This is a genomic window from Parabacteroides sp. PM6-13 (assembly GCF_029892605.1).
Taxonomy (GTDB): domain Bacteria; phylum Bacteroidota; class Bacteroidia; order Bacteroidales; family Tannerellaceae; genus QVMG01.
In genome coordinates, this window is sequence record NZ_JARXWF010000017.1 from 1 (window position 1) to 57671 (window position 57671).

Here is a 57671-nt window from a genome sequence, read left to right on the forward strand (position 1 = left end):
GCATACAAACCGATAATTCGGTCAGCAACATTATCAGCTAAGATGGTTTCACGTTTCTTGATAAACTGAGGATCAAAGGTGGAGTTGCGATCACGAGGAGTGGATACAGTAACTTCACCTAAAGGTGTTTGAACCTGCTTGTGCATTTTGCCGTTGCGCCGATTTCCTGACTCACGCTCATCAGGATCTAAATGAGCATCCATTTCTCCTTCCAAGGCAGCATTTAAGATACTTTCCAATAATGGAGCAAACGCTCCGTCTTTCCCCAACAAGGATTTGCCAGACCTTAGCTGTTCCAATGCCTTGTTTTTAATCTCTTCAAAATTAAAATCTTCCATAAAAAAAACTGTGTTAGCAAAGTTAATACTTTTATTACGCTTTGCTGACACAGTTCAAATTACAGCCTCGAAATCTTCTTTCTCCTTTCTCCCTTCTCCTTTCTCCTTCCACCTCTCCCCTTTCTCCTCTTAAGAGAATTTTTCTTTCTCCCTTCTCCTTGTTCCTTTCTCCTTACTCTCTGCTCCTTTCCCGTCTGCCTTCGATATGCCTTCGATATGCCTTCGATGTGGGTAGCATCTAAGCACAAAAAAGGCTTACGGTTTATAGTGCTTTAATTGAGAAAGATAAGAAATTGCCGTTTATACCCCGCCGCTAATCCCGAGTAACAAAATGATAATATATTAGCGAAAATGAGTGCATTTTGTTTGTCGTCAAAGCATCAGCTTCTCAAACGTCGGCCGGTTCCTTTCGCCCCAGTCGTCCATACTATCTATAATCGGCAGCAAGCTTTTCCCCAATTCAGTCAGAGCGTATTCGCTATGGGGAGGAAGCTCGGCAAAGATCTTCTTCTCAACGATGCCATGCTCCTCCAATTCCCTTAGGTTTTGGTTCAGCACCCGTGAGACGGCGTCGGGTATCTCGCGGTGAAGCTCACTCGGACGCTTGGGCGACTCCCTCAGCGCATCGATCAGGCAGGGTTTCCACTTTGATCCGATAATACTCATTACGATACGGATGCCGCAGGACAAATCTAACGGAAGTTTACGCTTATACATAGACGAATCATTTTGTACGGCAAAGATAGTCATCTATTAGGCATTGATAATCAGTATAGGAACAAATTAGTCAGTATATGATTATTTTTTCATATATTGCCCAGGCGTATTATGTATTCTATCTTTGCAAGGAGATAAAACAGTCGCAAAGCAATCGACACAACAAATTAATGAATAGTATGGAATATCGAGTTTTAGGTAAAACGGGATTTAAGGTAAGCGAGGTTTCGCTTGGTACTTGGCAATTGGGCTCAAAGTGGGGCGATGCCTTTGATGAACAAACAGCGCAGGATACCCTGGAAGCGGCTTACGAGCAGGGCGTTAACTTCTTCGACACGGCCGACATCTATCAGAACGGAATGAGCGAGAAAAGTATTGGCAAGTTCCTGAAAACAAAGAAGGATAAGATCTATGTCGTAACCAAATGCGGGCGCAAACTGAACCCCCACGTAGCGGAAGGCTATACCGAGGAAAACATCACCCGCTTTGTATCCGAATCGATCCAGAACATGGGGGTGGAGAGCCTCGACCTGGTGCTCCTGCATTGCCCTCCCACCGAGGTCTATCACAAGCCGGAGGTCTTCAAGGCATTAGACAAGCTGAAGCAGCAGGGTGCTATCCGACACTATGGCGTGAGTGTGGAACGCGTCGACGAAGCCTTAGCCGCCCTGGCCTATGACATTTCTGCTATCGAGATCATCTTTAACATGTTCCGCCTGAAACCTGCCGAGGAATTATTCGCCAAAGCACGGGAAGCCAACGTAGGCATCATCGTGCGCGTGCCCTTAGCCAGCGGACTCCTGACTGGGAAATATACCGAAAACACCGCTTTCGGTAAGGACGACCACCGCTCCTTCAACCGCAACGGCGACTTCTTCGATAAAGGAGAGACCTTCTCCGGCATAGACTACCTGACCGGCATTAAGGCGGCGCAAGAGCTAAAAGCATCCTTAGGCGTTGAAAACCTATCAGCCAAAGCCCTGCGCTACATCCTGATGTTCCCCGAAGTGAGTACCGTCATCCCCGGAGCCAGTTCGCCCAGGCAAATCATCGAGAACGCAGCCGCCTCTTCCCTCCCACCCTTCACCAACGAAGAAATGGCAACCGTCCAAGCGGTCTACGACAACAACATCCGCCGTCAGATTCACCAACTTTGGTAATTGTCAAATAATCGGGGCGCCAATCCCACGGACGCCCCTCATCGCCATCCGCGCCTCGTTGCGCGGCTATAATCGCCGGTTTGCCCCAAAGCAGAACCGGCGATTCCTGTTGGCCGTTTTGTAAGGAGAAAGGGACAGGGATACTGCTTTGTGAAAAATCTGCTGACCCAAAGTTAGGACTTGATCGGGCCAAATTTTGTAGGTTTAAAGATTCACTCTTTTTTGCTAACCGCCCTAAAAGAAAAAGCACCGTAATCGTTTGATTTACGGTGCTTTGTTTGATTTTGCCTTTCAGCTTGGCGGAGAGAGAGGGATTCGAACCCCCGGAACCTCTCAGTTCAACGGTTTTCAAGACCGCCGCAATCGACCACTCTGCCATCTCTCCAGTCGTTTCAGTATGTTTGCGCTTGGGTTTTGTTTCAAACGCGGTGCAAATGTAGGCATTTTTTTGATACTTCCTACGGGTTGGGGAAGATTTTTTTCTTTTTCTCTTTATTATTTTCTTTTAGGGAATCGGACATCTGTGGATAAGTTATTTATTTCTACCTTTGTAGGGTAATTATATAGGATGAATAATTTATGAATAATGTAAAGAGTTTATTTTTTGTGATGGTGTTGCTGATTTCTGTTAGCTGCACTTTGTCGGCTAAGACGGGTGACAACTCGGCAGAAAAGGCTAAGACCGGAGAGGTGATCGTATTAAATAAGGCAGATTTTATCGCGAAGGTATTTAACTTTGAGAAGAATACCGACAACTGGGTGTACGAAGGAGACAAGCCTTGTATCATCGATTTCTATGCCGACTGGTGCCCTCCCTGCAAAAAAATCGCCCCTATCCTGGCGGAACTGGCAGCTGAATACAAAGAGGATATCATCATCTATAAAATAAACGTAGACAACGAAAAAGAGCTGGCGGCTCTCTTTGGTATTCAAAGCATACCTTCGCTATTGTTTGTTCCGGTAAGCGGACAACCCATGATGGCGCAGGGAGCATTGCCCAAAGATAAGTTTATCGAACAAATAGATAGCTTCTTATTGAATAAATAAGCTACTTTACAGATACAAAAAAGCCCGGAAATCATTTTGTTTCCGGGCTTTTTTGTATGTATCCGATCAAAACGTCACATCGATTCCTCCTAATACCACCACGCCCGGCATGGGGTAGCCATACATATTCTGGTACGAGGTGTCCGTCAGATTCTCCCCATTCAGGAAAAGATTCATCCAGGGTGTCGGCTTGTAAGCCAGTTTGCAGTTGAGCAAGGCGTACGATTCCATCATATCCTGTCCGTTATTTTTGCCCACATACAATCCATCCACATACTGCATGCCCGGCGAAAGGGTAAACTTCTTCACCCGCCAGTGCAGCCCCAGGTAAGCCTTATGCTTCGGAGCTGCTTCCACCCGGATGTCGGAGTCGAGGAAGCTATAGTTACCCGACAATTTCAGGTTGGGTCGTATCTGGTAGTTGACTCCCACGTCAAATCCTCTGTTTCGGAAAGCGCCGGAGTTATAACTCATCTGTTTATCGCCAACCTTTCCCGGTACAATCTGGTTTTTCCCTTTGGCAAAATAGGCTGTTACCTCTACATGCAAGCGGTTATTCAACAAGGATTGCATATAGGAGATATCATAATTGAGCATGGATTCCGGGCGCAGATCCGGATTGGGCGACAAGCCCCACATATAGAGCTCACGGATATTAGGACTTCTAAAGCCTTTTGAGAGGGATGCTTTCAGGGTTGCCTGATCATTCAGTTGATAGGAGATCCCTGCTTGGGGCACCCATTCGTTACCGAATATTTCATTATTTTCCAAACGCACCCCGGCGTTCAATACCAGCTTGTCGAACAAGGTCTGCTGAGCCACCACATAGGCGGCAAACTCATTCACCTTTTTGTCGACATGTTGCACGAGTTCGTTTCCATCAAAATCCTCATTCCACGCCTTTCCGCCCCATTGTTTGGCATCCAATCCGATCGTGAACACATTGCCATCCAAGAGCCGGAACGATTCGTAGAGCGCCATACCCATATTGTAGTCATCCGACCGGAAATAAGAGGTCTGCGGTGATTCCTCCGCCGTATGCCCATCATTTATTTTATGTTGCCCGCTATTGTAATAGGCCTGCAGCGAACCGCTCATCTTTTCATATACATTATTCACCGTCACCGAATAGGTGGTGCGCAATGCCTTCGCCCAGTTTTCATACATAAGCGCCTGAACAGGCCCCGGGTTGTGTACCTTGAAATCGGCCAGTACAGCGCTTCCATTCATATTCCAGTTGTTCGAGAAGTGATAGCCCAACCGCAGATACCCATTGTTAATATAGAACGAAGAATTATCCCTTTGCCCGTCGGTCTGATCCCTATTCAACGACAGGTAGGCATTGAATTTATTTTTCTTATAACCAGCATTGCCCATGAATTTCCAGGTGTCGTACGATCCATACATCACCCGTCCCTGTCCGTGCAAGCCATCTTCTTTGGCCTTTCGGGTAATCACGTTGATCACTCCACCCATCGCATTCGAGCCATACAACAACGAGCCCGGTCCACGAATCACCTCCACCTTCTCGGCATCAGAGGCCACATAGACATCCGGCACATGGTGTCCAAAAACACCGGCCCACATCGGTTGCCCATCAAACAGCATCAACACTTTATTGCCCCCTCCTACTCCATGAATACTAACGGAACCGGCCGATCCGGAGCTAATACCATAGCCCGTGACACCTCTTTCGGTGACAAAAACTCCCGGCACCTGCTCCGAAAGAATAGATAGAACCCCCGTTTCCGTACTCTCCTGCAACGCCGGACGATCGACCACCGAAATACTCAAAGGTATCTGGTTGCGAGTGACCTCCGTTTTAGTCGCGGAAACTACAACCTCCTGCAAAAGGATTGAATCTTGCGCTGTGTAGGAATCTTGTGCGGATAGCTTTGTAAAACAACCCGACATGACCAATAGAATAGAACAAAGGTATTGTTGTGATTTCATACTTATATGACTTCCTTTTTTGATTTATTACCGCCACAAAAGTAACACAATTCACACACGTTGTGTTACTATGGTGACATAATATTTACAAATAGTGCCACGAATAGTGTATAAAAAAGCAACAAACCAGATCAATCAGCCCGGCTCATAACCAATTTGCCGTGCTTAATCCCTTTGATTGTGGTCAGATGATCAGAGAGTTCAGTCAGCCGATAGGCCTCACCCATAACCGTTACGATGTGAAGACAGAAGTTTTGGTTGATATAATATTGGGAGGACGACAGGATCACATCTTTGTAGTCTTGTTGAATATTGGTAATCCGCGAAACGATCTCTTTCTTTTTCTGGTCATACATAACGATGATCGTCCCGGCTACAATATGGTTGCACTGCCATTTCTGTTCGGCCACATTCTTTTCTACCAGGAAACGAATCGCCTGCGAGCGGTTCGAAAAACCATTCCCCTTCACGTACGCATCCAATGATTCCAACAATTCGTCTTCCAAAGAGACGCCGAAACGTTTTATAGCCATCTTGTTCCTCCTTTTTAGGTTTCTGTCGGTAAATGTACAAACAATTTGGATTTACTGACGAATGAATTGTCTACCTTTGCGCCGTTTTTAAACGTTACTGCTATGATAAAAGGGCTTTTCAATATTCTCCTGTTCTACTTCCTCGGTGAAGTATGCAGCCTGTTTATCAACGGGTTTATTCCCGGAAGCGTGATCGGTATGATCCTGCTTTTCCTCAGCCTGTATTTCAAACTGGTGAAACCCGAATATGTCAGGGACGCCGCCACAGTCATTACCAAAAACATGGCTGTCTTTTTTATTCCGCCGGCAGTAGGACTGATGGCCTACGCGGAATACATCTCCCGATCCATCTGGACCATTTCCCTGGCGATTATCATAAGTACGATACTCACACTTATTGTCGTCGCCGTTGTGCAGGACAACTTTGAAAAAAGGAGGACCAAGAAATGAATGAACAGCTGATAGAAAAACTCAAAGGCTTGCTTTCCGGCGAGGTATTTCTGCTTTGCCTGGTTTTCGGCACCTTCCTATTCGGCGTTTATATCTACAAGCGACTCCGGTTTTCGCTGCTTCAGCCGTTGTTGATCTCGGTGGTGATCATTATCCCTTTTCTGAAAATCACCGGTATAGAATACAGCACCTTTTATGAGCAAACCAAGGTGTTGAATTTTATGCTTGGCCCCAGTGTGGTAGCGTTGGGTTATGTTCTGTACGAGCAGATCGAATATATCAAAGGCAATGTCCTGTCTATGCTTACAGCTGTGTTTGCCGGCAGCATTGTCGGCATAGCCAGTGTGGTATTAATCGCGAAGGCCTTTGGCGCCGACAAAGCGTTGGTTGCCTCGTTAGCGCCCAAATCGGTCACCACACCAATTGCCATCAGCCTTGCCGAAAATGCCGGCGGCATACCCGAACTGGCGGTTGCCTTCGTCGTTATATGCGGTATATTCGGCGGTCTCATCGGCCCCATCCTACTTCGCGCGATCGGCATTAAAAGTAAAATTGCCAAAGGGTTAGCCATCGGCTCAGCCTCTCATGCTCTGGGCACTACCCGTGCCATGGAAATGGGAGCCCTGGAAGGCGCCATCAGCGGTCTGGCCATCGGCATCATGGGCATCATGACCGCCCTGATCATTCCGTTTGTGGATAGGTTCTTTTTGTAGTATTTCCTGCGGATATATTCTCAACTCCTTTTGTTATTATCTCTTCCATATTTGCAGACCGTTGATTTTTGAATTGGGGGAGGTTTGAAGGAGGAAATAGGAAATAGGAGATAGGAAATGGGCCAAACGCCGCATAGCGGCGACCTGTATCCAGCCCTGTGCGTAAGCGCAGGGTCAAGTATTTGTCCATCAGTCAGCGCCGCGTAGCGGTGCTATATACACGACATGAGAGCGCATCCACATAGCACCGCTACGCGGCGCATTGTTATTTATCATTCTCTCCCCTGCGCTTACGCACAGGGCTGGATACAGGTCGCCGCTACGCGGCGTTTGACTCACTCCTATCTCCTTCAATTATCCCAAAATCCGAAAATTCCAATTTGACATTTTGTCAAAATCGCGGGAGAAATTTTTCGAAAACGTAGGGGTATTTTAAATTACCCGCAGGAGTAACACTTTTTAACGTATCATATTGTAAAGCAAAATGGGGTTTTTGCTATCAATTTGACAATTACCCAATAGGTAAAATACAAATCAAAATAACGTTTCACACCCACCCTCCCAATCGTCCACCTCAACCCCCAATCGGGACGGTTCACGGACAGGGCGATATGCATGGAGAGCATTCAGCCCTACCTTTACCTAAAAATTAGTAAAGGCTATTGTTATGTTTGATAAAATAATACGTTTTTCGGTCAAACGGAAACTCTTGATCGGATTTATGACGCTGATACTCCTGGTAGCGGGTATTTATGCCATGCTGACCCTTCCTGTAGATGCTGTTCCGGATATTACCAACAACCAGGTGCAAATCGTGACTGTTTCGCCTACGCTTGCTCCGCAGGAGGTGGAACAATTGATTACGTTCCCCATCGAGGTGGCGATGAGTAACATTATGAATGTGGTGGAGATACGTTCTGTGTCCCGCTTTGGACTTTCGCTGGTGACGGTGGTGTTCAAAGAGAATGTGCCCACATTGGATGCCCGGCAACTGATCAATGAACAGATTCAAACCGTTTCGGGTGAGATACCTGCTGAACTGGGTGTGCCCGAACTGATGCCTATCACTACCGGATTGGGTGAGATCTATCAATATGTGTTGGAGGTGGCGCCGGGGTATGAAGACCGCTATGATGCTATGGAACTGCGAACGATACAGGACTGGATTGTCAAACGGCAGCTTTCGGGTATTCCCGGCATTGTGGAGATAAACAGCTTTGGCGGATACCTGAAGCAATATGAGGTGGCGGTTGATCCCGATGCGCTTTATTCCTTGAATATCACCATTGGCGAAGTGTTCGAAGCCCTGCATAAAAACAACCAGAACACCGGCGGAAGTTATATCGAAAAAGAGGGCAAAGCCTATTATATACGTTCCGAAGGGATGATAAAAAGCCTGGCGGATATAGAACAGGTCGTTATCACCAACCGTGGCGGCATCCCTATTCATATCGATGATATCGGCGTTGTGCGTTACGGTTCCCCTAAACGTTTTGGGGCGATGACCAAAGATGGGCAGGGCGAATGTGTGGGTGGTATTGCGATGATGCTGAAAGGTGCTAATGCCAATGTGGTAACTGCCGAACTGGAGAAAAGGGTGGAGCTCGTGCAGAAGATGTTGCCCGAGGGAGTGAGTATAGAGCCTTACCTGAATCGTTCCGAACTGGTCGATCGCAATATATCTACCGTGATCCGCAACCTGGTGGAGGGTGCATTGATTGTTTTTCTGGTGTTGATAATCTTCCTGGGTAATGTCAGGGCGGGATTGATCGTAGCCTCCGTCATTCCATTGTCGATGCTTTTCGGTTTTATTATGATGCGCCTGTTTGGTGTATCGGCCAACCTGATGAGCCTTGGCGCAATCGACTTCGGTATTGTGGTCGACGGTTCCATTGTGATTGTCGAAGGTATACTGGCTCACCTCTATACGAAACAATTCTACGGGCAGAAACTCTCGCCCCAATCTATGGATAATGAAATTGTGAACGGCACGAAAGGCGTGGTGCATTCCGCTACTTTCGCCGTGTTAATAATCCTGTTGGTATTCTTCCCGATTCTGATGTTGCAAGGCATCGAAGGAAAATACTTCACGCCGATGGCACAGACATTGGTGTTCTGTATTATCGGTGCATTGATCTTGTCGCTCACCTACGTGCCTATGATGGCATCTCTCTTTCTGAAGAAAACGATCAGGCAAACACGTACCTTCGCCGATCGCTTTTTCGACGGTTTGAACAAACTATACCGCAGGCTGTTGCAGCGATGCCTGCGTTTCAGCCTGACAACTCTGGTTATCGCCTTCCTGGCGTTGGGAGGTAGCCTATTGCTGTTCACTAAACTGGGAGCCGAATTTATCCCGACGCTCGACGAGGGCGACTTTGCCATGCAGATGACTCTGCCGGCCGGTAGCTCGCTCACCCGCAGTATCGAAGCGTCCGACCAGGCGGAAAAGATACTGATAAATCAGTTTCCCGAAATCAAACATGTGGTGGCAAAGATCGGTACGGCAGAGGTGCCTACCGACCCGATGGCGATCGAAGATGCCGACATAATGATTGTGATGAAACCTTTTAAAGAATGGACAAGTGCCGATTCACGCGCTGAGATGGTGGAGAAGATGAAAGCCGCATTGGATACGATTGCAGATGTCGAGTTCAACTTCAGCCAACCCATTCAGCTTCGTTTCAACGAACTGATGACGGGTGCCAAAGCCGATATCGCCATCAAATTGTATGGCGAAGATATGGAAGAACTTTACGCTAAAGCCCGCGAAGCATCCCAATATATCAAACAGGTGCCGGGTGCCGACGATGTGTTGGTGGAGCAAACGATGGGTCTGCCGCAGTTAGTAGTCAACTACGACCGCAGCAAGTTAGCGCGCTACGGCGTGGATGTGGAAGAACTCAATAACATTATCCGCACGGCTTATGCCGGAGAGGTTGCCGGAACCGTTTTTGAAAACGAACGCCGCTTCGACCTGGTTGTCCGCCTCGACCACGAGAAAGTGGAGGATTTCAACCTCAATAAATTCTTTGTCCGCACAGCCGATGGCATACAAATCCCCGTGACCGAACTGGCAGAAGTGGAACTTATCAGCGGTCCTTTACAGATTAACCGCGATGCTACCAAACGGCGTATCGTGATTGGCGTGAATGTGCGCGATGCCGATATTCAACAGGTGGTAGGAAAGATACAAACCATACTCGATGAAAACATAAAACTACAACCCGGTTACTATTTCGAGTATGGCGGACAGTTCGAGAATCTGCAGAATGCGATCGACACCCTGTTGGTTGTTATCCCAATCGCCTTGTTGCTTATCCTGTTGTTATTGTTCTTTGCCTTCCGCAGCCTCACCTATACGTTGGTGGTATTCAGCACCGTGCCCCTGTCGATGATCGGTGGTGTATTGGCTCTTTGGATCAGAGGATTACCTTTCAGCATCTCGGCGGGCGTAGGATTTATTGCCTTGTTTGGCGTCTCGGTGCTTAACGGCATCCTTATGCTGAACCATTTCAAGGCATTATCGAAAGGAACTACTTATAAAATGGCAACAGATAAAATCATAAAAAAAGGAACCCCGCATCTATTGCGCCCCGTATTCCTTACTGGCTTGGTTGCTTCGCTCGGTTTTGTGCCGATGGCGATAGCCACTTCGGCAGGGGCTGAGGTACAACGTCCGTTGGCAACGGTTGTTATCGGCGGATTATTGGTGTCGACATTCCTTACGCTTATTATCATTCCGGTGTTTTACCGGCTTATCGGCGTGTTCAATGTGTGTATGCGTAAATGGAAGAAAAGAAAAACTCTGCCCGTTGCGGGTCTGATTATTCTTCTGTTGATGCTATCTGGAGGCATGCAGGCACAACAGACAGTCACCCTGGAGGAGGTGATCAGTATGGCGAAACAAAACAATCCCCGCCTGAAAGCGGCGACGATGGATATTGAACGTAACAAAGCCGCCCGGGGTGAATCATGGGATTTGGGGGCTACCTCGTTCGACTACTCCTGGGGACAGCTCAACGGCACCAACCGCAACGACCGCGAACTGGGCATCTCGCAATCGATCGGTTCGCTTGTCACTCCTTTCTATAAGAACTCGCTTGTAAAACATCAGGTAAACAGCGCTACTTTTTACCGCAATATGGTAGAAAAAGAGGTAACAGCCGAAGCGAAACGTGCCTGGGCTTACTACCAGTATGCCTACCACAAAAAGCAAATGTTGGGCGAACAAAACCAACTGGCGGAACTGCTTCTGCGTACCGGCGACCTGCGTTATCAGCAAGGGGAAATCACCCTGTTGGAAAAGAATATGACTGCGGCACAGGCTGCCTCGATGAAGAACAGGGTTTTCCAGGCGGAAGAGGAGTGTAAGGTGGCTGCAGCCCGCCTGCAATGGGTTTGTTTTTCCGATGTTCCGGTTGTTCCGGCTGATACCCTATTAAAGAAATATGAGGCGGATATCATGTGTGCGGAGCTCTCTTATGACCATCTCTCTTACTTCAACAGCAAACAATCCGAATCTGCAGCACAAGTTCGCATCGAAAGGAGTCGCTTCTTCCCTGAGTTTTCGGTGGGTTATCAGCGACAGAATATCTTGCCCGATAAAGGATTACACTCCTGGACGGTGGGAGTTTCTCTTCCACTTGTATTCAACGCGCAGTCGAGCCGGGTGAAACAGGCCAAGCTGGAAGCCCGTATTGCAGGGTATGAGGCGGAGGATAATGTGCGTCAACTGAATAACAAAGTATATGAACTGAAAGCAGAATTGCGTAAGTATGACGAGAGCATCCGTTTCTTCGAAACCTCCGCCCTGCCCGAAGCAGAAGCAATGATACGCGCTGCCGAACTGCAACTGAAATATAATGAGACGGATATCAGCGATTTTATACAGAGCATGAACAGTGCCTTGGAGATAAAGCAGTCGTATATAGAGATGATTTATCAATACAATGTATCAGCGTTGGAATATGAATTATATAATAACTAATTGAATAAGTGATGAAAACGATTTATATACCTGTAATCGCCACCCTGTTATTGACCGTGGGATGCAGTAGTACCGGAAACAAAAAAGCCGAAGAGGTAAACGAAGTAAGAACGGAAGCCATTGCGATTGAACCCGAAGTGAACGATGCAGTGATAACAGATGCAACCACATCCGCTACATCATTGGCAAAGGATGTTACATTCAATGGCACCTTTGTACTTTCGCCACAACGTCATGCCTCCGTTACCCTGTCGCTCGACGGCATCGTAAAGAATACCTCCCTGTTACCCGGCCAATATGTACGCAAAGGCGAACTGTTGGCTACGCTTGAAAACCCGGAATTTATTGACTTGCAGCATAACTACCTCGATGCGGCCGCTCAATGCGACTATCTGGAGGCGGAATACAAACGACAGGAGCTGCTCTCCCGCGAAGCAGCTGCCTCACAAAAGAAATTCCAGCAAAGCAAAGCCGATTACCTGTCGATGAAAAGCCGGAAAGAGGCAGCAGCGGCGCAACTGAGTATATTTGGCGTATCGACGCAGGCGTTGCAGGCAAACGGCATATTGCCTCTACTTGAAGTACATGCCCCCATAAGCGGTTATATCTCCAACCTGCAGATGAATCTCGGCAAACATATCGCGGCCGGAGAACCCCTCTGTGAGATCATCGACAAGAACAATACGTTGATCAAACTGATAGCATACGAAAAAGACTTAGGCAAAATAAAGACAGGCCACCGCATTGAGTTCCGCGTGAACGGCATGGGCGATGAGATATTTGAAGGCGAGATTATCTCTGTCGGACAGGCTGTCGATAACGTCAACCGCTCGCTCGAAGTGTATGCCAAAGTAATGGAAAACAACGAACTGTTTCGTCCAGGTATGTATATTAACGCAAGGATTGTGCAAAAATAACTACTTTTGTCACATATGGTCGATACCGGAAAGAAATACGGGAGTAAATACAGGTGGTCGCTGGTTATCATATCGGTGGCAGTAAGCTTCCTGATTCATATTCCTGAGATTATCAATCTATTGGGTGATCTCGAGAACCATAATGTTTTCCCGGGCATTCAAACACTGGAAGTGGTCAATGAGATCTTCTATTCCTTCGTGTCGCTTCTTTTCCTGTTCTGGTTGACAACGGTTGTTTTCCGGTTCAACGAAACAACGGCAAAGATCAGTTGGCAAAAACTCATATTTTCTTTTCTACTCTGTTGGCTGGCGAGCACGATATTAAGCAATTTATTCTACCATTTGCATGAATCGTTTAATATTCTGGCTGTGCAGTCTACGGCGCACCACTATCTGCACCCTATCCGCGATTTTATTATTTCGGGCGTAGTGACCGGTTGCTGTTATATCATTTATATCACCCGCCGCCAGCAAAAAATCCTGTTGGAAAACCAGCAACTGAAACTTGAGAACATCCTTAGTCAGTATGAATCGCTCAAAAGTCAGTTAAACCCGCACATGCTTTTTAACTCGCTCAATACCCTGCGGTCGCTTATACGCGAAGAGCCTGTGAAGGCACAAAACTATACCCAGGAGCTTTCCAATGTACTTCGGTATATGCTCCAAGAGAACGACTCAAAGCATACCACGCTTGCCCGAGAACTTGAATTTACTGAAGGCTACACCTTCCTGTTGGAAATGCGTTACGAAGATAACCTTGTCTTTGAGATAGAGACCGATAAACGCTTTAACAGTTACCTGCTTCCGCCGATGTCGTTGCAGGTATTGATAGAAAATGCCGTCAAGCACAATGAGATCAGCAACCGGCATCCATTGAAAGTAAGTATATACACCACCGACGACGGCCTGTTATATGTCTGCAATCCCAGACAACCCAAGCTGACCGACAGTTCGGGCACGGGCATCGGATTGGATAACCTGGTGAAACGCTACCGCCTGCTTTTTGATAAAGAGATAACGATTGATAGGAATGAAAACAAGTTTTGCGTCAGCATTCCTTTAATACATCCGGGAAACCTATGAGAACACTGATTATTGAAGATGAAAAGGCGGCGGTAAACAACCTGAAAGCCTTGTTAAGCGATGTGGCTCCTCAGTGCCATATCGTGGGCACCACCGATTCGATCGTTGAAAGTATAAAATGGCTACAGGCGAACCCTATGCCGGAGCTTATTTTTATGGACATTCACCTGGCTGATGGTTCCGCTTTCGAGATATTCGAACATGTCAAAATCAGCTGTCCGATCATCTTCACCACCGCTTACGACGAATATGCGCTCCGTGCTTTCAAGGTGAACAGCATCGACTACCTATTAAAACCCATTGGCGAGAAAGAGATGATGCGCGCTTTCGATAAATTACGTTTACTCACGGAAACCAATCCGCCGGAGAGTCACTCGTTATCGGAACTGATCCAATCGATGAACCGGCAAAAGCAATACAAAAACTACTTTCTTATCCCCAATAAAGGGAGTAAACTCCTGCCACTGTCGACCGCTTCTATTGCCTGCTTCTATATCGACAACGGAGTGGTGAAGGCGCTTAGCAAAAAGAACGACACCTACACGATTCCCCATACCCTCGAAGAATTGACAGACAGCCTGGATCCCACCCATTTCTTCCGTGCCAACAGACAATACATCATCGCTAAAGAGGCGGTGAAAGATATGGATTACTGGTTCAACGGACGACTGGCGATCAATCTTATCATACCCACAAAAGATAAAATCCTGGTCACCAAATCACGGGTAAGCGAGTTTAAGGAATGGTTCGGAAGGTGATCATTTCAGATATCACACTCTTTCTTCAATCGTTACATGAACTATATCGCCGGGCTGCTTATTGATTTGTCGGCGTATCTCCTTCCGTATACCGATAATATGACAGGGTGTACCCATTCTGACAACACTCCCCTGGTAAGGAACACCATCAAAAGTGGCATGAACAGGCACCCGTCCTTTCCCGAATTCCGCTTTCACATCGAAAGGAATTTCCACATAAGCCCCGTCGATATCCGGCACTTTCTTGATCTCGGCGTCAAATGCGTATTTTTTATTCATCTTTCCGGAATCCATGAAATCACATAGGGCAATGTCTCATTCTTCGGAAATTCCTTAAGGATCTCATAATGACCAGCGATGCCCAATTCCCGACAGCTAAGTTCAAAGTGGCAAAGGGCAATACCGAGGTCGATGGAGTCGAAGGAGAGGTAAGGCTTTTTGTAAAAGTGCAAGGTCTGGTCATCAAGCAAGACACGCCATTCCTGTTTATTGTTAGCCGAAGGTGCCAAGCGAACCATTTCAAGCGGTTGAGCGAAAGGTCCGGCCTGGGCGGCAGTCAACGGATGATTGAAATTTTTCTCAAAGAAAAGTTCCCCAAAAGGCTTGCGGGAGTTATGATTCTTATCTGCTCGGACGATATATTTTTCCAGAAACCGTTTCGCGTCAGCCGGGTAACCAACGGGTGAGACAATCCTAAGCTTTTCATTCGGCCCGAGCTCTACCTGCTTTTTGAAGTCTCCCCGACTGAAAGAACCACCCAGCCAACAGGTGCCTAATCCCAGATCGGTGCAAAACAGAACCGCCTCTTCAAACATATAAGCTGCCGCAGTCTCGGCAAAAGGCGCCTCTTCATAGATCAACACCAAATAGTCGCACGCCCCTTTCACCCATCCGTAGGTGCCTAATTTGATAGGCTCCACATCGGGATTTGTATGTATCAACTCGATCCTCGCCTTCACGCCAAACGGGGCTTGCAATTGATCGATATATTGTCGGATCAGGGTCAGATGCTCCTCCCGCAAAGGCTCACCGGTGTACGTGCGAACGGAACGTCGCTTCTGAATGGTTTCTATAATACGCATATTTTACTTGTTGCGACCGCCGGCATTCCCCAACTCTGAAAGCACATACCGCAGCCATTGTTTCATTTTATGAACCAAAGATAAGAATAAGAAAGATATTTCTTTTGAAAGTCACATTAAATCGCTTGATACTCTTGCATTAGCCACAATATCCTCCTATATTTGTCGTTCTGAATGTAATCAAACGACTACTACACTGCGCTAATGAGCATATCAATTAAGGGGTTAAACAAAATTTATCCTAACGGCAATCATGCATTGAAAGATATAAACCTGGAAATACCAACCGGTATGTTTGGGCTATTGGGCCCTAACGGAGCCGGAAAATCCACGTTGATGCGAATTCTTGTTGCCCTGATGGAACCCAGTTCGGGAGAGGTTAATGTGTTCGGGCATGACTTGTTGAAAGAGCGCCAGGAGGTTCGAAGTCTATTGGGCTACCTGCCACAGGATTTCCGTTTCTTCGCCAAATATAAAACCTACGAGTTTCTGGATTATGCCGCCCGCCTTTCGGGCATGAGTAACCGCCGCAAACGCAAAGAGGCGGTCGATGCCATGTTGGAAAGCGTCGGTTTGTTTGATGTGCGTGAGCGTTATGCCAATAAACTATCTGGGGGGATGAAACGTCGCCTGGGTATTGCGCAGGCATTGATCCATAATCCCAAAGTTATTATCGTGGATGAGCCTACCACCGGATTGGACCCGGAGGAACGTATCCGTTTCCGCAACCTATTGACAGCCGTCAGCGAACAGGATGTAACGATCATCCTATCGACCCATATTGTGGGGGATATCTCGAGTAGTTGTAAATGTATGGCATTGATGAACAAAGGAGAGGTGTCTTACTACGGTTCTCCGGAAGATATGCTCAAGCAGGCCGAGGGCAAGGTATGGCGCATCCAGATCAATGGCGACCAATTGCACGATGTGGACAAAAAATATCCGGTCATCTCCACCATCCCCTCCGGTACAGGCTGGGAGGTACAGGTAGTAGCCGATGAAATAAAAGGCTATGATGCTGAACCCTTTCCGCCCAATCTGGAGCATGCCTATGTCTATTATATGGAAAGTAAATTAAACCGGTGGACGAATGACTAATTTCATACATAACATAGGATCCGTATCGAAATATGAAAGCAAACTGCTGCTTAGGAGTTGGTTTTTTAAGATATTCACGATACTGGTACTCTTTATTCTTACCATCCTGAACCTGGCAGTCTTTGTGATTCCCGACAGCGGTGGCATGTGGCCGATAAAATCCATTGCTTCCAATATTCCTTATTTCAACCTGATCATTCTCAATATGGGACAGGCGGTGATCGCGATCTTCCTGGCGTCTGACTTCTTGAAGAGAGACAAGAAGCTCGATACTTCGGAGGTCTTTTATGTACGCCCACTCAGCAACGCGGAATATGTGATCGGTAAGATATGGGGCAACCTACGGGTGTTCCTATTTCTCAACCTCCTTGTTATGGGAGTGTCAATCCTGTTCTCTTTTATCGGAGGGGTCACGCCCGATTGGGGTGCTTACCTTACCTACCTCCTTTTCATCAGTATCCCCACCTTAATCTATATCATCGGTCTATCGATCTTTCTGATGTTGATCTTAGGGAATCAAGCGTTGACCTTTATTCTGCTCTTGGGATATGTAGGACTAACGCTTTTCTATATCAACGATAAGTTCTATTATCTCTTTGATTACATGACCTTTTATCTGCCACTCGTAAAATCATCGTTTGTCGGATTCACCAACCTGGAGGCCATTCTTACGCACCGTGCCATCTACCTGTTTGCCGGTCTGGGATTTATCAGTATTACCATTTCCCTGTTTCGCCGGTTGCCAAGCTCCTCCCGAAGCCATTATCCCTGGTTGATACTGGCTATCTGTTTATTAGGAGGCACCGGATATTTTGGCTACAGCCATGTATATTCGATTATGCAGCAAAGCGATATCCGGAAGGTCTATGTAGAGATCAACAACCGGTATGTCAACAACCCTAAAATGGTGATCGACGAATACCATATTGACGTAGAGCAACATCCGCAAACCATCTCCTCGACAGTCACCATGCAGGCTGTTGCCTTGGAAGAGTCTTCGGTTTTCACCTTCTGCCTGAACCCCGGTCTTCAAGTCAAAGAGATCAGCGCCCATGGCAAATCGCTTTCCTATGAGCGCGAAAAACAGATCCTATCGATAGACTTCGGACGCACACTTTCCACGGGAGAAAAAATTTCTTTACAGATCACTTATGAAGGAACGGTAGATAACTCTTTCTGTTACCTGGATATACCGGAAGAAGATTTGCAAAAAGAAAACCGCGCTTTTCTTTTCAGTGCCGACAAAAAATATACTTTCCAGACACCCTCTTACCTGTTGTTTACGCCGGAATCCTATTGGTATCCCCGTCCAGGCACGGCTTATAGTGATCAGAATCCCAACTGGCAACAAAACTATTTCAGTCGTTTTCAATTGCACGTTAAACCCCTGCCCGGTCTCACGCCTTTATCCCAAGGTGAAGGAGTTGCCGAAGAGGATGGCAGCTATACCTTTCATCCCGAATACCCTGTGCAGGCTATCTCTTTGCTTGCCGGTCGTTATGAGCAAAAAAGCGTAGTGGCTCCCGACAGCATCGAATACAGCATCTGGCATTTGGAAAAACAGGACTATTTTGTCGCCGTGTTCGATTCTATTCGTGATACCATTCCACATCTATTGATGAACTTCAAAGAGAACATGGAGCGGCAATACAAACTACAATACCCCTTCTCGCGTTTCTCCCTGATTGAAGTGCCGGCTCAATTTTACACCTATCCGCATGCCTGGTCGGAAGCTCAGGAGACCATTCATCCGGAGATGATCCTCATGGTGGAAAACAACTGGAAAGATGAAAACTTCGATCTCAAAAAGCGGGCAGACCGACAGAAACAATGGGCAAAAAGACGTGGTCAGGAGATCAACGACGAAGAGGCACAGATACGTACACTGAATGATGTACTTTACTCTTTTTCGCGGGCAGAAGGCAATTACAACTACCAATCCAGCGGACGAGGTGAGATGAATATTACCTCGGAAGCCAATCCCTATTTCATCTTCCCATTGTTATATAACTTCCGGTATAATATCTATTCACCGGAATGGCCGATTGCCAACCGCCTGGTGGAGCTTTACCTACAAAACAAATCCGACAATTCGGGATGGGAGCGTGAAGTGAATGGTATCAGCAACAATGAGAAGGCCAATCTATTGATGGAAAAGTTATCGTTTCGCGAATTGCTTTCCGACAAAGAGCACCGTGATCTGATGAGTAGCGTGATCGGCTTAAAGGCAAACCGACTGTTTGCCCCGGCAGAAATCAACATCGGGATAGCCGCATTCCGAGACTCGCTCTATGCCTTCCTCGACAGGAACAACTTCAATAACATCCAGTTTGAATCCATGCTCGATACGTTGGAGCAGATAAGCGGGGCCTCTATTTCGCCGCATATCGCGACCTGGGACAAACCCACTTCGCTCCCAGTGTTTACGATTGTGCCGGCCGATATTGCCAAATATACTCACCGTGGACAAGAGACCTTTGTGATGAACATACTCGTCAGCAACAACTCCGACCAGGAAGGGATTATCCACCTCGACATACAGGACAACAGCCGTATGATGGAAAATCGGGATCCGCGGACTAACCGGAAAGTATGGCTTGCCCCCCGACAGACCAAAGAATTGGTATCGGTCTGGGAAGAGGCACCCCGCAATGTAACGATCCATACGATGATATCCGGGAATCTGCCGAACAGCATGACGCAACCGATCAATAATATCCGTCAGGAACGAGGCGTCTCAATGGCACAAGAGGGCGATTACATCCTGGAAGGCGGCATCCCCGAGACATGGGGCGAAGTGATTGTCGACAATGAAGATAGTACGTTGTTCAGCCTATCGGAACCTGAACGGGTTGGTTGGCTCACCCAATGGCTCGACAAGCAAGAGGAGACCTCCTTCAAATATGTAGGTGTCTCCTGGTGGCGCCCGGCTTATCAATGGACTGCTACAACGAATGCCGGCTATTACGGAAAATATATCCGATCGGCTTATGTTATAAAAAATGGTAATGGAAGTCAGACAGCCACGTGGAAAGTACCCGTTCCGTCGGAAGGACATTACGAGCTCTATTACTATGTGTATCGAAATGAGGATGTACGTCGTGGCCGTGGTGGCGACGGAGAATATCACTTCAAGATCGATTACGACGGAGAGATGGAAGATGCCTACCTCAACCTGCGACGTGCAAACGATGGATGGGAACAGATTGGCACCTATTATATTGCCTCCGACACATTGCGTGTCACCTTGACAAACGAAAGTCGCTTGCGTAGCGTAGCGGCCGATGCAGTAAAAATTGTAAAACGATAATTTAATTAACTGATTCTATTATGAATAGAAAGTTTTCATATAAGGTAGTCCTACTGTCGCTTTTTCTGATAGGATTTGCATGGGAAGGAAAAAGCCAGTTTATGCTAACGATTGAGGATGCCTTAAATCTGGCAGAAGAACAGAATCCATCCTTGCGAGATTCACGCATGGAGCTGGAGCGATACCAGCAAAACCTGATTGCGCAACGCGCCTCGTTGAAGTCACGCTTTTCGTTGAATCTCAATCCGGTCAACTACCAACGGAACCGTCAGTTCGAAACACGTCTTTCCCAATGGTACACCAATGAATCCTTTTCTACCGGAGGAACTTTCCAGGTCGATCAACCGATTCTTCTGACCGACGGGGTGATCTCGCTGGTGAATAGCTTCGAGTGGAGAGACAGTAAGTCGACTAACCTGGAAGGGCTGGAGACCAGCAACCGTGCTTTCCAGAACTACCTGTATCTGCAATTAGCTCAACCCATTTTCACCTACAACACGCGTAAGATGGCGTTGAAAGAGATTGAATTGTCGTATGAGAACGCGCATATCAATTACGCATTGGAGAGATTAAGAGCGGAGCTGAGCATCACACGCCAATTCTATAGCGTCTATTCAGCTCAGAGTAACCTGGAGATAAGCCGGGATGAAATGGAAAATGCACAGCAGAGTTTTGACCACATAAAAAATAAGGTAGAAGCGGATCTATCGGCACGCGATGAGCTGTTTCAGGCCGAACTGAACCTGGCCACGGCTAAGTCAAATGTAGAATCCCAAATCACCACGTTGGAAAACGAAAGGGATCAATTGAAAAAGATCTTAGGCATTCCATTGCATGAGAATGTGATTGTGGTAACAGAGGTCACCATACATCCGGTTGACATCAACCTGGATCAGGCCATACAAAGCGGGCTCTCCTCGCGCCTGGAATTGCGCCAGCGGGAGATGGAATCCGAAAGATTGGATTTTGAAATGATACGCACCAAAGCGGACAATGAGTTCAAAGGAGACATCCGCCTGTCCATTGGTTTGACAGGAGATAATCCAGCCTTCAAAAACATATACGACAATCCGACACAGAGCCCACGGGTATCGGTATCTTTTTCGGTTCCAATCTTTGACTGGGGCGAAAAGAAAGCACGTATAAAAGCGCAGAAGATCGCACAACAAATACACGAATATCAAACGCAAGATCAAGAGATCGATATTGAGTTAGAAATTCGTCAGGCCTGGCGTCAGTTGGAAAACTACCGTACCCAGATCAGCATTGCCGAGCAGAATGTAAAAAACGCGCAGCTGACCTATGACCTCAACCTCACACGCTACCGCGAAGGGGATATCACCGGGATGGAGATGAATCAATTCCAGACACAGCTTTCCAACAAAAAGAGTTCACACACACAAGCATTGATCAATTATAAAGTACAACTGCTCAATATGAAGATATTATCACTGTATGACTTCGAAAAGCGTACACCGATAGTTCCTCTAAATGATTCAAACGAAAAATAATAGAAGCCATGAAATATAACAAACAAACCATTGCAGCTTTTTCCCTGACGCTTCTGATGCTGACGACAGGATGTGGTAATCAACAGCCAAGTTCACAAAGCGATATAGCCACCCCTGTATCGGTGACGGAATTGAAAAAAGGCTCTATCAGTAAGTTGATCAATACCACCGGGACAGCCTTGCCAACCTACGGGGTTGAATTGAATTCGGAGATGAGCGGAGCTTACCAGCTGATGAATAACCCGCGCACCGGACGCCCTCTTAAACTGGGAGATCGTGTAACGAAAGGACAGACTATTATCCGATTATCCGATCAGGAATATGAGAACGGCATCGCGCTCGACTCAAAAGAGTTAAGCCTGGAAATCGCCGTACAGGAACAAAGTAAGCAAACAGCCTTATATGAAAAAGGAGGCGTAACACTAAGTGAAATGCGCAATACGGAGGTGCGGGTAACCAATGCGCGCTACGACGTAGAGAACGCCAAATTGAGCCTTGCCAAGATGGAGATCAAAGCACCTTTTGACGGGGTGATCGTGAACCTGCCACATTATACACCCAATGTCAAGGTAGATCAGGGACAACCCATGGTGGGCATCATGTCCTACGACAAAATGTATATGGACATCAACCTGCCGGAAAGCGCCATCAGCTATGTTGAGCCCAACCAGCCGGTGTTTATCACCCACTATACCCTTCCGGAAGATACGCTAAAAGGGGTAATCAGTGAACTATCACCGGCTATCAGCACCGAAACGCGTACCTTCAAAGGTAAACTGTTGATAGAGAACAAAGACCTCTTGTTGCGTCCGGGTATGTTCGTGAAGGCGGATATCGTGGTTGACAAGGCAGAGAGCTCGATCATCATACCAAAAGAGGTGATACAGAGCAACCGTCGTCGTAAATATGTCTATATCGTGGAAAGAAACACCGCCATTCTGCGGAATATAACCACCGGGCTGGAAGACGAAAACAACGTAGAGGTACTTGAAGGATTGAACGAAAACGACAATCTGGTCATCCGTGGCTACGAGACATTGAGAGAAAACAGCAAAGTGAAAGTACAACGATAAGGGCAATGCCTTACCGAACAACTATCTGATATGAGAAACATTGTCAAATTCGCAGTCAACAATCCGGTGACGATCACCATGGTCGTCTTGGCGGTCTTGCTGCTCGGTAAGATATCTTACGACCAGCTGAGTGTTGACCTGCTACCCGACCTGAACAACCCGCGTCTCTTTATCGAGATAAAAGCGGGCGAAAGACCTCCGGAAGAGATCGAAAAGCAATTTGTGCGCAACATAGAATCGATGGCTATCCGGCAGAGCGATGTGACGGAGGTATCGTCGGTGATCAAAGCCGGCTCGGCACGCATTACCGTGGAATATTCCTGGTCGAAAGATATGGACGAAGCCTTCCTGGATCTGCAAAAGGCCATGAACCCGTTTGCGCAAAACAGAGATATCGAAGAGTTGAAGATCACGCAACACGACCCGAACCAGTCACCGGTGATTCTGATAGGCATGTCACACCAGAGCATTACCGACATGGCAGAGCTGCGGAAAGTGGCCGAAAGCTATATCCGTAACGAGCTTATCCGCCTGGAAGGAGTGGCCGAAGTATCTTTGTCGGGTGAAGAGATTAATACGCTTACCATCGAAACGGATCCCTACCGTCTGGCAGCCTTTAACCTGACGATTGATGATATTGCCTCACGCATAGAGACCAATAATCAAAGTGTTTCAGGAGGACGAGTAAGCGAATTGGGATTACAATACTTGGTAAAAAGTGCCAGTATGTTTACCTCCGAAGCAGACTTCGAGAACCTCATCGTAGGATATCGTCCGACCACGGCACAACAAAACGCTACTGCAACTACCACCAACAGTGTGGGAAATGCCCCGATCTACCTGCGGGAAGTGGCCAGTGTCCGCTTTCAGAATGCTCGTCCGGAAAACATCGTTCGCATCAATGGCGAACGCAGCATCGGACTCTCTATCTACAAAGAGATGCGTTTCAATACGGTGCGCGTGGTAGATCAGGTAACCAAACAGCTGGCTGTTATCGAACATGCGTTGCCGGGTTATCAGTTCCGTGTGATCACCAATCAGGGAACGTTCATCAAACAGGCGATCGACGAGGTAAAAGAGAGTGCGATCCTTGGTGTTATATTGGCGGTTATTGTGCTTTTTGTGTTCCTGCGTCGCGTGGGCACAACACTGATTGTGAGTATCGCCATACCTATTTCTATTGTTGCCACCTTCAATCTGATGTTCTTCAACGGGCTTACGCTCAACATCATGACATTGGGAGGATTGGCCTTGGGGGCAGGGATGTTGATTGATAATGCCATTGTCGTCATCGAAAGTATATTCCGAAACCAGGAAAAAGGTGTCGACAGCAAAGAGGCTGCCATTACCGGCACCTCGGAAGTGGCTGGAGCTGTTTTTGCCTCTACATTGACCACCATCGTTGTGTTCCTGCCTATTGTCTATCTGCAAGGAGCAACAGGTGAGCTATTCAAGGATCAGGCTTGGACCGTTTCTTTCTCACTATTGTCATCGCTACTGGTCGCCGTCCTGGTGATCCCTATGCTTTACTACTGGACAGCCAAACGCAAAAAAGAAAGTGTACAAGAGGTGAAAGCCATTGGTATGAAGTGGTACTCTCCTCTCCTACGCAACTTATTGGGACATCGCTGGCTGGTGGTAGGCATCGCCGCTTTGATCATTGTGGGCACCGGACTGCTTCTGCCTTTTATCGGCACGGAATTTATGCCACGCGCAGAGAGCAAAGCCTTTACCATCAACATAAAAATGGCGGAAGGCACCCAACTGGAGCGTACCTCAGCCGCTGTGGCAAACCTGGAAGAGCTGTTGCAAACCATTACAGAAGACCCGGGGTTAGCACTTTATAGCCATATCGGAACGGGAAGCGGCTCAGAGAATGCCGTGTTTGAAGGTGAGAATACGGCCATGATAAAGGTTATTTTGTCGCCTGAATGCAAATTCTCAACCGAAACAATCATTGCCCAGTTTATACAAACAGCAGAGAATCCCGACGGATTGGAGCTGACGATCGGACAGGACGAGAACTCACTCAGCAGCTTATTAGGCGGCGAAAGTGCCCCTATCGTCGTGGAGGTGAAGGGAGAGGAATTGGAAGAAATAGCCGACATCACCGAAGAGGTAAAAGAACGTATGCTTCAGGTAGACGGGCTTTACAACGTTATGTCGTCGATCGAAGACGGTGCTCCGGAGATCACGATCTCTATCGATCGTACGATTGCGGGGATCTACAACCTGAGTGTATCAACCGTGATCGAACAAATACGTCAACAACTCAGTGGGCGGGAAGCAGGACAAATGGAATACCGCGGTGAGATGCGCGATATCGTCATCAAACTGCCGGATATAGGCCTGCGTGAGTTAAGCAACCTGCTTGTAAAAAACGGTGACAGAGAGTTCCGTTTGCAGGAGATTGCCACGTTGGAACAGACACAGGCTCCCAAAGAGATATTCCGTCGCAACCAGCATCGCATCAGCAAAGTAACAGCGAATATGGAAAGTGCCTATTCCCTGGATAAGATGGCGCAAAACATCAGAAGCAACTTAAGCGATATTGAACTGCCACTGAACTACACCGTCACCGTCACCGGTGAGGAAGAGAAACGCCAGGAATCTATGCGAAGCCTGCTGTTTGCTCTTATCCTGTCGGTTATCCTGGTGTATATGGTATTGGCCTCTCAGTTTGAGTCCTTGCTCCATCCGTTCACCATTCTGTTGACTATTCCCCTGGCAGTGGTAGGTGCTATCCTATTGTTCTTCCTGACCGGAACAACAATCAATATGATGGGCTTTATCGGTATTGTGATGTTGGTGGGTATAGCCGTAAACAACTCCATTATCCTTGTCGACCGAATCAACCAATTGAAACTGCAGGGCATGGAGCTGACAGAAGCCATCGTGGAAGCCGGGCAACAACGTATACGTCCTATCATCATGACCAGTCTGACCACGATTCTGGCTTTGCTGCCGATGACCTTCAGCTTTGGTGAGGGCAGCTCACTGCGTACGCCGATGGCTATCGCCGTGGTAGGCGGTCTGATCACATCCACCCTCATGAGCTTAATGGTCATACCGTGCGTATATTATCTGTTGGAGAAGATGAAAAGAAGCCTATTAAAGAAAGACTAAGCATGAATTTTGTACTACATAGAAGGATAACTATTTGTATGTTGTTTATCGCGCTTACCCTCTTGGGGTATGTGTCGTATAAGCAATTACCTGTTGAGTTGTTGCCTAATGCCGAACTGCCGATGCTGTTCGTGCAAGTTTCTTCTCAACAAGACAATGACCCTTCGTATGTCGAATCGGAAATAATCATCCCATTAGAGGGGGCTATCAGCTCTATCGGTGGCGTAGAGAAAATCGAATCAACGGTCGATAGCCGTCAGTCTTATATCCAGGTTGACTTCAAGAAGAATATCAACTTCAAGATGACCTCCCTTCGCCTGGAAGAAAAGATCAACGAGGTAGCTGCCGGTTTCCCCGATGGCATCAACGTGTCGGTGCAGAAGGTCGACATGCAACAGTTGGCCAACAACTTCATGGTGTTGCAAGTGCGTGGCTCGGGAGGAACCGACCGGGTACGTAATGTAGTCGACAACGAGGTGCTTCCTCGCCTGGAAAACATCGATGGAGTAGCGGCTGTGAATGTGTATGGAGGGCGCGAACGAGCCATCGAGATACAGTTGGATCCTGATGCCTGCAAGGCGCTCAACCTGACGCCTTCGCAAATCAGCAACCTATTATCACAGAATACACGCGAGAAAGAGTTTGTGGGTTACGTAAACGAGCCTTATGGCAAATTCTTTGTGCATGTAAACTCGCTCTACACCCACGTGTCGGAGCTCGAGAATATTGTGGTAGCTCCCGGCCCTATCCTATTGAAAGACATCGCCACCATCTTCTTTGACCTCAAAGAGGAAACGACCTACAGCCGTGTTGACGGGAAAGAGGCGGTATCGGTGTCGCTGACCAACGACTCACAAACGAATCTCATCCAATTATCCCACCGGACGCTTGAGGTGATCGAACAACTGAATGAGGATCTGATCTCATGGGATGTCGAGGTGGTCGTACAAGAGAATACGGCGGAGACCATGGAGAACAATATCGACCAGATCATTGAACTGGCGCTGGTGGGCGGACTGCTTGCCGTACTCATTCTCTGGCTCTTCTTGAAAAACCTGCGTCTGGTTTTCTTTATTGCCCTATCCATTCCTATTTCCGTCTATACGGCATTTAACTTTTTCTATGCTTTTGGCATCAGTATCAACAGTTTGACGCTGGTAGGTATGGCCTTGGCTGTGGGCATGTTGCTCGACAACAGCGTCGTCGTCCTGGAGAATATATACCGACTCTCAGGAGCCGGTGTGCCGCCCGACCGTGCCGTCACACAAGGAACCAAAGAGGTATGGCGATCGATCCTGGCTGCCACGCTGACTACGGTCACGGTCTTCCTGCCTTTTGTCTTCTCCGACAATTTCCTGATCAAAATGATCGGCCACAACATTGGGGTCTCGATCATATCGACCCTGACCATATCCCTTTTTGTTGCCCTGCTCTTTATTCCGATGGCTACCTACGTCATCCTCAAGCGAAAGAAGGGGAAAAGTGTTTTCTATGAAAAGGTATCGATCACCCAACGAGCGGTTCAGATCTATCTTGTCTTCCTTAAAACATGCATGCGCAATCCGGGCGTAACCATATTGGGTGCCATCGTCGTACTTTTTGTCACCCTGATCCTTTCGATCACGCTCAACATCCAGCAAATGCGCGATGTCGACTCCGACCGTTTCAGTGTCTATGTCACCATGCAAACAGGAAGCACCCTGGAGAGCACCGACCAGGCTGTACGGGTCATGGAAGACCGCCTGAGCGATCTGCCTGAGAAAGAGGAATTGGTATGCCGCATCCAAGAGAAAGAGGCCGTGCTTACCCTTATCTTGAAAGAAGACTACCAGAAGATCGGTAAACGAAAGATTGCCGACATCAAAGCAGATGTGCAACGCCTGCTCACTAACATCAACGGGGCAGAGATATCTGTTTCCGACGCGACAGGAGGAAACAGCGGAGGTGGTGGCGGAGGAGGTTCCGCCATGGGTGGCATGGGTGGTTTCATGCGTCTTTTAGGCATTGGCGACAACCAGGAGCGTATCGTCATCAAAGGAGCCGACTTCGAGATGATGCAGTTGGTAGCCGAAGATATTCGCTACTATGTCAACGAACAGGACTTTATCCGTAACTCCCGCGTCTCTTACAGTCGTCGTCAGCCGGAAGTGCTGCTAAACCTCGACCCAATCCTGCTTACCTCCTACGATATTTCTCGGGCCAATATCTCTTCCGGACTGATGTCGCTCAACTCCGACTTCTCTTCCGGAAGCACATTCAAGGTGGGCGATGAGAGTTACGACATTATTATCCGCAATATGATCCCGCTCGAAGAGGAAGAGCAGGAAGAAAAACGCCGCGATAAAACCGTCGATGACCTGCGCGTTATTCAAGTGCAAAGCAGCTCGGGCGGCCTGCATCGGTTAGAAGATATCTCCACCATCGAATATGGACGGGGACGTACGCAGATCAAGCGTGTCAACCAAGACAAACAGATCGAGGTGTTCTATAGCTTTTCCCGCGATGTAGAATCCTCCAAATCACTATTGGAAGGCTACCGGGCAGATATCGATCAACTGATAGCCGATTATAACCTTCCTTCGGGTGTAGCTGTAGAGGTATTCCACGAAGAAGACGAATTTGCCGATTTCAAATTCCTGCTCTTTGCCGCCTTTATCCTGATCTTTATGATTCTGGCTTCGGTATTCGAGTCGCTGAGTACCCCTTTCGTACTGCTGTTTGCCATTCCACTGGCTGCCATCGGTTCGTTATTGGCCTTGTTATTAACCAACAACAGCCTGTTGAATGCCAATACCCTGACCGGATTCCTCATCCTATTAGGGGTGGTAGTGAACAATAGTATTATCCTCATCGACTACACCAATATCCTGCGCAAACGCGGATTCCGTCGCAGCCGCGCCCTGATGACAGCCGGACTGTCGCGTATCCGCCCGATTCTGATCACCTCCATCACGACGATTGTGGCCATGATACCCCTTGCCATGGGTGATTCGGAATATGCCGGAGCGATAGGGGCACCTTTTGCCATTACAGTGATCGGCGGATTAGCCTTCTCGGCGCTGCTTACATTGGTATTGGTACCTACCGCCTATATGGGCATGGAGAATACCCTGCAATGGTATCGCACCCTGTCAAAAAAGCTATGGATCACCCACCTGATCCTCTTCGTGGGCGGCACCTTCTGTATCTTTTTCTATGCCGAAGGGGTGTTGTGGCAGATCATTTACCTGGTAGCCCTTATTATCGCTATTCCGGGTATGACCTATTTTGCCCAGAACAGCTTGCGCCGGGCACAAGCCAAGGTGATCGATCCCGATGCGGAGATTGAAATCACCATCCGTAACCTGGTGAAGATCTACGACTGGCCGGGACGCTTCTCCCGTCAATGGAACAGTGGGCTGGCAATACGCAAACGCTTAGGATTGAGCAATGAATACCATTCCCTGAAAGACTTCATCCCTGCCCTGTGGCAGTTTGCGCTATTCGGATTCGGTATCTATTTCACCTATTTCTTTATCGAGAGCCGCCTGTGGCTGTTCCTCTTGTCGTTTGCTATCTATTTTGCCGCCATGAACCTATGGCGCAAGATCCGTCAATACCTGTTCTACCGCTTCCCTAACAGCCGCCTGGTGAAGATGGTCAACCGAGTCGTCTTCTGGAGTATTCCTCCGCTCATCCTGTTCGGTATGTTTCAAAAGATGGACAGCCCGAACCTGGTGTCTGTCATCGGAGTCCTTTGGGCTATTGGCATTGCGATCTACGTAACGTCACACTATCTATACGATAACAACGTCAATATCGAACGAGTGAAAGGCCGCTTTGCCGGTATAAAACGTTCCTGGTTCCGCCTGGTAAAGAGTATTCCGCTGATTGGCAAACAACGCAAACCTTTCAAGGCATTGCGGGGTGTCTCCTTTACGATCAAGACCGGTATGTTTGGACTGTTGGGACCGAATGGCGCCGGCAAATCCACCCTGATGCGTATCGTATGCGGTATCCTGGAACAGAGTTACGGTAGCATCTGGATCAACGGGCTCGACACACGTATCTATCGCGAGGAATTGCAGAGTCTGATCGGTTTCCTCCCACAGGAATTCGGCACCTACGAGAATATGTCGTCCTGGGAGTTCCTCGACTACCAGGCGATCCTCAAAGGACTTACCGACGACACAGTGCGCAACGAACGCATCGAGTATGTCTTGAAAGCCGTGCATATGTACGACCGCAAAGACGACAAGATCGGTTCCTTCTCCGGCGGGATGAAACAGCGTATCGGGATTGCCCTGATCCTCCTGCACCTGCCACGTATTCTGATTGTGGACGAACCAACTGCCGGACTCGACCCGCGCGAACGTATTCGTTTCCGTAACCTTTTGGTGGAATTGAGCAAGGAGCGTATCGTGATCTTCTCGACGCATATCATCGAAGATATATCGAGCTCCTGTAACCAGGTGGTTGTCATCAACAAAGGGGATCTGAAATACTTTGGCGATCCGACCGACATGGTAGGTATGGCAGAAGGCAAAATCTGGAAATTCCCTATTGCCAAAGAGGATTTTGAAACGAAGTTAGATCCCTCGTTAGTCATCCATCATATGCAGGACGATGATATCATCCAGGTACGCTATCTCTCCGAAAAACAACCGTTCGAGAATGCCGTACTGGCAGAACCGAACCTGGAGGATGCCTATTTGTGCCTATTAAAAATGAAGAATGAAAAATGAAGAATGAAGAATGGAGAACTCAGACAGTAATTCTTCATTCATCATTCCTCATTCTAAATTAAAAATTTATGACTCTGAAACAATTCATATCGCTTGCACCGAAGGTAGCCAAATACAATCTGAAGGTGATTTTTGCCGGGAAATTCATTTGGTTCTTCCTGGCCGCGCTCGGATTCTTTTGTCTTTTCATGTTCCAATTAGCCTGGAACCGATCGGAAGTGAATGAGGGTGTCTTGTATGAGCTATTGACTTTCCCGGCCGTTCTATTGATATTCTACCCGGCCGTATTCGGCATCCAGAACGATGAAGACTCCCGCATCCTGGAGCTTCTCTTCGGGATTCCGGACTATAAATACAAGGTATGGGGCATACGCCTGGTGATGATCTATATTGCCATCTTTTTTATCCTGGTACTCTTCGGGTATCTGGCCGTCATCCTGATCTATCCGATCAATCCTTTTGAAATGGCCATACAACTGATGTGCCCTCTCCTATTTTATGGCAACCTGGCCTTTATGTTCTCTACAATCACGCGCAGCGGCAACGGAACGGCTGTCGTGATGATCGTGATCAGTATTCTAATTCTTTTCAGTTCAGATATAAATCTCATCCAACGTACCTTCTGGAATATACTGCTCAATCCGTTTACTGTGCCAAACAACTTCTTGCCCGTTATCTGGGAAGGTATCATTATCAAAAGCCGCATCTTCCTATTGGTCGGCAGCATCATCTGGATGATGATCGGACTGCTCAACCTACAAAAACGGGAAAAATTTATTGGCTAATCCACTCCCTCTCCCGTAATCACTTTTTCAGATGTTTCTCGAAGAAGGCATCCATGGCGGGCTTGGTTACTGCCAACCCTAAATTATAAGCCACATCATGCCCACCTTTGATCCTAACATATTCAAGATCGGCACCTGTAGCACGCATTTTATCGACATAATCATCCGTCAACTCCACCTTAACAATAGGATCTTCTATACCCTGGCAAAGCAATAAAGGAGAAACCTTTGCCGATATATAACCGATAGGCCACCATTCGGGGTGTTCTGACCAGGGATTATTCGGGTTACCTATCTCAGTAGGAGGAGCGCCTCCTACGGCACAAGCCACTTTGCTCGAATATTCTTTCCAAGGACCATCGCCCTCCAAGTCTGCATTATCGGAAGATACCCCTAACATCATCGCCAAATGACCGCCGGCCGAGTGGCCATAGGTGCCAATACGTTCCGGATCCACCCGAAGCTCTTTCGCGTGAGCCTTCAGCCAGCGTACCGCACACTTCACATCCTCGATACATGCCGGGAAAGCAGCTTCCTGGTCAAAACGGTATCCTACGGACAGGGTTACATATCCTTGCAAGGCATAGTCAATCAATAGATTCCTAAACACTATATCCTGCTTGGAACCAGCTCTCCATCCGCCACCATGAACAAGAACAATCGCCGGTCGCAATCCTTCGTCATCAAAGTTCATGGGTTCAGCCAGGTCGAGTACCCATGATTTACTACCACCCTCGCGGTAAGAAATATCACTTGTCAAAGCCACAAAAGGTCTTTCCTGCTGTTTTTGAGTCTGATTACCATTACAGCTTGAACATACTGCTATAATAGAAAAAAATAAGAGTACACACATGTTTTTCATAATATATAGATTTAAATGAACCATACAAAAATAATAGGTTTCTTCTAATATGAAAAGGAATACCCGTATAGGTTGACTAAAAAAGTTTACACAGAATGATTCAACAATAGCCTCAAACGCCGATTACCTGCTCAAAAAACCTAAAAGTGTGCAGATTCGGATTAAATCCTATTTTGATTCTTGGAATGTTTGATTACTTTTGCATCCGAACTAAATATAAAATGAATCATCATAACCAATAGGTGAAAAACACGTGATGACAACTACTTTAAAATAAACATAATATGAGTTTAAAAATTATTGTACTTGCGAAACAGGTTCCGGATACACGCAATGTGGGGAAGGATGCGATGAAAGCCGACGGTACGGTAAACCGTGCTGCTTTGCCTGCTATCTTCAACCCGGAAGACCTGAATGCATTGGAGCAGGCTTTACGCTTGAAAGATGCTTATCCTGGAACAACGATCACTTTGCTGACCATGGGACCAGGACGTGCAGCAGAAATCATACGAGAAGGTCTGTACCGCGGAGCAGACGGCGGCTATTTGTTGACAGACCGTGCTTTTGCCGGTGCTGACACCCTGGCTACCTCTTATGCGATCTCTACAGCCATCCGTAAGATTGGGGAATACGACCTAATCATCTGTGGCCGCCAGGCTATCGACGGCGACACCGCCCAGGTAGGCCCTCAAGTGGCAGAAAAGCTGGGATTGACACAGATAACATACGCAGAAGAAATACAGAAGGCAGAAAATGGTAAGATCACCATCAAGCGTCGTTTGGAACGTGGCGTGGAGATTGTGGAAGGTAAACTGCCGCTGGTAGTGACCGTAAACGCTTCGGCTCCTGATTGCCGCCCGCGTAATGCCAAATTCGTACAGCAATATAAGCATGCGAAAACAGTAACTGAGAAACAGGAAGCCGATTCCGACTACCTGAACCTGTACGACAGCCGTCCCTACCTGAATCTCACAGAATGGGGTGTGGCCGATGTGAATGCGGATGTTGCGCTTTGTGGTCTGTCCGGATCTCCGACGAAGGTGAAGAAAATCGAGAGTGTTGTTTTCCAGGCAAAAGAAAACATGACGCTTGAACCTACCGACGAGGCTATCGACGGATTGATGAGAGAATTAATATTGAACCACACAATTGGATAATAATATGAATAATTTATTTGTTTATTGTGAAATAGAAGACGGCATCGTTGCCGATGTGAGTTTGGAATTATTGACCAAAGGACGTGGTTTAGCAACGACACTAGGCTGCCAGCTGGAAGCGGTAGCCGTAGGCCATCAATTGGATGGAATAGCCTCACAGGTATTCCCTTACGGTGTGGATACGTTACATCTGTTTGATGATGCGCGCCTGGCACCCTATACTTCTCTGCCGCATACCTCCGTATTGGTTAATCTTTTCAAAGAAGAAAAGCCGCAAATAGCCCTGATGGGCGCAACCAGCATCGGTCGCGACCTCGGCCCACGCGTCTCTTCTGCCCTGGGTAGCGGATTGACAGCCGACTGTACCTCACTTGAGATCGGCGATCACGAAGAGAAGAAAGAGAACAAAGTGTATAAAGACCTCTTATATCAGATACGTCCTGCTTTCGGCGGGAATATCGTAGCAACGATTATCAACCCGGAATGCCGCCCGCAAATGGCAACCGTGCGCGAAGGAGTGATGAAGAAAGAAATCGTTAGCGCGGACTACAAAGGTGAAGTAAAGAAACACGAAGTATCTAACTATGTAAGCGATACGGACTTTGTCGTGGCAGTGATCGATCGTCAGATGGAGAAAAGTAAGACAAACATCAAAGGTTCTCCAATCATTGTAGCCGGAGGATATGGTGTTGGTTCGAAAGAAAACTTCCAGTTGCTCTACGACCTGGCAGCGACTATCGGTGGCGAAGTAGGTGCTTCGCGTGCGGCTGTCGATGCCGGATACTCGGAACATGAGCGTCAGATCGGACAGACAGGGGTAACCGTACGTCCGAAACTCTATATCGCCTGTGGTATCTCAGGCCAGATTCAACACATTGCAGGAATGCAGGAAAGCTCGATCATTATCTCAGTAAACAATGACCCGAACGCTCCGATCAACACCATTGCCGATTATGTAATCACCGGTACGGTAGAAGAAGTACTTCCTAAGATGATTAAGTATTACAAGAAAAATACAAAATAAAAATGGCAAATTATTTTCAAGATACTCCAGGATATAAGCATCACCTTCATCACCCGTTGATGAAGCGGATTGTAGAGTTGAAAGAACGCAACTATACGGATAAAGATAAGTTTGACTATGCTCCTTTCGATTTCGAGGATGCGATGGACAGCTACGAAAAGGTATTGGAGATTGTCGGAGAGATCTGCGACGAGATTGTTGCTCCTAACGCAGAAGGTGTTGACCACGAAGGGCCTACGGTAAGCGATGGGCGCGTAACCTATGCCTCCGGCACACAGCGCAACCTGGATGCCGTACGCAAAGCCGGCCTGATGGGTATGGCTATGCCTCGCCGTTATGGCGGTTTGAACTTCCCGATCGTTCCTTACATCATGGCAGCCGATATGGTTTCCCGAGCGGATGCCGGGTTCGAAAACCTCTGGGGTTTGCAGGATTGTGCCGAAACGCTGTATGAATTCGGTAACGACGACCAGCGCGAACGTTATATCCCCCGTATCTGCGGTGGCGAAACGATGTCGATGGACCTGACCGAACCGGATGCCGGTTCAGACCTCCAGTCGGTGATGCTGAAAGCTACTTACAGCGAAAAGGATCAATGCTGGTACCTGAACGGCGTGAAACGCTTTATCACCAACGGCGATGCCGATGTACATCTGGTACTGGCTCGTTCGGAAGATGGCACACGCGACGGCCGTGGCCTTTCTATGTTTATCTATGACAAACGCAATGGCGGCGTGAACGTACGTCGTATCGAGAACAAGATGGGGATCAAAGGATCGCCTACCTGTGAGCTTGTCTACAAGAATGCGAAAGCAGAGCTTTGCGGCGAACGCAAATTGGGGCTTATCAAATATGTAATGGCCTTGATGAACGGTGCCCGTTTGGGTATCATGGCACAGTCGGTAGGTCTTTGCGAAGCAGCTTACCGCGAAGGATACAACTACGCGATCGAACGCAAACAGTTCGGCAAAGCAATTATCGAATTCCCGGCTGTTTATGAAATGGTCGCCTTGATGCGTGCGAAAGCCGATGCTTCCCGCTCTATGCTGTACGAGACTGCCCGTTTCGTGGATGTATACAAAGCATTGGAAGATATTGCCCGCGAACGCAAACTGGAACCGGAAGAGCGTCAGGAGCTGAAGAAATACAGCAAACTGGCGGATGCTTTCACTCCGATGGGAAAAGGTATGACTTCGGAATATGCCAACCAGAATGCCTACGATGCCATCCAGATACATGGTGGTTCCGGCTTCATGAAAGACTATGCCTGCGAACGCTTATACCGTGATGCACGTATCACCAATATATACGAAGGAACGACCCAGTTGCAGGTGGTAGCGGCTATTCGCTATGTGACAACAGGTCTTTACCTACAGCAACTTCGCGAATACGAAGGGTTGGAATACAAGCCTGAACTGGAAATGATGCGTCAGAAGCTGATCGACATGACCAACAAATACGAAGAACTGGTGAAGATAGTGACCGAACTGAAAGACCAGGAGGTATTAGATTTCCACGCGCGTCGTCTGGTTGAAACGGCTGCACATTGTGTATTTGGCTATTTGTTATTGCAAGACACGCAGAAAGACGAATCATTCCGCCGCTCGGCCGAAGTGTATATCACCTATGGACAGGCAGAAGTGAATAAGGCTTATTCGTATATTACCAACTTCGATTGCGGTAGCTTAGGCTATTTCAAGCCAAGTATGTAAAAGTCTTTAAGGACTTTAAAGATCTTAAGGAGCTTAAAGTCCTCATAAAAAATCCCCAAAGAGCTCAGACTCTTTGGGGATTTTTCTTTTTCCACATAAGGGTCTGCATGATTCCCCGGAGAGAAAGGTAGACAAGGAAGGCCAGCCAAAGTGCATGATTGCCCATCTGCGGTGCAAAGCAATAGTATAAAAGGAAGAAACTCAGCGACGCAATCAGCATAGCATAGAGCATCAACCGCGATTCTGTCGCGCCGATCAGTATGCCATCCCACAGGAAAGCGGCAAAGCCGGCCAGCGGAACCGCCAATACCCAATAGAAATAATGCATGGAAGCATCGATCACCTCCTTTTCATTGGTGAGCAATCCAAGGAAGCTTCTGCCCCCTACTCCATACAACAAGGTGAACAAGAGCGACAACGAGATACCCCAGACAAACAGGTAACGGATCATTCTCCGTAACGCCTCCCTGTTCTTCGCGCCGATATAAAGCCCCGTAAGCGCCTCGCCTGCATAGGCAAAGCCATCCATAAAATAGGAGAAGAGCGTGAACAACTGCATCAATAACGTATTCACCGCCAATACCACATCTCCCTGTCGAGCACCCGTCGAGGTGAAGAAAGTCGTTACAGCAACCAGACAAAGCGTACGGAAAAAGATATCACTGTTGAGTTTGAAGAATTGTTTCATCGCGGCTTTTCGCCAGATTTCGCGCCACTGTACACGCGAACGCAATCGTTTATAAGAACGAAACCATAAGCTGATTGCCATGAAAAAACCGCTGTATTGGGCAATCAACGTACCCAAAGCTACCCCTTCGATCTTCATCCCCAGATGAAAAACAAGCCAAAGGCTCACCAGGATATTCACCACATTCTGCGTAATGGCAATGATCATTGGAAAACGCGCGTTTTGCATACCGATAAACCAACCGGAAAAACCATATAACCCCAAGACAGCCGGCGCGCCCCACACACAGATACGGAAATAGAGCGAAGCCATCTGCTCCACCTCCTCACTGGTGGTCAACAAAACAAAAGCCACCTTTTGGATCGGGTATTGCAACAGAATCAAGGCAAGGGCAATAAACATCCCTACGCCAACCGCACGCAGAAGCACACGAACCACCTCATCCAAGTCTCGCCTTCCCAAAGCCTGCGAAGTCAGTCCGCTCGTTCCCATCCGCAGAAAACCAAACAACCAGTAGACGATATTAAACAGCATCCCTCCCACGGCAATAGCACCGATGTAGGAGGCTGCACCCAGATGACCAACGATAGCCACATCGATCAGTCCCAGAAGCGGAACCGTAATGTTCGAAACAATGGCCGGAAGTGCCAGATTTAGTATTTTTTTGTTCATCTTTTTTTTGCGTTCTTTTTGAATAAAAATAGCAAAGGTCGCCGGATTCACATCCAACGACCTTTTAAACACTAACCCTTAACTTTAACCAATGAAAAACAATAATTTTTATTTTCAATTTTACGAAAATTCAATTAGTCTAAATAGACGACGCAAACATAAGTATTCTTTTGAAAATATCCAAAAACCCTTATAACAAAGCATAAGATTTAACTAATTTTAATACGATCAAAGCCATACAAAACCCCTATCTTTACCGGCAAAACAGACTACTCATGGATGGCTTGATTATCGGGATACTGACCTTAATTGTTATTCTTCTTTTCATTTTAATTTTCAGGTCTTTCAGATCCAACCGTAAAGAGATGGACCAGCTATTCCGGGAAATCCAACTTTCTTTCGACCGCATCGAAAAAAATTTCCGCGAAGATTTCAGGCTGAACCGCGAGGAGAGCCGCCTCTCCAGTAAAGAGAACCGGGAGGAACTGGCTCGTTCATTGAAAGAATTTCAAGAAACATTCGAGAAAGGCATCGCCTCTTTCAACAACCTGCAACGGGAGAAATTCGGTTCATTGGACGAACGCCAACGGCAATTGATAGAGAACACAGAAAAACGCCTGGAAGAGATACGCGTCACGGTGGATGAGAAACTGCAGAAGACCCTGAACGAACGTATCACCCAATCCTTCCAACTGGTCACCGAACAGCTCGAAAGCGTACAGAAAGGGCTCGGCGAAATGCAGACACTGGCGCAGGATGTCGGCGGATTAAAACGGGTGCTCAGCAATGTCAAGACCCGCGGCAATATCGGAGAGATACAGCTCAGTATGTTGCTCGAGCAGCTTCTCGCACCCGAGCAATACGAAGCCAATGTGCGCACACGCAAAGGATCGGACGCCGTAGTCGAATTTGCCGTGAAGCTCCCCGGCCGCGACGACGGGCAATCGTTCGTTTACCTTCCGATCGACGCAAAGTTTCCGAAAGAGGTGTACGAGCAACTGCAGGACGCCTACGACCTGGGCGACGCGAAAGCCATCGAAACAGCCGGGAAACAATTGGAGACAACCATCAAGAAGATGGCCAAAGACATATCGGAGAAATACCTGGCCCCACCGGTCACCACCGACTTCGGCATCATGTTTCTCCCGTTTGAAGGCATCTATGCCGAAGTGATCCGTCGCTCTTCCCTTATGGAAGAGCTGCAACGCAAATATAAGATTGTTGTGACAGGCCCAACAACGCTGGCCGCCATCCTCAACAGCCTGCAGATGGGCTTCCGCACCCTGGCCATCGAACGCCATTCGGGAGAGGTATGGCGCATACTGGGTGCCGTGAAGGCAGAATTTGAAAATTTTGAGGGTATGCTGCAAAGCGCTCAAAAAAAGATTACCTCCGCCAGCGGCGACCTGGAAAAGGTATTGGGTGTACGCACCCGGGCAATCCGAAAAAAGCTACGCGATGTCGATACCTTAAGCGCACAGGAAGCTCGCCTTATCCTTCCGGACATAAACACACTCGACAACGAAGAGGAGGAGGAATTTCCCGAAACAGAACCAGGCAGATAACTACTAACAAATGATTATGATATGAAACAGATTCTGACAACCCTCCTGTTTTTTTGCTTCCTTGGCGGATTGCAGGCACAGGAGCAATCGAATAAAGAGATCACCGCCTTGGAGCAACGAGTAGCCTCTTTGGAAAAAGAGGTAGCCCGAAAGAAAAAACTATCGGTCTCAGGGTATATCCAGGGGCAGTTCCAATGGGGCGAAGAGGCTGCTTCGCTGAAGGTCGGTTCGGCCAACGAGAACAAGGAGGAATCGTTCAACCGGATTGGTATCCGTCGTGGACGCGTAAAACTGACCTATACGGAAGGCATTGTCTCCGGTGTTTTCCATATCGACGTAACAGAGAAGGGCTTTTCGTTTAAGGATCTATACCTAAACCTAAAAGACCCCTGGTGGCAGAGCAATCAATTACGCGTCGGAGTGTTCGACCAACCATTCGGTTATGAAATCGGCTATTCATCGTCGCGTCGGGAATCACCCGAACGCGCCACGGTGTTTCAACGCCTGTTCCCCGACGCACGCGATCTGGGGGTTATGCTTTCATTGCAACCGGAGAAAACATCCCCTCTCGCGTTTCTGAAGCTCGACGCCGGATTGTTTGCCGGCAACGGTGTCAAACTGGATACCGACAGCCGGAAAGACTTCATTGCCCACCTGTCGGCCTATCAATACATCACGATGAACCTCTCGGTCGGTTTGGGAGTATCACTCTATGAAGGCTCCGTTTATCAGGGAACGGAGCATGTTTACACCATGGAAGAGGATGCATTCATATTGTCTACCGACCCATCCAACAAAGGAAAATATGCCCGCCGCGAATATTTCGGGCTAGATGCGCAACTGGCCCTATTGACCACCTTGGGAACCAGCTCCCTACGAGCAGAATATCTCTGGGGGAAACAGCCGGGAACCGAGGTTAGTTCAAAGAGTCCTAATGCCTCTTCTCTACCTCAAACCGACACCTATATCCGTCCGTTCAGCGGATGGTACCTGATGTTCGTGCAAAAGATCGGGCTCTCACCTTTCTCTTTCGTCCTGAAATACGATGCTTATGACCCGAATACTCGAATATCGGGAGACGCCATCGGACAACATTATACCGGGGTAGCCGACCTAAAGCAAACAACATGGGGCCTCGGCGGGATTTGGGATATCACCTCCGCTTTGCGCCTGCAGGCCTATCATGAATTCAACCGCAACGAAACCTCTTCGCAGTTGACAGGTTGGCGCGAACAGGTAGCCGACGATGTGTTTACGCTTCGCTTACAATATAAATTTTAAATTCTCACCCGCGTGAGAAAAAATTCTCATGCGGGTGAGAATTTAAAAACCTACTCTTCGAAGTTTATTTCTAACTGCAGCGGATCCTCTTTCTCGGGGTCTTCTATATTGCTAACGGAAAGACCCATCAGGCGGATCTTCTTCTCGCCTACATCGGTCTGGTTCAGGATTTCTTTGGCGCTATCCAGAAAGAAGCGAAAGTTGTTGATGCGCTGTGGAAAGGTACGGCTGCGGGTGATAATCTCGAAATCCGCAAATTTGATTTTCAAGGTAATAGTACGACCAAAGAACTCTTTGGCTTCGATACGTTCCCACACACGACGGGCAATATGATACAATTCGATCGTCAGGCGAGTTGATTTGCCCAGATCTGTTTCAAATGTGTTCTCGGCTCCGACCGATTTGCGTATGCGGTCGGGCGTAACCGGCCGCTCATCAATCGCTCGTGCATTCAGGTAATAAAAACTGCCGGCCTTTCCGAAGTGACGGATCAGTTCGGCTTCGGAATGTCGTTTCAGGTCGGCTCCCGTATGAATGCCTAAGCGATGCATCTTGTCTGCCGTGATACGGCCTACGCCGAAGAAACGTTCGACATTGAGCTTCTCTACAAAATTTTCCGCCTCTGCCGGGGTGATAACAAACAAACCATCCGGCTTATTGTAGTCGGAAGCGATCTTGGCCAGAAACTTATTGAAAGAAACACCGGCTGAGGCTGTCAGTCCGGTGGTTTCTTTTATTTTTTGTTTGATATCTTTTGCGATAAGTGTGGCGGAGGGGATAAGCGGATGATCGGTCACATCCAGGAAGGCCTCGTCTAAGGAGAGCGGTTCGACCAGATCGGTATAGGTCAGAAACACCTCCATGATCTGTTGGGAGACCTCTTTGTAGGTCTCAAAATGAGGCTCAACGAAAATCAGATCGGGGCATTTGCGTTTGGCTGTGACCGAAGGCATAGCGGAACGGACACCGAAAACACGCGCTTCATAACTAGCGGCGGCCACTACACCACGCGCCTCCGCATGCCCTACCGCAATAGGTCTCCCCCTGAGCGAAGGGTTATCCCGTTGTTCTATGGAGGCATAAAATGCATCCATATCAATATGGATAATCTTCCGGATCACAAAAGGGATTTACATTTCATCGGCAAACATCGGATCCCAGGCAGGCAGGCGAACCGGCTTCTGGCGCATCACCTCTTTTACCTTTTCAGTGATGTATTTCTTGTCGACCACCAGGCGGAACATATATTCGTCGAACCATTCGTCGGTCATGATCACATGACCGTTGTTGGCACCCGGTCCCCAACTGTTTTCCACCATCCATTTGCGGGGAACATCGTTTTCATCCAGATCGACAGCCATCAGGGTCATCGCGTGCGACGAGCCGCTGGCAAAGGTTTGGATGCGTTGTTTCTTATCCATACCGAAGGTGGTTCCCATCAAAGAGCCATAGTCGAAATAGTTCACATCCAACAAGCCCCGGTCGCGGTCGAAGAACTTACCCACATCGCAAGAGAAGTACATCATGGTGCTGTCTTTGATCGACGCGATCGCCATCTGTTTGATATCTTCGATCGGCAGGTTCACATAGGTCCAGTTCTTGCCATCGTAGCGGTGACGGTCGTAATCTATTTCATACAGCTTGTAGAACTCCCGCGTCGGATCGTTCATCAGCATCACATATTTATCGGCGATATCATTGCCAATGTATTCCTGAAAGAAAGAGAGCGGTGTGTACTTCTTCGTCTCCACCGGTTCCCCTTTCGCATTGCGGCGTGTCCAGGTGAATTCCGTTGGTGGTTCACCCAGGTTCAGAGCAAGCATACGGTAGATCGTCTTCAACATCCCGGTTTTCTCTTTTTCCAGGGCAGCCTCTTTGGCTCCTTTGGCAGACTGGTCGCGCAGTTGCAGCCCGAACTCTTTCAGTTTCAAACCAATCAGGTTCGACATGCGGCTGGTGCTTTCGCTGCTGTTGGTCTCAACCATCACCTCCTGGGGCACCGCGCCATATTTGGTCAGGATATCGAATACGCCGGTGAATTGCCCGCCGTCGCTGAGCACGTTTTTAAACAACCACTCCACCTTGCGGTCGTCCATCGGAAGCGTACGCGTATCGATCACGCCTTGCAGGAAGAGGTTCGATTTCTCCAACTGATCCCAGAAGAAAGAGTAGTTCGTTGAGAAGGTGAAAGCACCCATATTGTACTTAGCGATCATCTCGGCACGAAACACATTCAATCCGGTAAACAGCCAGCAGCGTCCGGATGATTTCTGGTTCGTGATGCCTTTGCTGTTCACGCGATGCGAGAAATAGGTGTCGAAATTATTTTTACTGTCGTTGTTGATAGCCAGCCGGTTGATGTCGTTATTGCTGATCGCATTGCGAATCGCTTTGTCGGAAGGTGTCTCCACATACGACTGCTGAATCTCTTTCAGCATATCCGGTGTGATCGCTCCTTTGGTGTTCTGGGCAGAAGCGGTTGCCCCCATTGTTAAAGCCAGGAAAAGCATCCCGGCATTTCTTACAGTTTTGTTCATTTGTTTAATAACGTTTGGTGAGTTTTATTCCTTTATAATAATGTTTTAAGATCTTGTCATACGTAAATCCCTGCGTGCTCATCATCGCTGCCCCGATCTGACAAAGCCCCACGCCATGCCCCCAACCGGCTCCTTTCAGACGGAATCGTCCGGGAACGCCATCGGTCACCTCCAGGCGGTCGACCACAAAGGCGGAGCTATACAAATGGCTTGCGGACAATACACGGCGGATCTCCAATTCTTTTCCGATCACAACACTTCGGTCGCTGCCAACGATTTGCAGTTCCTCTATCCGTCCCGACGGTCCTCGCTTCAGCGGAACCAGATCGAGTATGGCGCCTAATTGAAACTCTTTATAATTGTCAGCCAATAATCGGCTTATTTCTGCTTGCGTATAGGTCACCTCCCAACGGTAAAAGTCGGAGGTTTCCTGATCGTAATGGTTGAGCACCTCTTGCAGGATCTGTTTGTCCGTCGTATGGCAGAACGCCTCCGGACTGCTTTCGATCCACCGGCGAGCCGTCTCTTCGGAGCGAAGATCGGGTAGTTCTCCTTCCGGCATGGTGTCGCGCACAGCCGCCAGATAGGGATAAGAGGTCGGCTCCCAACAGGTTTCAAACACTTCAGTCACCCCACCGCAACACTTGGAGAAGCGGGCATCGCAGATTTCACCCTGGCAGGAAAGCACCTCACCACGAGTCTCCCGTACGGCGGCTTCGACCAAAGGAGTCGATGCGCGGGTAATCCCCTGATAGCGCTGGCAATGATCGTCGGCACAAACGTCGAACAGGAGATGATCCTCCCGGTCATACCAACGGATAAGACGATCCTGATCCTGATGAGTGCTTTGATAAAGAGCTTCGGTTTCCTGCAAAGAGGCATTCTTTTGCAGTTGCGCCAACAGCCAGCTGCGCGAGATAACGGCATGCGCCTTCAATAATTCTTTGGAGCTGGTCGCACTCATCTCCGAAGAGATCACGCTGACAAGGTATTCTTCGACATTGATCTCGTTGATCACTACGATCCCCTCATCCGTGGCAACCAAATCCAACCCACCACGGAAGCGCTGGTTTTCACTGCGTTCCCAATGGAAGTCTTTGCCGATAACCACATCGTTCAGTTCAAAATAGGCATCCGACGAAGCCGGTTCAAAGTAAATATCTGTATGCTTTTTGCCCTGATAAAAGATGCGGTTGTCGATAAACAACACCCGTTGCTCTCCGGTTAGGAACTCACCCGTCACCGTATTGATATAAGAAGAATGGAAAGAAAAGGAGATCTCTTTTCCGGTGAGTATTCCCACATTGATACTTGGCGCTTTCATTTCTCAGTTTTTTATGGTTCTTTTCGTTGCTACACCTGTTATAAGTATCAAAATGTCAGTTCAACCCCGTCTTTTCTCCACGCAAACCGTATAGCGAACGACAAACTTACACAAGAAAATCGAAAAAAACAACATAAATGACAATATGCTTCAAAGAGCAGATTTTCTCCGTAATAATTTATATATTTGTCGCATATTAAATAAAAAAAGAAATGAAACAGATTATTTTTATTTTTATGGCCCTTCTTTTGGCAACTGGTGCTGCGAATGCACAGGCTGTCATCTCTACGGAAAGTGCTAATTTCGACTTCGGAGAAGTCAAAGAAGCAGATGGAAAAGTGGAACATGCATTTGTTATCAAAAACACCGGTGACCAACCGCTGGTGATCACCCGTGTCATCCCCTCTTGCGGATGTACAACACCCGATTGGACAAAAGAACCGATCGCAGCAGGCAAAACAGGAACAATCAAGATAACATTCGACCCGGCAAACCGTCCCGGCCCTTTCGCCAAAACGATTTCTGTTTACAGCAACGGAAAAACGGGTAGTTTTATATTGACCATCCGGGGGGATGTGAAATAATCCCCCGATTAAGATGATAAACCACAAGATATGACGTGTCACTTAAAACGTATTATGTTGATCGTGCTTGGGATCGTGTGTTTCACGATAGCCGGCGCTCAAAGCAATGCGCAATTAAAAGTAGAGGAGACCACCTTTAACTTTGGTAACATCAATGAGGTCGACGGCCCGGTGAATCATGTTTTTACGATTCGTAATACCGGAAAGAAGCCTTTGGTGATTACACGCGTGACCGCCTCTTGTGGATGCACCCGACCGGAATGGTCGAAAGAACCGATTGCCGCGGGCAAAACCGGTGAACTGAAAATCACCTTTGATCCGAAAGGACGACCGGGACCGTTTCTGAAAACCATTTCGATCTACAGTAATGGGAACAAAGGAAGTTATATCTTGACGATCAAAGGGAATGTGAAACCGAAGTCATTTCAACCGGTATTCACCTATCCCTATTCGATCGGAGAGCTTAAACTTCACACCAAAACGATTTTATATAGCACGATTCGTCCGGAAGAGACAATCGTTGAACGCATCAATCTGTTGAATGACACGCAACAGCCTCTAACGGTTGTACTGGGAAAAGTAGCCAATTGCTTTGCCACTTCGGTCAGTCCGGAAGTATTGAAACCGGGAGAAACTGGGGAGATCACCGTGCAATTGGACGCGAAGGCGGTGAAACGCATGGGACGCATTACAGCCGAGTTGCCCGTAGCCGTTGTCAGCATCGACCAGAAAGAGACGGTGGGTTCTATTCAGATCGCGGCAAATATCATCGACAACTTCAACAAACTGACAGCGGCGGAAAAGGCACAAGCCCCTGTGGCACATCTTTCCGGTACGCTTTTGGAATTCGGTCAGTTGCCGACAAAAGGCAGCATTATCCCGCTTATTGGCGGACGCGCGACCATCTCTTTTGACATAACAAACACAGGAAAAACGCCGTTACAGATTTATAGTGTTACAAGTGACGATGAACGTCTGGACATCTCAGGCGGACGACGGGAACTGAAGCCGGGCGCTACGGCGACCTTCAAAGTATCTGTCCGTCCGAAAGAGGTCAAGACAAAACTGGAATCGCTGATCAATGTGGTATGCAATGATCCGAATGGTCCGGTCAGACTGATAAAGGTAACGGCCTATAAATAGACAAGATTCATGAATCACCCTGAAAATGACGATCAATATAAGGGGTTGAAGGTCAATAAGGGCATATCAGATGTTCCTACCATCAACCCTTACCTAAAGCAACGCGTTCAGCGTCGCCGCTTCACACCCAGCGAATTTGTAGAAGGCATCCTCAAAGGAGACATCAGTATTCTCAGCCAGGCAGTGACGCTTGTAGAGAGTTCCTTGCATGAACATCAGCAGGTGGCTCAGGAGATTATAGAGAAGTGCCTCCCCCATTCGGGTCAGTCGGTACGCGTAGGCATTACCGGCGTTCCGGGAGCCGGCAAGAGCACCTCGATCGATGTGTTCGGTATGCATCTATTGGAAAAGGGACGTAAATTGGCTGTCTTGGCTATCGACCCAAGCAGCGAACGCACCAAAGGGAGTATCCTGGGCGACAAAACCCGCATGGAAGATCTGTCGCGTCAGAAAAACGCTTTCATCCGCCCCTCCCCATCAGCCGGTTCCTTAGGTGGTGTTGCCCGGAAGACAAGGGAAACCATCATTCTCTGCGAAGCAGCCGGCTTCGATAGTATTTTCGTTGAGACGGTCGGAGTCGGACAAAGCGAAACGGCAGTCCATTCGATGGTCGACTTCTTCCTGTTGATTCAGCTGGCAGGTACGGGAGATGAATTACAGGGTATCAAACGTGGTATTATGGAAATGGCCGATGGCATAGTGATCAACAAAGCCGATGGTGACAATATCGACAAAGCCAAGTTGGCGGCGTCCCAGTTCCGCAACGCACTCCACCTGTTTCCGCCATCCGAATCGGGATGGAACCCGCAGGTGCTTACCTATTCAGGCTATTACAACCTCGGCATCAAAGAGATATGGGAGATGATCGATGCCTATATCGTGTTCACCAAAGAGAATGGTTTCTTTGAACACAAACGTAACGAACAGGCTAAGTACTGGATGTATGAAAGCATCAACGAAACATTGCGGCAGACATTCTACCACAATCCGGCGGTAGAGAAAATCCTCTCTTCCACCGAACAACAGGTATTGCACAATGAAATCAGTTCGTTTATCGCTGCCAAACAAATGATGGACACCTTCCTCGAAGATATTCGTAAATAGGCATTCCCCAGAAATAGATTGTGACTACAATTCGCCTCTGACCTGTTTGATATAGTCCGAGGGTGAGCAGCCTGTGGTTTCACGAAACTGCTTATAGAAGACGCTACGCGATTTGAAGCCTGAGTCAGCAATCAACTGAGTCGTTTCCGGTTTCTTCGGCTGTTTTTTGATCAGGTCGATCGCGTATTGCATGCGGTATTGGTTTACGAACGTATAAAAATTAATCTCAAACTCACCATTGATCAACTGAGACAGGTAGGTCTTATTGGTTTGCAAAGCCTGCGCTACATCCCCTAAGCTCAATTCCGGATCCAGATAGGGTTTCTCTTTCTCAAAATACTCTGTCAAAGCATGTTTCATCCGCTCCATCGGATAGCGCACCGCTAACTCCTCCGGCGATTCCGGGGAAGCCTCCTTGGCAGCCTCTTCCGTTTGCGCCTCCTTGGTCTCCGGCAGAGACTCCTCCGTAGGCACCTCTTCCTGGCGAAATCCCAACCAGAAAATTGCCACGATGGAAATGGTACAAAGCACGCCAAACATCACTTTGGCAACAACGGAGGATTGACTCATCCAAAGCAGATCACTAAAGGCAAAGACCGCGAACAGCGCAAGGCTCCAACCGATCCAGTTCAGATTGATATCTTCCTCATAAGAATAGGTTTCACGGATAAATTTCTTATGCCGGAAATACATAGAAAGCGAACGGAGCGCAATATAACATTCAAAGAAAACCAAACCCGCCAAAGCCAATAAACGGACAATAACAGCCGGGTGGGTGGTCTGCTCGACAATCATTTGCCAACTAACCGTGTGCGTGGTATCGCCATAAAAAACCTCCAATAGAACAAAAACAGCAGAGAACAAGGCGCCACCCGACAAAAACATCCATATATATTTGCGTGTCAATATTTTGGGTTGCATCAACGAGGTCATGTAAAACAATACAAACATGGAACAAAAGATACTGACCAACGGATTCAGTACCCGCAGGATCTCTGTTTTATACTCCGCCGTATATCGGTCGTAATAGAAACTAAAAATCATACCAAACCCTAATGCAATCAGGTAGGCCGCCAAGTATTTTTGTGAATGCGAATGTTGTTTGTTTGCCAATAAGGCAAAGCCCGCCCAAAAGGCACTTATGATAGGGATTAAATAAAGATAGATACCAAGATCGTGGTAGTAGTCATTGAATAATGTAGAGTTTTCCATATCAGCTTATTTTGAGGGTACACAAAAATAGTGGGAATAAATGAAACGGATATGTTATTAAACAGTTTTTAAATGAAACAGACACAAATTAAACAAAACGGACAGACTTTCTTGCAGAACCGATTAGATTTGTACATGTTTTAGGCGATTATGTAGACACTACCCCTCTATATAATACACACACTAAAATCTTTAAGCTTTAAACGCAAAACCCCTTGGTGTTTCACCCCTCGAAACATCAAGGGTTCTTTATTTATAGCTCACAGGATATTTTCTACCTCTTTCAGGGAAGAGACAGTAAAGGTGGGTTGAAAGCCATGAGGTGAAAGTCCCCCAGGATTCAGCCAAAGCTGATCGATCCGGGCATTATGCGCGCCTACGATATCCGCCTCCCAGCTGTCGCCGATCATCAGACTCTCCTGTCGACGCGAATTGGTATTACGCAAAGCAAAATCGAATATTTCTTTATGAGGTTTTTGTATCCCCGCGTCTTCAGACAGGATCATCCGCTCGATATAGGGAGCCAGACCGGAATTTTCCAACTTCTTGAATTGCACCTCCCGGAATCCATTCGACAGGATAAACAGGCGATAAGCCGGGCGGAGATACTCCAGGAGTTCTATCGATCCCGGAATAAGCCGTGTACGGGTGGTGGTTCGCTCCAGAAAATCCCGGTTAATGGTCAACACTTGTTCCCGGTCGTCAATGCCCATCGGCTGAAGCACATAATGAAAGCGTTCGTAAATAAGGGTTTGGCGATCGATCTTATGTTCCCGGTAAAGCGCCCAGAGGTTTTCATTATTGGGCATATAGGAGGCATAGAAAGCCTCGAAGGAGGCATAATGCCGATCCCAATGGTAATCGACATATAGCTCTTCGAGGCACTCTTTATTGTTATGGTACGTATCCCAAAGGGTATCGTCCAGATCAATGAATAGGCTTTTGTATCTCATCAACTCACCTGAATCACCAAATACTTGCCCAGACTCCAGAACAATTCTTCATTCGTAATAACAAATGTCAGGTTACCCTCTTCGTCTTTCTGTAATTCCCATGTTCCATCCGGATGATTGGAGCGCAATTTGGCTTTTCCGGCAAACAGCGGAATCTGTTTCACCTCACGGATATCAATGGAGATAAAATAATCGCGGTTGAAATCTTCTTCCAGCGCTTTCGATTTGGAGAAGAGTCCACCACCGGTCAGGATGTTCTGATCTTTCAGTTCTTTGGATGTTCCGAAGCAATAATAAGCCGTATGGAGCTCACGATCCTGCTGATTCAAGGCTTCTGTCTGCAAAGCGGTCGTAGTGGCCAACACCTCCACGTCTTCATTCAACGCGGCAACCATCTCATCCAGTTCCTGGATGCGCACATTCTTTTTCGCCAGGTCTTCCTGCAATGAGGTGATCATGATTGTTTTCTGATCCATTTCGGCATTCAGGCGTTCGATCGAACGACGCAATGAGGCTGAGTTCACGTTGCTGTTCTTCAGCTTTGCCTCCAGTTCACTGATCTGCTGTTTGTTTTTCTTCAGCGTTTCAGTGATCATCTGCATATTTTGCTTTATCTGCTCCCGTTTGCTTTGAGTCATTTCCGTATCCGATTGGCTTTGCACCGTCAGGTAGTTTTCGGCTTCACGAATAGATAGAATATCCTCTTCCACGTCGTTAAGGATGGCCAGCATTTCATTCAATTCTGTCGCATTACGCGTGCTTTCGATCTTCAACGAATCGTTCTCTGCTTTCATTTGTTTGTACTCCTTAGAGTTTTGAACACATGAAGCCATAAAGATCAGTGTACTGAAACAAATTACAAAAACTTTTTTCATATGATTACAATTTAGTTTGCGCCTTGTAACAGGCGTTTTGATTAATTATTCATCTTGTTTTTCTTTCTTCGGATCGTGTCCGCTCACTATAAGAACAAATTCTCCCCTTGGTTCGTTCACAGAAAAGTGAGCAATCAGCTCTTGCAGGCTTCCCCGAACTGTTTCTTCAAACTTTTTGGTCAGCTCCCGAGAGACAGAGGCTCTTCGCTCCTCGCCCATCACTTCCGCCAGCTGGGTCAGGGTTTTCACAATGCGGTAAGGCGATTCGTAGAACACCAACGTACGCGGCTCGGTTGCCAGCGACTTCAACAGGGTCTGGCGTCCCTTCTTAACCGGCAGGAAGCCAATGAATGTGAAAGCGTCGCACGGTAGTCCGCTATTCACCAGCGCCGGCACAAAAGCCGTAGGGCCAGGCAAACATTCCACGTCGACCCCCTGTTGCACACAGGCGCGCACCAACAGAAAGCCCGGATCAGAAATAGCCGGTGTACCGGCATCCGACACAAGCGCGACCATCTCTCCTCCCCGGATGCGCTCAGCGATCATCTCTACCGTTTTATGTTCGTTGAATTTATGGTGAGACATCATTTTGTTCTCAATCTCATAATGCTTCAGGAGAAAAGCCGTCGTGCGCGTATCTTCCGCCAGGATAAGATCCGCCTCACGAAGCACCCGGATAGCCCGGAATGTCATATCTTCCAGGTTCCCGATCGGGGTAGGTACAATAATTAGTTTAGACACCTTTGTTGTTGTGCTTATTAATATATCTGGTTCATCGTCGGGTTATAAAAACCGCTTCTCAATAAAAGAAAGAAACTCTGCTACCACCGGAGCGTCTACATCCCACATGAGCTGTTCCTGCAGATAAACGACAGAATCCTCATAAGTCTGTAGATTGTTTAGATCAGCAATAGCCTGGTTCATTTTCAACTCGTCACTACCAAAAAGCTCACGACGAAAACGAAAATGATCATTCAAACTGAATGCCTTCTTCAGGTCTGCCAGATTCTTTTTCCCCAATAAATCGTTTAGCGAAACAGCCGCACGCTCTTTTTCCGCCTCTTCATGTTTGTCCACCGGCGTGACTTCCTCATCATGCATCACTTCCTCATCAGAAGGGAAAACATAGGGTTCTGCCACCGCCTCCGGCTCATGTAGCTCTTCCGCTGCTTCTTCTACGACCGGAGCTTCCTCTTCGGGCTGCGCGGTTGGCGTAAGGATAGATTGCATACGCGAACGATGCACCTCCATCTGGTGGCTAAGCATTTCGAGCTGTTCCGCCTCCAGATTATGCAAGTCGTTTAGTATCTTATGAGCTATTTCGAAAGACTGGCTGAAAAAAGAGACAGGATAGACCTCCGCTTCACGCATCCCTGCTACTTTTTTTTCTAATTCACGAATATCCAACAGCAGATAATCAATTCTTACCTTATTTGCCATACCTAATTGTTTTTATAGACTGTATAAAATTAGTTATCTCTGGTCTTCGCAACAAAAGTACATTATTTCTCCTTATGATATCTTAATTAACCATTTTTTTGGCGGTGTTATCTGTTAGCCTTATATTTGTTTTTCAACAAAGATTCAACCCTGTGCGAGAGGTGTACTTACTTGAACAATTAAAACGAGGTGATAAGCAAGCGTTTACCGACCTATTTCAACGCTACTACAAAGACCTGGTACTGTTTGGAGGAGAAATCCTGCATGACCGGGTTGCTTGTGAAGATATTGTTCAATCCATCTTCTTAAAACTATGGAACGAAAGAGAAAACCTTTCCATAGAAACTTCCCTGAAAGCTTTTTTATTGCGATCCGTCCGCAACGCCTGCATCGATGAGATACGTCATGGGCAGGTAAAATATGAGCATGCGGATTATGTGCTCAACCACCATGCGCTCTTCGAAATGGATACGGAACATTATATATTGTATTCCGACCTGCAGCAGCACCTGGCGGAGGCCCTGGAGAAAATGCCTAAAGAATACCGGGAAGCATTCGAGATGCATCGTTTTGAATCGTTAAAATACAAAGAGATTGCAGGACGTCTTCAGGTCTCGGAACGAACGGTCGAAGTACGTATAAGCAAAGCTATTCAGTTCCTGAAAGGCGAATTGAAAGACTTTTTGTTTCTATTGTTATTATTGGGAATTGATTAAAATATGTTATTCCGGATGTGGTAAACCACCCGGAAAACGTCATGTATATAGATGAAAACAGGCAGGATGGAAAAAGATCAAATAGATATACTTATTCTGAGGTTTCTGGAAAAGAAAGCAACCCCGGAAGAGTGTGGCATACTGGAAAGCTGGATTGAAGAAAATGCGGACAACCGTCGTTATTTTCAACAAACCAGTAATCTATGGCATGCCTATAATCCGGCATTGGATCCGGATCTGATCGACCCTGCCCGAGCGGAAGCAAAAGTAATCCGGCAAATCCATAAAACAGGCTCCTCTAAAAATATATGGTTCTACTGGCAGCGCATAGCCGCCATATTGTTTATTCCTTTATTATTCTTGTCGGCCTATCTGTTTTATGACAAATGGAATGATCCGCTGTATGAATCTTTCCAGGAGGTAACCGCTCCTTACGGCATGATTTCGCAGGTGAATCTGCCGGACGATTCAAAGGTGTGGCTCAACGGAGGGAGTACACTGAAATATCCGCTTCGTTTCCGGGCAGGCAAGAGAAATGTATCGCTCACGGGAGAGGGCTATTTTGAAGTAGAAGCCGACAGGAATAAACCTTTTACGGTAGAGACGCCCTATAATAAAGTGGTTGCCACCGGAACAGCATTCAATGTCAACGCCTATGAAAGCGATCAGTTTACGTCGATTACTCTGGCAAATGGGAAGGTCGATGTATGGCTGGAAGGCAAACCAGCGATTGCAATGAAGCCGGGCGATCAATTCAGCCTCAACAAAGAAAACAACCAATACACCGTTACGCAAACCGATCCCTATAAATGGTATGCCTGGAAAGACGGATTGATGATCTTCCGCGATGATCCGTTAGGGTATGTATTCAAACGGCTTGAGCAAACCTTCAACGTAGAGATCGTTGTCAAGGAATCGGGAATTGAGGAGGCACCCTATCGCGCCACGTTTGAAGAGGAATCACTCAATGAGATCCTGCGTTTGTTGGAACTGTCGGCTCCAATCCGCTTTTTCTACCTGGAGAGGGAGAAGAACGATGATGGCTTGTTTGGAAAACAACAAATTGAAGTAGGAAGAAAAGAGGCCAAAAAAGCAGGGAAATAGTCGGCTATATAACCTGTTTTCATCTAATAAAAGAAAAAAAATCACATTTTCGATGTGGTTTTTTTTTGCCGAAACGTCATTTATATAGTAACGAGATTCTAATACATGTATAAACTTTAAATCATGATGCCTATGAAGTAAACCGGTTCGTATCACTACTATCAGTACCCGTTTACCGCCAATCTCCATATAACGAAAAAGGAAAGGTGTGCGAGACCTTCCCTTTTTAATGTTTAGCGGTAAAAAGTTTTCAGTAAACCTTATTGTCTTACTAAACAAACAAATGTATGAATTTTCATAAGTATAAAAAAATACAACGACATTATTTTGTCACAAAAGTGTTTCATATTATGCGCTTATCCATTCTTTTTCTAATACTGGGAATCACCATAGCTACGGGATCGAATATGTATTCCCAAACAACAACGCTAAATCTTCGCTTGGAAAATGTATCCATCGAAGAAGTGATCAACAACATTGAAGAACAAAGCGATTTTCGTTTTCTCTACAACAAACGGATGGTCGACGTGGAGCGTAAAGTCTCCATCGCCGCGGAAGGCGAAACCATCTCGGCTATTCTCGACAACCTCGTCGAACAGGCCGATATCTCCTACACAGTCAGCGACCGGCATATTGTATTGAATAAGAAAGGGGCGTTCGCTCCCGATCTTTCATTCCCACAACAGGGGCAGACAAGAGTTACCGGCGTCATTGTCGACAGAATGGGCGAACCTGTTATCGGAGCCAATGTCGTAGAGAAAGGCACTTCAAACGGTGTAGTGACCGACATAGATGGGAATTTCTCTATCCTGGTTCCCGATGAGACGACCCTGCTTATCTCCTATATTGGTTTTAAGAACCTGGAAATCAAAGCCAACCCGAATGCTCCGATGAAGATCGTATTGGAAGAAGACAACCAAATGCTCGACGAGGTAGTGATCGTAGGGTTTGGTACGCAGAAGAAGGTAAACCTGACAGGAGCCGTTGGCGTATTGACCGGCGAAGAGATTATGGAACGTCCCGTATCGAATGCGACACAGGCTTTGCAGGGATTGGTGCCGGGTCTTAACATCGACGTAACCAACGGTAGCTTAGAGAGCCGCCCAAGCATCAATGTACGTGGAACAACCACCATCGGAGAAGGCACCAGTGGCGACCCACTGATCCTGATCGACGGCATGGAAGGTGAGCTGCATAGCATCAATCCGCAGGACATTGCCAATATCTCTATCCTGAAAGATGCTGCTGCCTCCTCTATTTACGGATCACGCGCTCCATTCGGGGTGATCTTAATTACCACCAAAAGCGGGGGTACGGATGGAAAAACAACCATCAACTACAACAACAGCTTCCGCACAGGAAATCCGATCAACAAGAAACACATGATGAATTCCGTACAGTTTGCCACTTGGATCAATGATGCCCTAACTAATCGTGGGAAAGCAGTGCGTTTCAACGAAAGCTATATGGATCGGTTGATCACCTGGCAAAACGCAACACCTTACGCACCGGGACAACGTATCACCTCCGACGGAACCATCGTCTATTCACTGGAAGCACAACCCAGCGGACAGTGGCTCGGCGGATTCTCGACCGGTGCGGACGATGTGGACTATTATGATGAAGTCTACAAAGACTGGACCTTCTCACAGGAACATAATGTAAGCGCCAGCGGAGGAAACAAGAAATTCAACTACTATGCCTCAGGTAGCTTCTTTGGTCAGGACGGACTTATCCGTTTGGGTGAAGAGTCATTGCAGCGCTTTACCGCCACGACCAAGATCAGCTCCGAATTAACCAACTGGTTGCGCATGAATATGAACGTACGTTTTACACGCGAAGACTATGTTCGTCCCTCTGCCCTGACCGATAATTTATATAACGTCCTGGCTTCGAAAGCCTGGCCGATCCTGCCTCTATACGACCGTAACGGACATTATTATTATAGTGATGATACGCAGGTAGCAGCCCTTGCCGAAGGTGGTTCCGACAAAAAACAGACCGACCATATTTATTTTCAGACAGGCTTTGTGATCGAACCGGTGAAGAACTGGCTGACCCATGTTGACTTCAACTACCGCATCAAATCGGCAAACCGCCACTGGGATAGTCATATGCTTATGAACCACGATATCAACGAGAGTCCTTATATCCGTAAGACCAGCTCAAACGTGCATGAGGACTTCCTGAGAGAAAACTATTACAATTTCAATGTACGTACCGAATACTCCTTGACATTGGCAGACAACCATAACCTGCACGCCTTGGGAGGTTTTCAGGCAGAAAACCTGAAACAGACAGCGTTCGGCTTGCAACGCAATGGCATTATGATCACATCCAAACCGGAGGTGGACTTAACAAACGGATTGGATATTAACGGCAACCCGATCACTCCGTCTGTAAATGGCGCACGCAACGAATGGGCTACCGCCGGATTCTTCGGACGACTCAACTACGATTACATGGGTAAGTATCTGTTGGAAGTAAATGTGCGCGCGGACGGTTCGTCCCGTTTCCGCAAAGGGAACCAATGGAAAACATTCCCTTCGGCCTCTATCGGTTGGAACATCGCCCGCGAAAGCTTCTTTGAATCGCTGCAAGGAACGGTTGACCAGTTGAAACTTCGTGCCTCTTACGGTACGTTAGGCAACCAGAATACCACCAACTGGTATCAAACATTCCAGACACTGACAGCCACTTCGGCTAATGGTTCCTGGTTGCAAGGAGGACAGAAGACCAACACGGCCTATGCACCGGGACTCGTTTCCGAATCGCTCACCTGGGAGACCATCGAAAGTTATAATATCGGGCTCGATTGGGGTTTGTTCCGTAATCGCCTCTCCGGTTCTTTCGATTACTATGTACGTAATACGAACAATATGGTGGGAGCGGCTCCTGCACTACCCGCTCTATTGGGAACAGATGTGCCTAAAACCAACAATACCGACTTGCAAACGAAAGGTTGGGAGTTAACGCTTCAGTGGAAAGATGCTTTGAAAAACGGACTTTCTTACTCAGCTAAGTTATTGCTTTCCGACTCTCAATCTAAGATTGTGCGCTATCCGAACAACCCGACCAACTATATCTGGACCTATCTCGAAGGACGTCCGATGAACGAGATCTGGGGTTTTGAAACATTAGGTCTGGCAAGAACCGACGAAGAGATGCAGGCTCATTTAGCCACCTTGCCGAATGGCGGACAGGATGCCTACGGCTCGGACTGGAAGGCTGGTGACATCATGTATAAAGACCTGAACGGAGATGGAAAGATTTCAAAAGGGAGTGAAACATTGAACGACCCAGGCGACCGCACCGTTATCGGGAACAGCACACCGCGTTACCGCTTTGGTATCGACCTGAATGCCTCGTGGAAAGGATTTGATATGCGTATCTTCTTCCAGGGTGTGATGAAACGCGACTTCTGGCAGGGTAGTGTCTATATGTTTGGTTTTACCGACAGTGGATTATGGAGCGCCGCCGGTATTACCGGAGTCGACGATTACTTCCGTAACGAAGACACCTGGTCGGTTCAGGAGGGCTATCGCCAGGCTAACCTCGATGCTTACCTGCCCCGTCCGATGGAGGCGAACAAGAACACACAGGCGCAGTCGCGCTATCTGCAGGATGCCTCCTATATCCGTCTGAAGAATCTGCAGATCGGTTACACCCTACCCTCCTCTCTTACCACCAAGTTTGCCATGCAGAAGGTGCGCCTCTTCGTGTCGGGAGAAAACCTCTGGACAGGCACAAAACTTGTGAAACAGTTCGACCCGGAAACAATCGGAACCCGTAACGGGAACGGATACCCCTTATCGATGACTTTATCCGGTGGTTTAAGTATAACCTTTTAATACGACGAAACGATGAAATTGAATATGAATATAATTAAGACGGCATTGGCTGTCATGATAATGAGTGGCACATTCATTTCCTGCGATGACTTTTTGGACAAAGAACCCCCTTCCTATATCGTACCGGAAGACTATTACCGTTCGGAAGACCAGGTGCAAGCCTGTGTGAATGCTCTTTATACCGATGTGTTGCCATCCCACGGAGGAAGCTATGGCACGTTCCAAACGGATGGACATACCGATAACCAGGCTTTCACAGGAGCCAGCACCCGCTACGCTTCCGGACAATGGAAGGTAGGTATCGACAATGGTAACTGGTCTTGGGGAACTATCCGCAATATTAATTATCAGTTGAATACGATTCTGGGGCGTTACGAAAACAAAGAGATCACAGGGTCGGATAAGAACATCCGCCATTATATCGGTGAATTGTATTTCCTACGCGCCTATCGTTACTTCACATTGTTGCAACAATGGGGCGACCTGCCGATTGTGAAAG

The 57671-nt window shown here is 47.5% G+C and carries 43 protein-coding genes and 1 tRNA gene (1 of these 44 running past the window's edge); 27 read left to right on the plus strand and 17 right to left on the minus strand.

Features of this window, described 5'->3' with window-relative positions:
* Together M2134_RS14005 and M2134_RS14010 are read right to left on the minus strand one after the other, a co-directional pair.
* Positions 1 to 338: transposase (locus tag M2134_RS14005; RefSeq protein ID WP_280752164.1), on the minus strand; the 338-nt coding region annotated here is incomplete at its 3' end.
* A gap of 372 nt (positions 339 to 710) precedes the next feature.
* Positions 711 to 1055: a helix-turn-helix domain-containing protein gene (locus M2134_RS14010; protein ID WP_280752165.1), complete on the minus strand. Its 345-nt coding sequence runs from the start codon at positions 1053 to 1055 to the stop codon at positions 711 to 713.
* A gap of 179 nt (positions 1056 to 1234) precedes the next feature.
* On the opposite strand from M2134_RS14010, the gene M2134_RS14015 reads away from it, so the two are divergent.
* A complete protein-coding gene (locus M2134_RS14015; RefSeq protein WP_280752166.1) occupies positions 1235 to 2215 on the plus strand; it encodes an aldo/keto reductase in 981 nt (326 codons plus the stop codon).
* Positions 2216 to 2512: 297 nt separating this feature from the next.
* On the opposite strand, the gene M2134_RS14020 is transcribed toward M2134_RS14015, so the two are convergent.
* Positions 2513 to 2600, minus strand: a tRNA-Ser gene (locus M2134_RS14020).
* A 194-nt stretch (positions 2601 to 2794) separates the two neighbouring features.
* Between M2134_RS14020 and trxA the strand changes: the two genes are divergently transcribed.
* Positions 2795 to 3262 carry a thioredoxin gene (trxA, locus tag M2134_RS14025; protein WP_280752167.1) on the plus strand — a complete coding sequence of 156 codons (468 nt, stop codon included), beginning with the start codon at positions 2795 to 2797 and terminating at the stop codon, positions 3260 to 3262.
* 66 nt (positions 3263 to 3328) lie between these two features.
* Here the strand turns inward: trxA and M2134_RS14030 are convergent, their stop codons facing one another.
* Positions 3329 to 5215 (minus strand): TonB-dependent receptor, encoded by a 1887-nt coding sequence (locus tag M2134_RS14030; RefSeq protein ID WP_280752168.1) that lies wholly within the window; start codon positions 5213 to 5215, stop codon positions 3329 to 3331.
* Positions 5216 to 5346: 131 nt separating this feature from the next.
* Complete coding sequence (gene nikR / locus M2134_RS14035; RefSeq protein ID WP_280752169.1) at positions 5347 to 5748, minus strand: nickel-responsive transcriptional regulator NikR; 402 nt, start codon at positions 5746 to 5748, stop codon at positions 5347 to 5349.
* Positions 5749 to 5850: 102 nt separating this feature from the next.
* Here nikR and M2134_RS14040 point away from each other — a divergent pair, with 102 nt between their 5' ends.
* The 6 genes from M2134_RS14040 to M2134_RS14065 all read left to right on the plus strand — a co-directional run bounded on the left by M2134_RS14040 (position 5851) and on the right by M2134_RS14065 (position 14659).
* Positions 5851 to 6198 carry a CidA/LrgA family protein gene (locus M2134_RS14040; protein ID WP_280752170.1) on the plus strand — a complete coding sequence of 116 codons (348 nt, stop codon included), beginning with the start codon at positions 5851 to 5853 and terminating at the stop codon, positions 6196 to 6198.
* Positions 6195 to 6911: an LrgB family protein gene (locus M2134_RS14045; protein WP_280752171.1), complete on the plus strand. Its 717-nt coding sequence runs from the start codon at positions 6195 to 6197 to the stop codon at positions 6909 to 6911. Before M2134_RS14040 ends, M2134_RS14045 begins: the two co-directional genes overlap by 4 nt.
* A 667-nt stretch (positions 6912 to 7578) precedes the next feature.
* A complete protein-coding gene (locus M2134_RS14050; protein ID WP_280752172.1) occupies positions 7579 to 11901 on the plus strand; it encodes a CusA/CzcA family heavy metal efflux RND transporter in 4323 nt (1440 codons plus the stop codon).
* Between the two features lie 11 nt (positions 11902 to 11912).
* Complete coding sequence (locus M2134_RS14055) at positions 11913 to 12818, plus strand: efflux RND transporter periplasmic adaptor subunit (RefSeq protein ID WP_280752173.1); 906 nt, start codon at positions 11913 to 11915, stop codon at positions 12816 to 12818.
* Positions 12819 to 12833: 15 nt separating this feature from the next.
* Positions 12834 to 13901, plus strand: a complete 1068-nt coding sequence (locus M2134_RS14060; RefSeq protein ID WP_280752213.1) for a histidine kinase — start codon at positions 12834 to 12836, stop codon at positions 13899 to 13901.
* Positions 13898 to 14659 carry a LytTR family DNA-binding domain-containing protein gene (locus tag M2134_RS14065; protein WP_280752174.1) on the plus strand — a complete coding sequence of 254 codons (762 nt, stop codon included), beginning with the start codon at positions 13898 to 13900 and terminating at the stop codon, positions 14657 to 14659. Before M2134_RS14060 ends, M2134_RS14065 begins: the two co-directional genes overlap by 4 nt.
* Positions 14660 to 14671: 12 nt before the next feature.
* Here M2134_RS14065 and M2134_RS14070 read toward each other — a convergent pair whose 3' ends face one another.
* Complete coding sequence (locus M2134_RS14070) at positions 14672 to 14938, minus strand: DUF1905 domain-containing protein (protein ID WP_280752175.1); 267 nt, start codon at positions 14936 to 14938, stop codon at positions 14672 to 14674.
* The gene (locus tag M2134_RS14075; RefSeq protein WP_280752176.1) at positions 14935 to 15741 is read right to left on the minus strand and encodes a nitroreductase family protein; all 807 of its coding nucleotides are present in this window, start codon (positions 15739 to 15741) and stop codon (positions 14935 to 14937) included. Before M2134_RS14075 ends, M2134_RS14070 begins: the two co-directional genes overlap by 4 nt.
* Before the next feature lie 204 nt (positions 15742 to 15945).
* Here M2134_RS14075 and M2134_RS14080 point away from each other — a divergent pair, with 204 nt between their 5' ends.
* From M2134_RS14080 to M2134_RS14110, 7 genes are all read left to right on the plus strand, one after another.
* Entirely contained in the window at positions 15946 to 16839 is an 894-nt protein-coding gene (locus tag M2134_RS14080; protein WP_280752177.1) for an ABC transporter ATP-binding protein, read from the plus strand.
* Positions 16832 to 20149: a xanthan lyase gene (locus tag M2134_RS14085; protein WP_280752178.1), complete on the plus strand. Its 3318-nt coding sequence runs from the start codon at positions 16832 to 16834 to the stop codon at positions 20147 to 20149. The genes M2134_RS14080 and M2134_RS14085 overlap by 8 nt, the downstream gene beginning before the upstream one ends.
* Before the next feature lie 101 nt (positions 20150 to 20250).
* Positions 20251 to 21660 carry a TolC family protein gene (locus M2134_RS14090; RefSeq protein WP_280752179.1) on the plus strand — a complete coding sequence of 470 codons (1410 nt, stop codon included), beginning with the start codon at positions 20251 to 20253 and terminating at the stop codon, positions 21658 to 21660.
* A gap of 8 nt (positions 21661 to 21668) precedes the next feature.
* A complete protein-coding gene (locus M2134_RS14095) occupies positions 21669 to 22733 on the plus strand; it encodes an efflux RND transporter periplasmic adaptor subunit (RefSeq protein ID WP_280752180.1) in 1065 nt (354 codons plus the stop codon).
* Between the two features lie 30 nt (positions 22734 to 22763).
* A complete protein-coding gene (locus tag M2134_RS14100; protein ID WP_280752181.1) occupies positions 22764 to 25859 on the plus strand; it encodes an efflux RND transporter permease subunit in 3096 nt (1031 codons plus the stop codon).
* Positions 25860 to 25861: 2 nt separating this feature from the next.
* The gene (locus M2134_RS14105) at positions 25862 to 30583 is read left to right on the plus strand and encodes an efflux RND transporter permease subunit (protein WP_280752182.1); all 4722 of its coding nucleotides are present in this window, start codon (positions 25862 to 25864) and stop codon (positions 30581 to 30583) included.
* Positions 30584 to 30651: 68 nt separating this feature from the next.
* Positions 30652 to 31368: a hypothetical protein gene (locus M2134_RS14110; protein WP_280752183.1), complete on the plus strand. Its 717-nt coding sequence runs from the start codon at positions 30652 to 30654 to the stop codon at positions 31366 to 31368.
* 19 nt (positions 31369 to 31387) lie between these two features.
* Here the strand turns inward: M2134_RS14110 and M2134_RS14115 are convergent, their stop codons facing one another.
* Entirely contained in the window at positions 31388 to 32134 is a 747-nt protein-coding gene (locus tag M2134_RS14115; RefSeq protein ID WP_280752184.1) for an alpha/beta hydrolase, read from the minus strand.
* 380 nt (positions 32135 to 32514) lie between these two features.
* On the opposite strand from M2134_RS14115, the gene M2134_RS14120 reads away from it, so the two are divergent.
* Genes M2134_RS14120 through M2134_RS14130 form a run of 3 tightly spaced genes read left to right on the plus strand, consistent with a single transcriptional unit; the run spans position 32515 to position 36123 of the window.
* On the plus strand, positions 32515 to 33387 hold the full coding sequence (locus M2134_RS14120; RefSeq protein ID WP_280752185.1) for an electron transfer flavoprotein subunit beta/FixA family protein: 873 nt from the start codon (positions 32515 to 32517) through the stop codon (positions 33385 to 33387).
* Between the two features lie 4 nt (positions 33388 to 33391).
* Positions 33392 to 34411, plus strand: coding sequence for an electron transfer flavoprotein subunit alpha/FixB family protein (locus tag M2134_RS14125; RefSeq protein ID WP_280752186.1), 1020 nt, complete (start codon positions 33392 to 33394; stop codon positions 34409 to 34411).
* A gap of 2 nt (positions 34412 to 34413) precedes the next feature.
* On the plus strand, positions 34414 to 36123 hold the full coding sequence (locus tag M2134_RS14130) for an acyl-CoA dehydrogenase family protein (RefSeq protein ID WP_280752187.1): 1710 nt from the start codon (positions 34414 to 34416) through the stop codon (positions 36121 to 36123).
* A 64-nt stretch (positions 36124 to 36187) separates the two neighbouring features.
* On the opposite strand, the gene M2134_RS14135 is transcribed toward M2134_RS14130, so the two are convergent.
* Positions 36188 to 37483, minus strand: coding sequence for an MATE family efflux transporter (locus tag M2134_RS14135; RefSeq protein WP_280752188.1), 1296 nt, complete (start codon positions 37481 to 37483; stop codon positions 36188 to 36190).
* A gap of 275 nt (positions 37484 to 37758) precedes the next feature.
* Here M2134_RS14135 and M2134_RS14140 point away from each other — a divergent pair, with 275 nt between their 5' ends.
* Both M2134_RS14140 and M2134_RS14145 read left to right on the plus strand, forming a co-directional pair.
* Complete coding sequence (locus tag M2134_RS14140) at positions 37759 to 39048, plus strand: DNA recombination protein RmuC (protein WP_280752189.1); 1290 nt, start codon at positions 37759 to 37761, stop codon at positions 39046 to 39048.
* A gap of 21 nt (positions 39049 to 39069) precedes the next feature.
* Positions 39070 to 40329, plus strand: a complete 1260-nt coding sequence (locus tag M2134_RS14145) for a porin (RefSeq protein WP_280752190.1) — start codon at positions 39070 to 39072, stop codon at positions 40327 to 40329.
* A gap of 50 nt (positions 40330 to 40379) precedes the next feature.
* On the opposite strand, the gene dinB is transcribed toward M2134_RS14145, so the two are convergent.
* Genes dinB through M2134_RS14160 form a run of 3 tightly spaced genes read right to left on the minus strand, consistent with a single transcriptional unit; the run spans position 40380 to position 44190 of the window.
* Positions 40380 to 41450, minus strand: coding sequence for a DNA polymerase IV (dinB, locus tag M2134_RS14150; RefSeq protein WP_280752191.1), 1071 nt, complete (start codon positions 41448 to 41450; stop codon positions 40380 to 40382).
* Positions 41451 to 41459: 9 nt separating this feature from the next.
* Entirely contained in the window at positions 41460 to 42866 is a 1407-nt protein-coding gene (locus M2134_RS14155) for a C1 family peptidase (RefSeq protein ID WP_280752192.1), read from the minus strand.
* Between the two features lie 4 nt (positions 42867 to 42870).
* On the minus strand, positions 42871 to 44190 hold the full coding sequence (locus tag M2134_RS14160; RefSeq protein ID WP_280752193.1) for a SpoIID/LytB domain-containing protein: 1320 nt from the start codon (positions 44188 to 44190) through the stop codon (positions 42871 to 42873).
* A gap of 212 nt (positions 44191 to 44402) precedes the next feature.
* Here M2134_RS14160 and M2134_RS14165 point away from each other — a divergent pair, with 212 nt between their 5' ends.
* Genes M2134_RS14165 through meaB form a run of 3 tightly spaced genes read left to right on the plus strand, consistent with a single transcriptional unit; the run spans position 44403 to position 47021 of the window.
* The gene (locus M2134_RS14165; RefSeq protein WP_280752194.1) at positions 44403 to 44774 is read left to right on the plus strand and encodes a DUF1573 domain-containing protein; all 372 of its coding nucleotides are present in this window, start codon (positions 44403 to 44405) and stop codon (positions 44772 to 44774) included.
* 30 nt (positions 44775 to 44804) lie between these two features.
* On the plus strand, positions 44805 to 45917 hold the full coding sequence (locus M2134_RS14170) for a DUF1573 domain-containing protein (protein WP_280752195.1): 1113 nt from the start codon (positions 44805 to 44807) through the stop codon (positions 45915 to 45917).
* 9 nt (positions 45918 to 45926) lie between these two features.
* Positions 45927 to 47021: a methylmalonyl Co-A mutase-associated GTPase MeaB gene (gene meaB, locus M2134_RS14175; protein ID WP_280752196.1), complete on the plus strand. Its 1095-nt coding sequence runs from the start codon at positions 45927 to 45929 to the stop codon at positions 47019 to 47021.
* Between the two features lie 24 nt (positions 47022 to 47045).
* Here the strand turns inward: meaB and M2134_RS14180 are convergent, their stop codons facing one another.
* The 5 genes from M2134_RS14180 to M2134_RS14200 form a co-directional block, all read right to left on the minus strand.
* Complete coding sequence (locus M2134_RS14180) at positions 47046 to 48233, minus strand: AraC family transcriptional regulator (RefSeq protein WP_280752197.1); 1188 nt, start codon at positions 48231 to 48233, stop codon at positions 47046 to 47048.
* 260 nt (positions 48234 to 48493) lie between these two features.
* Complete coding sequence (locus M2134_RS14185) at positions 48494 to 49186, minus strand: YjjG family noncanonical pyrimidine nucleotidase (protein WP_280752198.1); 693 nt, start codon at positions 49184 to 49186, stop codon at positions 48494 to 48496.
* The gene (locus tag M2134_RS14190; protein ID WP_348525047.1) at positions 49186 to 50061 is read right to left on the minus strand and encodes a hypothetical protein; all 876 of its coding nucleotides are present in this window, start codon (positions 50059 to 50061) and stop codon (positions 49186 to 49188) included. Before M2134_RS14190 ends, M2134_RS14185 begins: the two co-directional genes overlap by 1 nt.
* 45 nt (positions 50062 to 50106) lie before the next feature.
* On the minus strand, positions 50107 to 50802 hold the full coding sequence (gene rsmI / locus M2134_RS14195; RefSeq protein WP_280752200.1) for a 16S rRNA (cytidine(1402)-2'-O)-methyltransferase: 696 nt from the start codon (positions 50800 to 50802) through the stop codon (positions 50107 to 50109).
* 42 nt (positions 50803 to 50844) lie between these two features.
* The gene (locus M2134_RS14200) at positions 50845 to 51501 is read right to left on the minus strand and encodes a hypothetical protein (protein WP_280752201.1); all 657 of its coding nucleotides are present in this window, start codon (positions 51499 to 51501) and stop codon (positions 50845 to 50847) included.
* Between the two features lie 122 nt (positions 51502 to 51623).
* Here M2134_RS14200 and M2134_RS14205 point away from each other — a divergent pair, with 122 nt between their 5' ends.
* From M2134_RS14205 to M2134_RS14220, 4 genes are all read left to right on the plus strand, one after another.
* Positions 51624 to 52217: an RNA polymerase sigma-70 factor gene (locus M2134_RS14205; RefSeq protein WP_280752214.1), complete on the plus strand. Its 594-nt coding sequence runs from the start codon at positions 51624 to 51626 to the stop codon at positions 52215 to 52217.
* A gap of 66 nt (positions 52218 to 52283) precedes the next feature.
* Complete coding sequence (locus tag M2134_RS14210) at positions 52284 to 53321, plus strand: FecR domain-containing protein (RefSeq protein ID WP_280752202.1); 1038 nt, start codon at positions 52284 to 52286, stop codon at positions 53319 to 53321.
* A 350-nt stretch (positions 53322 to 53671) separates the two neighbouring features.
* Complete coding sequence (locus M2134_RS14215) at positions 53672 to 57172, plus strand: TonB-dependent receptor (RefSeq protein ID WP_280752203.1); 3501 nt, start codon at positions 53672 to 53674, stop codon at positions 57170 to 57172.
* A gap of 12 nt (positions 57173 to 57184) precedes the next feature.
* Positions 57185 to 57671, plus strand: the 5' end (the start) of a protein-coding gene (locus tag M2134_RS14220) for a RagB/SusD family nutrient uptake outer membrane protein (protein WP_280752204.1). It continues 1547 nt past the right edge of the window; the window shows 487 of its 2034 coding nt (coding positions 1–487); its start codon is at positions 57185 to 57187; its stop codon lies off the right edge, out of view.

Excerpts from the sequence above, each read along its gene's own strand:
- M2134_RS14010 (WP_280752165.1), bottom strand. The coding sequence starts at position 1,055 with ATGTATAAGCGTAAACTTCCGTTAGATTTGTCCTGCGGCATCCGTATC.
- M2134_RS14015 (WP_280752166.1), top strand. The coding sequence starts at position 1,235 with ATGGAATATCGAGTTTTAGGTAAAACGGGATTTAAGGTAAGCGAGGTT.
- trxA (WP_280752167.1), top strand. The coding sequence starts at position 2,795 with ATGAATAATGTAAAGAGTTTATTTTTTGTGATGGTGTTGCTGATTTCT.
- M2134_RS14030 (WP_280752168.1), bottom strand. The coding sequence starts at position 5,215 with ATGAAATCACAACAATACCTTTGTTCTATTCTATTGGTCATGTCGGGT.
- nikR (WP_280752169.1), bottom strand. The coding sequence starts at position 5,748 with ATGGCTATAAAACGTTTCGGCGTCTCTTTGGAAGACGAATTGTTGGAA.
- M2134_RS14040 (WP_280752170.1), top strand. The coding sequence starts at position 5,851 with ATGATAAAAGGGCTTTTCAATATTCTCCTGTTCTACTTCCTCGGTGAA.
- M2134_RS14045 (WP_280752171.1), top strand. The coding sequence starts at position 6,195 with ATGAATGAACAGCTGATAGAAAAACTCAAAGGCTTGCTTTCCGGCGAG.
- M2134_RS14050 (WP_280752172.1), top strand. The coding sequence starts at position 7,579 with ATGTTTGATAAAATAATACGTTTTTCGGTCAAACGGAAACTCTTGATC.
- M2134_RS14055 (WP_280752173.1), top strand. The coding sequence starts at position 11,913 with ATGAAAACGATTTATATACCTGTAATCGCCACCCTGTTATTGACCGTG.
- M2134_RS14060 (WP_280752213.1), top strand. The coding sequence starts at position 12,834 with ATGGTCGATACCGGAAAGAAATACGGGAGTAAATACAGGTGGTCGCTG.
- M2134_RS14065 (WP_280752174.1), top strand. The coding sequence starts at position 13,898 with ATGAGAACACTGATTATTGAAGATGAAAAGGCGGCGGTAAACAACCTG.
- M2134_RS14070 (WP_280752175.1), bottom strand. The coding sequence starts at position 14,938 with ATGAATAAAAAATACGCATTTGACGCCGAGATCAAGAAAGTGCCGGAT.
- M2134_RS14075 (WP_280752176.1), bottom strand. The coding sequence starts at position 15,741 with ATGCGTATTATAGAAACCATTCAGAAGCGACGTTCCGTTCGCACGTAC.
- M2134_RS14080 (WP_280752177.1), top strand. The coding sequence starts at position 15,946 with ATGAGCATATCAATTAAGGGGTTAAACAAAATTTATCCTAACGGCAAT.
- M2134_RS14085 (WP_280752178.1), top strand. The coding sequence starts at position 16,832 with ATGACTAATTTCATACATAACATAGGATCCGTATCGAAATATGAAAGC.
- M2134_RS14090 (WP_280752179.1), top strand. The coding sequence starts at position 20,251 with ATGCTAACGATTGAGGATGCCTTAAATCTGGCAGAAGAACAGAATCCA.
- M2134_RS14095 (WP_280752180.1), top strand. The coding sequence starts at position 21,669 with ATGAAATATAACAAACAAACCATTGCAGCTTTTTCCCTGACGCTTCTG.
- M2134_RS14100 (WP_280752181.1), top strand. The coding sequence starts at position 22,764 with ATGAGAAACATTGTCAAATTCGCAGTCAACAATCCGGTGACGATCACC.
- M2134_RS14105 (WP_280752182.1), top strand. The coding sequence starts at position 25,862 with ATGAATTTTGTACTACATAGAAGGATAACTATTTGTATGTTGTTTATC.
- M2134_RS14110 (WP_280752183.1), top strand. The coding sequence starts at position 30,652 with ATGACTCTGAAACAATTCATATCGCTTGCACCGAAGGTAGCCAAATAC.
- M2134_RS14120 (WP_280752185.1), top strand. The coding sequence starts at position 32,515 with ATGAGTTTAAAAATTATTGTACTTGCGAAACAGGTTCCGGATACACGC.
- M2134_RS14125 (WP_280752186.1), top strand. The coding sequence starts at position 33,392 with ATGAATAATTTATTTGTTTATTGTGAAATAGAAGACGGCATCGTTGCC.
- M2134_RS14130 (WP_280752187.1), top strand. The coding sequence starts at position 34,414 with ATGGCAAATTATTTTCAAGATACTCCAGGATATAAGCATCACCTTCAT.
- M2134_RS14135 (WP_280752188.1), bottom strand. The coding sequence starts at position 37,483 with ATGAACAAAAAAATACTAAATCTGGCACTTCCGGCCATTGTTTCGAAC.
- M2134_RS14140 (WP_280752189.1), top strand. The coding sequence starts at position 37,759 with ATGGATGGCTTGATTATCGGGATACTGACCTTAATTGTTATTCTTCTT.
- M2134_RS14145 (WP_280752190.1), top strand. The coding sequence starts at position 39,070 with ATGAAACAGATTCTGACAACCCTCCTGTTTTTTTGCTTCCTTGGCGGA.
- M2134_RS14155 (WP_280752192.1), bottom strand. The coding sequence starts at position 42,866 with ATGAACAAAACTGTAAGAAATGCCGGGATGCTTTTCCTGGCTTTAACA.
- M2134_RS14160 (WP_280752193.1), bottom strand. The coding sequence starts at position 44,190 with ATGAAAGCGCCAAGTATCAATGTGGGAATACTCACCGGAAAAGAGATC.
- M2134_RS14165 (WP_280752194.1), top strand. The coding sequence starts at position 44,403 with ATGAAACAGATTATTTTTATTTTTATGGCCCTTCTTTTGGCAACTGGT.
- M2134_RS14170 (WP_280752195.1), top strand. The coding sequence starts at position 44,805 with ATGACGTGTCACTTAAAACGTATTATGTTGATCGTGCTTGGGATCGTG.
- meaB (WP_280752196.1), top strand. The coding sequence starts at position 45,927 with ATGAATCACCCTGAAAATGACGATCAATATAAGGGGTTGAAGGTCAAT.
- M2134_RS14180 (WP_280752197.1), bottom strand. The coding sequence starts at position 48,233 with ATGGAAAACTCTACATTATTCAATGACTACTACCACGATCTTGGTATC.
- M2134_RS14185 (WP_280752198.1), bottom strand. The coding sequence starts at position 49,186 with ATGAGATACAAAAGCCTATTCATTGATCTGGACGATACCCTTTGGGAT.
- M2134_RS14190 (WP_348525047.1), bottom strand. The coding sequence starts at position 50,061 with ATGAAAAAAGTTTTTGTAATTTGTTTCAGTACACTGATCTTTATGGCT.
- M2134_RS14200 (WP_280752201.1), bottom strand. The coding sequence starts at position 51,501 with ATGGCAAATAAGGTAAGAATTGATTATCTGCTGTTGGATATTCGTGAA.
- M2134_RS14210 (WP_280752202.1), top strand. The coding sequence starts at position 52,284 with ATGGAAAAAGATCAAATAGATATACTTATTCTGAGGTTTCTGGAAAAG.
- M2134_RS14215 (WP_280752203.1), top strand. The coding sequence starts at position 53,672 with ATGCGCTTATCCATTCTTTTTCTAATACTGGGAATCACCATAGCTACG.